Below are 55,030 nucleotides of genomic sequence, written 5' to 3' on the forward strand. Positions count from 1 at the left end.
CCTCCCTCAAGATAAGATTTCTTAGAGCCGTGGAAGACCACCACGTTGATAGATCGGATGTAGAAGCGCGGTAACGCGTGGAGCTAACCGATACTAATTGCTCTATTCGCACTTAAGAGTCCCACCATCAACGACACTCCTGATGGATTGTCTGTGATACGTGGATGATTGTAGTCAGTAAAATATTGCACGGACATCGATTGAAACCCGATTTTGACCCACGCCGGCTTCATTGCTTGGTGACCATGGCGTCAGTGACCCACCCGATCCCATCTCGAACTCGGCCGTGAAACCTGACAGCGCCGATGGTACTGCTGCTTAAGCAACGGAAGAGTAGGACGTCGCCAGGCATTGTAGCCGGCGTGAGGACGAAATCGGAAAGACCCATTCACAAAGTTAGAGGCCGGCAGAAATGCCGGCCTTTTGCTGTTTTAGCGGCGCGCTCCGGTTGAAATTCGGGGCATCGTTCGCATATTGGTGGCGCGGGATGGAGCAGCCCGGTAGCTCGTCAGGCTCATAACCTGAAGGTCGTAGGTTCAAATCCTACTCCCGCAACCAACTTGATCGCAAGGCCTCCTCGGTTAACTCCGTAGGAGGCTTTTTTGTTTCTGAACAGGCGCATAGCTCCAGGGTCGACATCGGTTTGCCCCTCATCAAGGGGAGGCTGATGTCCTGCCATCCTCGAATGTCTGCTCGTTTGGAATTATGGCCAGAGGCTGTCCGTCCGCTGAACGCTTAAAAACCCAAAATTCCGGGCTCCGGGGTCCTTCTTCCACGCATCAATTCGACATCACCCGATCGACGAAAGCGCCGCAAATTTGCGGCGCTTTCGTCGTTTCTAGGCCCCGGGCCCCCATGCCCGATAGAAGGTGTCGATCGCGGCGTCGATTTCGTCGGCCACGCGGTGGTGGTCGCGGCCTTGGGGGAGGCCGAGCACGGCCTGCTGGTAGAGCCCCGACTGGCAGAGGCCGGCGAAATGATAAACCGCCTGCATCGGGTCGCCCATCCGGAGCTCGCCGCGAACCATCTTCTCCGCCACCCATTCGCCGAGGCGTGCCTTGCCGCGACGCGGACCGCGATCGTAAAAGGTTTCGGCGAGGTGCGGGAAGCGCTCGGCCTCGCCGACGACGAGGCGATAGAGCGCAAGTAGCGGCGGTGAGAGCAGCGTCGCCATCAACACCTGCGCGAAGCGGCGCAGCACCTCGGTGACGGGTTCTTCCAGCGGCAGGTCGATCTGGAGCACCTGGCCATAGCTCGCGACGATGTCGTCGACGACCGCGGCGAACAGATCCTCTTTCGACGGAAAATAGGTCCAGAGCGTTGTCTTCGATCCGCCGACCTTGCTCGCGATCGACGACATCGTCGTGCCGGCATAGCCGTTCGCGAAAAACAGCTCGCGTGCCGCATCGACAAAGGCTTTTCGCCGCATCGCCGCAGCGTCGTCCAAGGCAATCATACTATCTGGTATCATTTCGATTGACAACGCATCCTCCAAAGCTCATTGGCCCATGATACCATCTAGTATCGTTGGAAGCCATGCCCCGTTTGAATTTTGTCACAATCGCGGTTTTCGGCCTGCTTGCAGGCTGTGCGAGCGTGCCTGACGTCGGACCGAAGCCCGTTCCGGTGACCGCCGAGTCGCTGGAGACGACCGCGACCTTCGCCGTCGCGCAGGGCCAATGGCCCGCCGAGGGCTGGTGGCAGGGCTTTGGCGATCCCCAGCTCGATACGTTGATCGCCGATGGCCTGAAGGGATCGCCCGATGTCGCGATAGCCGCCGCGCGGGTGCGCGCCGCCGACGCGATGGCGCAGCAGGCGGGGGCGGCCTTGCTGCCGCGGGTCGGCGCCGAAGCCAGTGCGGGTGGCGTTCAGCAGAGCAAGAATCTGGGCATCCCGCCGCAATTCGTCCCCGACGGTATCCAGGATACCGGCCATGTCGCCGCGACCTTCTCGTTCGATCTCGATTTGTGGGGTCGCAACCGCGCGGCGCTCGCCGCCGCGACGTCCGAAGCCGAAGCGGCGCGCGTCGACGAGGCGCAGGCGCGGCTGATGCTGACGACCGGGATCGCGTCGGCCTACGCCGATCTGGCGGGCTATTACCATGCGCTCGACGTCGCCAACGAGGCGGTGCGCGTTCGTACCGCGAGCGCCGATCTGTCGGGCGAGCGCGCGCGAGCGGGTATCGAGAATCAGTCGAGCCAGCGGCAGGCCGAAAGCCGCGCCGCGTCGGCGCGCGCCGATGTCGTCGCGCTCGAAGAAGCAATCGCGACGACGCGCAACCGGCTTGCCGCGCTCGTCGGTGCCGGACCCGATCGCGGTCTGTCGATCGAACGCCCGCAGATGGCGCGCCCGGCGCTCGGCCTGCCAAGCGATGCGGGGATCGACCTGATCGGGCGGCGACCCGATGTCGTCGCGGCGCGGCTGCGTAGTGAAGCGGCGGCCAAGCGCATCGACGTCGCGCGCGCCGACTTCTATCCCAATATCAGCCTGTCGGCGCTCGTCGGTCTCCAGTCGCTCGGGCTTTCGAACCTGTTCAGCGCGGGATCCGAATATGGCAATGGCGGCGCCGCGATCAGCCTGCCGATCTTTGATGGCGGGCGGCTCCAGGGCAATTATCGTGGCGCGCGCGCTGAATATGACACGGCGGTCGCGACCTATGATCGCACGTTGATCGGCGCGTTGCGCGACGTCGCCGACATTGTCGCCAGCCGCGCCGCGACGACACGCCAACTCGTGGGGCGGCGCGAGGCGCTGACCGCCGCGGCCGAAGCCTCGAAGCTCGCCGGGCTGCGATACCGCGCCGGCCTTTCGAACCAGATCGTCCAGCTGACAGCCGAGGACAGCATGGTCGCGCTGAGCCGCGCCGTCGCCGACCTCGAGGCACGCGAACTGTCGCTCGATATTGCCCTGATCCGCGCGCTCGGCGGCGGATACCGGGCCGCCAATCCAACAGGAGACGAATGATGGCCGACGAAACGGCTGCAGCGCCAACCGACGCTCCCGAAGCCACCCCCGACACGGCAGGCGCCGAAAGCAACGGCGCGAAGCGCAACAAGCTGCTCCGCATCCTCGCGATCGTTGTGGTCACGATCGCGATCCTGTGGGGCCTCTGGTATTTCCTGACGCAGGCCGGGCGTGTTCACACGGACAATGCCTATGTCGGGGCGGATTCGGCGCAGGTGACCGCGCTCGTGTCGGGACCCGTCAAGGAAGTGCGTGTCAGCGGCACGCAGGCGGTGAAGAAGGGCGACATCCTCGTCATCCTCGACGACGCCGACCAGCGCATCGCGGTCGCCGATGCCGAAGCCGCGCTGCGGCTGGCGCGCCAACGCTATGGTCAAGCGAGCGCGACCGCCGATGCCGCCCGCGCCCGCGTCTCGGCGCGCGGTGCCGACATCACGCAGGCGCGGGCGCGGCTGCGCGACGCCAATGCGACGGTCGAGCGCGCACGCGCCGAGCTCGCGCGGCGCGAAAGCATTGCCGGCACCGGCGCCGTGTCGGGCGAAGAACTGACCTCGGCGCGTGCGGCACTCGCGTCGGCAAGCGCAGCGCGCGACCTTGCCGCCGCTGGCATCGCCTCGGCGGAAGCGACGCGTGGATCGGCGAGCGGCGATCTCGGCGCCGCCGAAGCCGTCGTGCGCGGCACGAACATCAACACCGCGCCCGATGTGGCGGCGGCCGAAGCGCGGCTGGAAAAGGCGCAGCTCGACCTTGCGCGCACCGTGCTGCGCGCGCCGGTCGACGGCATCGTCACCAACCGTCAGGTGCAGGTCGGCCAGCGGATCGCCGCAGGCGCCCCGATCATGATCCTCGTGCCCGTGGCGACCGCCTATGTCGACGCCAATTTCAAGGAAAGCCAGTTCGAGGACATCCGCATCGGCCAGCCGGTCGAACTGGTGTCGGACTATTATGGCGGCGACGTCGTCTATAGCGGCAAGGTCGTCGGCATCGCCGGCGGCACCGGCGCAGCCTTCTCGCTTATCCCGGCGCAGAATGCGACGGGCAATTGGGTGAAGGTGGTGCAGCGCCTGCCGGTGCGCATCGCGCTCGATCCGAAGCAGCTCAAGGAACACCCGCTGCGCGTCGGCTTGTCGATGGAAGCCACGATAGACACGCGCGGTCGCTGAGCCATGGCCAGCGCCGCCGCCCCCGCCCTATCCGCCAGCGCCCCGGCTGAGCCGCAGCCGCTGACCGGCGTGCGGCTGATCGTCGCCGCCTTTGCGCTCGCGCTCGCCAATTTCGTCGTGGTGCTCGACACCACGATCGCCAATGTGTCGGTGCCGCATATCGCGGGCGGGCTCGCGGTTTCGCCGACGCAGGGAACGTGGGTGATCACCAGCTACGCGGTCGCCGACGCGATCAGTGTGCCGCTCACCGGCTGGCTCGCGATGCGTTTCGGCACGGTGCGCTGGTTCATGATCTCGATCATCGGGTTCGGCATTTTCTCCTTCCTGTGCGGCGTGTCGCGCACGCTCGACGCGCTCGTGCTCTTCCGCGTGCTGCAGGGGCTCGCCGGCGGTCCGCTGATGCCGCTGTCGCAGATCCTGCTGCTGCGCATCTTCCCCAAGGAAAAGGCCGGGATCGGCCTCGCGATCTGGGCGATGACGACGACCACCGCGCCGATCCTCGGGCCGATCCTTGGCGGCACGATCAGCGACAATTGGACCTGGCCGTGGATCTTTTTCATCAACCTGCCCGTCGTCGCGATTTGCGCGTTCGGCGTCTTCACCCTGCTGACGCCGTTCGAGACCAAGCGCGCCAAGGCGCGCATCGACGTCGTCGGCCTGATCCTGCTCGTCGTGTCGGTCGGCGCGTTCCAGATCATGCTCGACACCGGGCGCGAGCATGATTGGTTCGGATCGGTGTGGATCGTCGGCCTCGCGGTCGTTTCCGCGATCAGCTTTGCCGCCTTCGTGATCTGGGAACTCACCGATGCCAATCCGGTCGTGAACCTGCGCATCTTCCGTTTCCGCGGCTTCACCTTCGCGACCATGGCGATCTCGCTCGGCTTCGGCGCCTTCTTTGCGCAGGTCGTGCTCACGCCCTTATGGCTCCAGCAGGTCGCGGGCTATACCGCGACGCAGACCGGCTTCATCGTCGCCTGGCTCGGCGTATTCGCCGTTCTCCTGTCGCCCGTCGCGGCCGGCCTGATCACCAAGGTCGACGTACGCATCACCATCTCGGGCGGCATCCTGTGGATGGCGCTGATGTCGGTCCTTCGCGCGAGCTGGAACGCCGATGTCGGCTATTGGACGCTCGCACTGCCGCATATCCTGCAGGGGATCGGCATGCCCTTCTTCTTCGTCGGGCTCACCGCGCTCGCGCTGAGTTCGGTGCCCGCGCAGCACCAGACGTCGGCGGCGGGACTGATGAGCTTCCTGCGCACGCTCTGCGGCGCGATCGGCACCGCGGTCGCGACGACCGCATGGGACGATGCCAGCCGGACCTCGCGATCCGAACTCGTATCGTCGCTCAACAATCCCGAAGCGACGATGACCTCGCTGCAAAATGCCGGGCTGACGCTCGAACAGGCGCGCGCCGCGATCGAGCGGCTGGTCGAGGTGCAGGCATCGACGCTGGGCGTGCTGCACCTCTTCCTCGCGTCGGGGGTCGTGTTCGTGATCGCCGCCATATCGGTGTGGTTCGCGCCGCGGCCGAAGCAGATTTCGATGGGCGGCGGGCACTAGAGCGTTTTCAAGTCAGGCGGGATCGCCTGACGACTCGGAAAACGCGGTAAGATAGGACTCCCCTATTTGGCGAACAATTGATCCAGGTCGGCGAACGCCTTGAACTCGAGCGCGTTGCCCGCCGGGTCGTGAAAGAACATCGTCGACTGCTCGCCCGGCTGGCCGGGAAAGCGTGTGTGCGGTTTGATCACGAACTTTGTGCCCGCCGCCTTCAGCCGATCGGCGAGCGCCTGCCATTCGGCGGGCTGCAGGACGACCCCGAAATGGGGCACCGGCACCGCATGGCCATCGACCGGATTATGCCCTGCGGCGGTGCGCGGTGTGTCGACGCGATGCGCGACGATCTGATGCCCATAAAGGTTGAAGTCGATCCAGTCGGCATCGCTGCGCCCCTCGGGGCAGCCGAGGACGGCGCCATAGAAATGGCGCGCGGCGTCGAGGTCGTCAACGGGAAAGGCGATATGGAAGGGGGCAAGACCGGTCATCTTCCCCATTTGCCGCACCCGCGTGCGGAATGCCAGTCCGGGACTTGGGCTGGCGCGCCGAACATGCTAGGCGCGCGCCCATGCTGACAATCAACGCTATCACTGTACGCCTTGGCGGGCGCGCCATCCTCGAACGCGCCACCGCGAGCCTGCCGGCAAAAAGCCGCGTCGGGCTCATCGGGCGCAATGGCGCGGGCAAATCGACGCTGATGAAAGTGATGATCGGTCAGCTCGAGGCCGATGAGGGCAGCATCGACATGCCGCGCAAGACGCGCGTCGGCTATATCGCGCAGGAAGCGCCGAGCGGGACCGCGACGCCGTTCGACACCGTGGTTGCCGCCGATACCGAGCGCGCCGAATTGCTCGCCGCATCGGAGATCGAGCAGGATCCCGACAAGCTCGGCGACATCCACGAACGGCTGATCGCGATCGACGCCTACACCGCGCCGGCGCGCGCCGCGCGCATCCTGATCGGACTCGGCTTCGACGAGGACATGCAGGGCCAGCCGCTCGACAGTTTCTCGGGCGGGTGGAAGATGCGCGTCGCGCTTGCGGCGCTGCTCTTCTCCGAACCCGACCTGTTGCTGCTCGACGAACCCTCGAACCACCTCGACCTCGAAGCGACCTTGTGGCTCGAAAATTTCCTCCGCGCCTATCCGGGCCAGCTGGTGGTGATCAGCCACGAACGCGACCTGCTCAACAATGTCGTCGACAATATCCTCCACCTCGAAGGCGGCAAGGTGACGCTCTATGCCGGCGGCTATGACGCGTTCGAGCGCCAGCGCGCCGAGCGCGCCGCGCAGCTCGCGGCGGCGAAAGCCTCGCAGGACGCGCAGCGCGCGAAGCTGCAAGACTATGTCGCGCGCAACAGCGCGCGCGCCTCGACCGCGAAGCAGGCGCAATCGCGCGCGAAGATGCTCGCCAGGATGCAGCCGATCGCTGCGCTTGCCGAAGACCAGACGCTGGCGTTCGATTTCCCGAGCCCCGACGAGTTGAAGCCGCCGCTGATCACGCTCGATCTTGCCAGCGTCGGTTACGCGGAGCGGCCGGTGCTCCAGCGGCTCAACCTGCGGATCGATCCCGACGATCGGATCGCGCTGCTCGGCCGCAACGGCAATGGCAAGACGACGCTGGCGCGGCTGCTCGCGGCGCAGTTGGCGCCGATGGCGGGCGCGATGGCGGCGTCGGGCAAGATGCGCGTCGGCTATTTCACCCAATATCAGGTCGAGGAACTCGAAGGCAGCGACACCCCGCTCGCGCATATGACGCGCGTGATGGAGGGCAAGACGCAGGGTGCGATCCGTGCCCAGCTCGGCCGCTTCGGCTTCTCGGGCAACAAGGCGGTGACGCAGGTCGCCAAGCTGTCGGGCGGCGAGAAGGCGCGGCTCGCGCTGGCGCTGATCACCCGCGATGCGCCGCACCTCCTGATCCTCGACGAACCGACCAACCACCTCGACGTCGATGCGCGCGAGGCGCTGGTGCAGGCGCTCAACGGCTTCGACGGCGCGGTGGTGCTGGTCAGCCACGACCGGCATATGCTCGAACTCACCGCCGACCGGCTCGTGCTCGTCGATGACGGCACCGCGCGCGAATATGACGGCAGCATGGACGATTATGTCGACATGATCCTTGGCAAGGGACCGGTGAAGGATCGGGTGTCGAAGGCCGACAAGAAGGAAGACCGCAAGGCCGCAGCGGCGGCGCGCGAAGCGGCGGCGAAGATCAAGAAGGATGTATCGGACGCCGAAGCCGACCTCGCCAAATATGAGGTCGTGCTCTCCGCCATCGACCGCGCGATGTTCGACCCGCAGGGTGCTGCGAGCGAATATAAGGGCCTGACGATGAGCGAGCTGTCGCAGCGGCGCGGCAAGATCGTCGCCGCACAGGAAGCCGCCGAGGCACGCTGGGTGACGGCGAGCGAAGCGCTGGAGGCGTTTGAAACCGCGGCAGCCTAAATTCGCCGGTCACTGAGTATCCGTCGCCCCCCGCGAAGGCGGGGGCCGCTGGAGGTTTACGTAGCGGCGACGTGCAAGGACGACGACGGCCCCCGCCTTCGCGGGGGCGACGGGACTCGCACATTGACTCCCGCACCCCATTCCATCATAATAGTTTCAATTGAAACTAGATGGGAATGCGACATGGCCGACTTGTTCGATAATCCGCTGGGCCTCGACGGCTTCGAATTCGTTGAATTTTCGGCGCCCGAAAAGGGTATTCTCGAGCCGGTGTTCGAAGCGATGGGCTTCGCGCTGATCGCGCGCCATCGTTCGAAGGACGTCCAGCTGTGGCGCCAGGGCGGCATCAACCTGATCGCCAATTACGAACCAAAATCGCCCGCGGCCTATTTCGCCGCCGAACACGGTCCGTCGGCATGCGGCATGGGATGGCGCGTTCGCGACGCCGCCAAGGCTTATAGCGAAGCGGTCGCGCGCGGCGCCGAGCCGGTCGAGGTCAATCCCGGCCCGATGGAGCTGCGCCTGCCCGCGATCCGCGGCATCGGCGGCTCGATCATCTATCTGATCGACCGCTACGGCGACGACCTCAGCATCTACGACATCGATTTCGTTTACGAAGAGGGCGTCGACCGCAATCCGGTCGGCGCGGGCATGCAGCTGATCGATCACCTGACGCACAATGTCTATGGCGGCCGCATGGCGCATTGGGCCGCCTTCTACGAGCGCATCGCGGGGTTCCGCGAGATCCGCTATTTCGACATCAAGGGCGAATATACCGGCCTGACCTCAAAGGCGATGACCGCCCCCGACGGCAAGATCCGCATCCCGCTCAACGAAGAAGGTGCCGGCGGCGGCGGCCAGATCGAGGAATATCTGCGCGCCTATAATGGCGAGGGGATCCAGCATATCGCGTTCAGCTGCGACGACCTTTACGCCGCGTGGGACAAGTTGAAGGCGCTCGGCAATCCCTTCGCGCCCGCACCGCCGGCGACCTATTACGAGATGCTCGCCGATCGCCTGCCCGGGCACGGCGAGCCCGTCGAGGCGCTGCAGTCGCGCGGCATCCTGCTCGACGGATCGACCGAGGATGGCGACCCGCGCCTGCTGCTCCAGATTTTCGGCCAGACCGTGATCGGCCCGGTCTTCTTCGAATTCATCCAGCGCAAGAAGGATGAAGGCTTCGGCGAGGGCAATTTCACCGCGCTGTTCAAATCGATGGAGATGGACCAGATCCGCCGCGGCGCGCTGAATGTCGAGGAACCTGCCGAATGACGAGCCCGATCAAATTGGGCGGCGTCCACCACGCCGCCTATCGCTGCAAGGACGCGAAGGAAACGGTGGGTTGGTACGAGCGCATGCTCGGCATGATCTACACGACCGCCTTTGCCGAGGATCATGTCCCGTCGACCGGCGAATATGATCCGTACATGCACGTCTTCCTCGACGCCGGAAACGGCAATATCCTTGCCTTCTTCGAGCTGCCGAACCAGCCCGAAATGGGGCGCGACACCAACACCCCGCAATGGGTGCAGCATCTCGCCTTCAAGGTCGGCAGCTTTGACGAGCTGACGCAGGCGAAGGCGCATCTGGAGGCGAACGGCGTCGATGTGCTCGGCCCGACGCATCACGGGATCTTCAAGTCGATCTATTTCTTCGACCCCAACGGCCACCGCGTCGAACTGGCATGCGACATCGGCACCGACGAGCAATATGCCGAACTGCGCCGCGTCGCGCCGCTGATGCTCGAAGAATGGAGCCAGACCAAAAAGGCCCCGCGCCACGCCGACTGGCTGCACACGGCGGCGAACGAGTAATACCTGTGAATAGTCGTCGCCCCCGCGAAGGCGGGGGCCGCTGTGGGCCTTTCGCCGCGTAAACCGACAACGGCCCCCGCCTTCGCGGGGACGACGGTTTCCCTTTACTTCCGATCGAGCCCGATGCTCTCCAGCGTCGCACCGCTGCACTTGTCGGCTTCCTTGGTCTTGCCGTCGCCCGACAGCGCGCCGATCACGAGGAAGCCCGCGACCACGGCGACCAGAAACGCGCTCGCAACCCACACCAGATATTTGTCGATGAACGCCTTGATCGGGGCGCCGAACAGCCGGAACAATATGCCGACGAGCATGAAGGAAAAGGCCCGGCTGGCAAGGCTCGCCCACAGGAAGGTCCAGAAGTTCATGTGGATGAAGCCGGCGGTGATCGTCAGCAGCTTGAACGGGATCGGTGTTGCGCCCTTGATCAGGATGATCTCGGCGCCGAATTCGCGCAGGTAGCAGGCGGCCGGCGGGAAGGCGTCGGTGAGCCCCAGCGCGCCGAGCAGCGCCAGCCCGACGCTTTCATAGAGGAAGAAACCGATCCCGTAACCGAGGATGCCGCCCATCACCGACGCGATCGTGCAGATCAGCGCGTAGCGCACCGCCTTTTTCGGATTGGCGAGGCACATCAGCCCCAGCATCGGGTGCGGCGGGATCGGAAAAAAACTCGCTTCGACGAAGGATACCAGCGCGAGCCAGAATTCGGCGTGCGGATGCGCCGATTTCTCCATCGTCCAATGATACATGCGCTGGATGAAAGACGGACGGTGGGCGGTGGCGGTCATGCTGGTCCTTGCTGCGGCGGCGTCGGCTCCTCCTATGCCGCCCGCATCCGGCCAAGTCGAGCCGAAGTCTTTCGGACCATCAAATGAAACGCCGGAGCCGTTCGAGAACGGCTCCGGCGTTGCTCCCACCGAAGTCGGAGCAAGGGACATCGCTGACGCCCCGGCCGCAGCCGGGGGGATACAGGCGGTCAGGGCCGCGAGATGGCGATGACGCTGGCTGCGGCGAGCATGGTGCCCGACTGGCGCGCGGCCAGGACTTCGCGGCCCGCTTCGCGCCCTTTGGAAAGGGCGGACCGGAAGCAGCGGTTGGTGGCATTTTCGCGAACCAGCGTTTCCTGTTCTGGACGCACGTCGCACACCGTCCGCGCCGCAGCGCGCAGGCGGCCGTCGAACCGCGCCCAGCCGTTTTCGGTGTTGAGGTTGAGATCAGCAAAACTGACCGTGACCGACTCGGTTTCACCTCGCGGCGCGGTTGAGACGATGGGTTGCGCCAGCGCGGGTGCCGCCGCGAGCAACAGGACGGGGAAACAGACAAGGACTTTCATGGGCTTTCTCCCTTTCGGCCCACGCGCCGACCGGAATGGACGGCTGGGAGCGAAAAGAGACATGCCGGTACGCCATGCTGAAAGCCGTTAGAGCTGCGTCAATCCTGTATTAAAAATGCGTGAAATACCAATATTGTGAAATTTTACGTTCGGTCGCTCGTCAAAATGATGGTATTCAGCCGCCGGGGAAAATCATAAGGGCGCCGATCCCCCATCGAGGAGGCTGCGCCGTGCCTGCAATGTTCGTTGACCGCTCACCGGGATTCATGAGACATGCGCCGACCCTGCGGCTGCTCGGCGACTTTGCCGTCGATCCGCCGGCTCTTGCGCCGCACGGCCGAAAGGCCCGCGCGCTGCTCGCCCGCCTCGTGCTGGCCGACGGCCCGCTCGCCCGCGACCGGCTGAGCGCGCTGTTATGGAGCCACCGCGCCGACTCGCAGGCGCACGCCAGCCTGCGCCAGTGCCTGGTCGAGTTGAAGTCCTGGACGCGGGCGTCGCCGCCCCTCGTCCGGGCCGATCGCGATACGGTGGCGATCGACCATGGTCATGTCGCCGACGATATTTCGCTTCTCCGCACGGCCTGCATGGCTGGCGATCCAGACGCGGCGCTGCGCTGGCTCCCTGGCGAAGACATTGGCCTGCTCGCCGATCTCGACGGTGTCGACGAGGCGTGGGACGACTGGCTCGCGGTTGAACGGGCACGTCAGGGCGATTCGATCGTCCGCGATGTGCTGGCGATGGCGGACCGGTTGCTCGATGCGGGCGACCTCGATGCGGCGCTGGCGGTTGCCGACCGGATTACGCGTTTTGACCCTTGCAGCGAACATGCTGCGCGGCTGGTGATGCGCGCGCGCTGGCAAGCGGGCGATAGCGACGGCGTCCGCCATGCCTGGCAGCGGATCGAGGATGCGTTGGGGCGCGGACTCGACGGGACGCCGTCGCCGGAATCGCGCGCCCTCTATCGTGACCTCATGGCCAAGCGGCCGACACCGACCGCATTCGGGGTAGCTGGCGCTCGATCCCCCGCGACTGCAAAGCGGATGCAGAAACCGGCGGTGCGCCGGATTGCTGCATTGGCGGTGATCGTTGCGACCCTCGGCCTTGCTGGCGCTGACGCGCCGCGAGGCGGATCGAGCGCCGCCGTTCCCGTAACATCGGTGGTGCGGATCGAGCCGATCGTGTCGCACGGCAATGGCGCGCCCGAATCGCGGTTCGCCGACGCGCTCGCCGGGGATTTCGCCCGTCTTGCGGGGGCCTTCGGCGGTGGCGTCCGGGTTCTCGATGGCAAGACGGCCGGTGACGAGGATGATTTCATCGTGCGGGTGTCGATCGAGCGCGATGGGGATGCGCTGGTCAGCGAATCGCGCGTCGTCGACGCCTTGAGCGGTTCCATCCTGTGGTCGAACCGCCTTTCGGGTGCAGCCGGCGACGTTGCGCGGTTGCGCGAACGCACGGCGGTGTCTGTCGCGGGCATCGTCGATTGCGCGCTGACGCTCAACGGCCCGGATCGCAAGCTCGCCGCCGACGCGGACCGGCGTACACTGGTATTCGCCATCTGCGACGCTGACAGCCGGAACAGTGGCGCGCGCGCCGGTGAACTTCTGGACCAGATGGCACAACGCTGGCCGCGCGATGCTGCGGTCCTTGGCCAGTCCGCACTGTTCCGCGCGAAACATATCTGGGAAGCGCGCGACCCGGTTGCTCAGGAACGGCAACGTCAGCAGGCCATTCGCGCGGCGCGGCGCGCGCTCGCTGTCGATCCCGACAACGCGCCCGCCTTGGTGGCCTTGTCGCTGACGGGCAGGGGCGAACTATATATGGTCGACGCGCTGCCGACGCTCGAACGCGCGCTTGTCCTCGATCCGGATTTGCCTGCGGCGCTGATGACGAACGCAACCGGTCTTTTCCAGGCCGGCTTCGTCAATGCCAGCGTCGATCCAGCGATGCGGGCGGAGCGGGCCGACCCGACCTCGATCTTCAAGGCGCTTGCGGTGGTGCGGCGGCTCGCGGCTGCAGGACGGCTGCGCGAAGCGTCGGGTCGCCTTGCCGAGATAGAGGCGATCTGGCCTTCGCATCCCGAACTCGCCGAACATCGTCAGCGCTTGGCTGTGGAAATGGGCCGACGCGAAGCCGCGGCGATCTATGCCGGGGCGAGTGCGGAGGAACGGCAGGAGCTCCAGATGCTACTGCTGCGACAGGTCGCCGATCCGGGTCGCGAGGCGCCCGAGATTGCGGCCGTCGCCGAAGCCGAGGTCAAGGAAGCTCCGCCGGTCGCCTATCAACTGGCGGCTCATTATGCGCGGGTGGGCGATATGCCCAAAGCGCTTGCCTGGCTCGATCGCGCGCCGGTGCGCGCCACCGACGGCCAGTGGTCGCTGCTCTACTGGCCGTCGGTCGCACCCTTGCGGCGTGAACCCCGCTTTTTTGCCAAGATGGCGCGGCTCGGGCTCGTCGACTATTGGCGGCGCCATGACCGCTGGCCCGACTTCTGTCACGAACCGGGCCTGCGCTATGACTGCCGGACCGAGACGGTGCGGCTTGCGCGCGCCGGGCGTGCCGTCAGTGGCGGAAATGCCGCATCCCGGTGAACACCATCGCGAGCCCCGCTTCGTTCGCCGCCGCGATTACCTCGTCGTCGCGGATCGATCCGCCCGGCTGGATCACGCAGGTCGCGCCGGCCTCGACTGCCGCCAGCAGGCCGTCGGCGAAGGGGAAGAAGGCGTCGCTCGCGACCGCGCTGCCGACGGTGCGGGCTTCGGCCCAGCCGTGGCTCTCGGCGGCTTCGCGCGCCTTCACGGCGGCGATACGCGCGCTGTCGCGGCGGTTCATCTGCCCCGCGCCGATGCCCGCGGTCGACCCGCCCTTGGCATAGACGATCGCGTTCGATTTCACATGCTTGGCGATCGTCCAGGCGAACAGCGCGTCGGCGAGTTCTTCGTCGGTGGGGGCGCGGTCGGTCACGACCTTCAGGTCGGCGCGGGTGATGCGGCCATTGTCGCGGCTCTGCGCGAGCCAGCCGCCGGCGATCGTCTTCATCACCAGCCCGCCGCGCGCCGGATCGGGCAGTTCGCCGGTGAGCAGCAGGCGGAGATTCTTCTTCTTTGCAAACACCGCGCGCGCGTCGGCGTCGGCGTCGGGAGCGCAGACGACTTCGGTGAAAATGCCGCTGATCGCTTCCGCCGTCGGCCCGTCGAGCGGCCGGTTGACCGCGATGATGCCGCCGAACGCCGAGACATCGTCGCACTTCAGCGCCGCGTCATAGGCTTCGGCGATCGTCGCCGCGGTCGCGACGCCGCAGGGGTTCGCGTGCTTGACGATGACGCAGGTCGGATCGGCCTCGCGGAATTCGGCGACCAGTTCGAGCGCGGCATCGGCGTCGTTGATATTGTTGTAGCTGAGTTCCTTGCCCTGGACCTGCTCGGCTTGCGCGATGCCGCGCGCGGCAGGGCCGACGGGCAGGTAGAGCGCCGCCTTCTGGTGCGGATTCTCGCCATACCGCAGCTCGGCTGACAGCTTGGTCGTCAGCGGCAGCGTGTCGGGGAAGAATTTGCCCTGGTCGGCAAAGGCGAACCACTGCGCGATCATGCTGTCGTAGGTCGCGGTGTGCGCGAAGGCGGTCGCGGCGAGCCGCTTGCGCAGCGCCAGCGTGGTAGCGCCGCCATTGGCGTCCATTTCTGCGATCACCGCGGCATAATCCTCGGGCTCGGTCACGATGCCGACAAAGGCGTGGTTCTTCGCCGACGAGCGCACCATCGCGGGGCCGCCGATGTCGATATTCTCGATGATCGTGTCGCGGTCGGCGCCGCTCATCACCGTCTGCAGGAAGGGGTAGAGGTTGACGACGACCAGGTCGATCGCGCCGATGCCGTGCGCTTCCATCGCCGCGACATGCGCCGCGTCATCGCGCACCGCGAGGATGCCGCCGTGCACGGTCGGGTGCAGCGTCTTGACGCGGCCGTCCATCATTTCGGGAAAGCCCGTGAGATCTGACACGTCGAGGACCGTGTGTCCCGCTTCGCGCAGCGCCTTCGCTGTGCCGCCGGTCGACACGAGTTCGACCCCGTGGCGGACGAGTGCAGCGGCAAGCTCGGCGAGCCCCGCCTTGTCGCTGACGGACAAAAGGGCGCGGCGGGCGGGAATCAGGTCGGTCATGGGGGAGGGCCTCGGCTGGCGATGGGATGACGCGGCCCCCCTAGGCGTGTCCCTCCACAAGAGCAAGTATACGTCGCCCCCGCGAAGGCGGGGGCCACTATCGGCCTTGCGCAAGGCCGATAGTGGCCCCCGCCTTCGCGGGGCGACGATTATTTTCTTAGAGCCCCAGCGCCGCCGCGATCTGGTCCCAGCGCACCAGCTTGAAATTCTGCGCCTTGGGGGCATTGTCGCCGTCCTGCGCAAGGAAGAGGCCGTCGGGATAGGCCGGGCCGAAATTGCCCGCGACGGCTTCGATGCCATCGGTTTCGCTCGTCGCGCCAAACGCGCCGGCGGCAACCGCAAAGCGCCCGACATAGTCCATCGAAGGCAGCTTGAAGACCGCATAGGCATTGTCGCCCTGGCTCGACACGAGCAGGTAGCGCTGGCCCTTGTGATCGATCGTCGCAAGGCCCTCGACGTCGGCAACGAGCCGCTGGTTGTCGACCGGCGCGACCATGCGCGCAGCGGCCGTCCTGCCGTTCGGCTTGAGTTCCCAGACGCCGGCGTCTTCCTCGCCGACATACAGTGTATCGCCGTCGAAGACGCAGCCTTCGGACTGGGTCGGGATCTTATGTTCCCATTGGGTTGCAAAACTCGGCGCGGTGCCGTCGGCAATGGTCAATGTGCCGACGCGGACCGTGCCGTCCTTGACGATCAGCGCGGCTGTGAGCGGCGCGCCGGGCGCGGTCTTTTTGAGACACAGGCCATAGGCCTCGCCCGTTCCGGCGGCGGCACGGCCGAGTGCGACGATCGCGGGCTTGTCGGCATCGAGGCGGAAAACCGCGAGGTGGGCGTTGACCCCGTCGTTGCGATCGCTCGCGACGATGATGTTGCCCGCGACATCGACATTATTGACCAGCCCGGCCTGAGTGAAGGCGATGTCCTTGCCGGCCAGGTCATAGACATGAAGCCCCGCCTTCTTGTCGGTCGCGACGATCAGCGCACGGTTCGGATTGGCGGGGTCGATCCAGATCGCCGGATCGTCTGCGGCATCGGCGCGGCCGGTCCCGACGGGCGCGGTTTCGCCGCTCGCTGTGACGGGGACTGGGGGCAAGCCGCTGATGACGGGCGCCGCTTGGCCGGCGCATCCGGCGAGTGTGGATATAAAAGCAAGCGAAGTCAGCAGCTTCCATTTGCCGATCGCGGCCATGACGATTTCCCCCGTTTCGATTGCGCAAAAGCGCGGCTGGCGCGCCCCGTCCCAGCAAAGTGAAGCAACGTCAATCCTACAATATTTCCGTAACTTAACTGTCACTGAATCGCCATATGGCTCGCCCCAAACTGTCACATGACCCCCTTAGAGGCCCGGCAACCACAAAGGGGGGTCTAACACCATGATTCGAACTTTCAGCCTGCATTCCGCCGCCGCTTTCGCCCTTGCCGCGGCGCTTGCCGCCGCCCCCGCCGCCGCGCAGGAAGCGCCGATCCAGAATGAGGACGGCACCATCACCACCTCGCGCGACATCGTCGTCCTCGGCAGCATCGGCTATCGCAATCGCAGCGAGGATCAGGCCGAGCCCGTCGTGAGCTACGACAGCGAATTCTTCCAGCGCTTCGAGCCGCTGACCGCTGGCGACGCGCTGAAGCGTGTGCCGTCGGTGACCTTTCTGTCGGACGTCATCGAAAGCGACGGCGCGCGTCTCCGTGGCCTGCCCCCCGGCTATACGCAGATCCTGATCAACGGCGAAAAGGTGCCGGGATCGAACGCCGACCGCAGTTTCTTTCTCGATCGTATCCCCGCCGAACTGATCGAGCGCGTCGAGATCGTCCGCTCCTCGTCGGCGCGGCGCACCGGCGACGCGGTCGCGGGCACGATCAACATCCGCCTGCGCGACGGCTATGAGCTCGACGGCGGCTATCTGCGCGCCGGCGGCCTCTATTATGACGACAAGGAACTCGAACCCAGCGTCGGCGGCGTCATCGGCGGTGCGCTTGGACCCGGGCGCTTCCTGATCGGGGGCAATTTCCAGGGCCGTCACAATCCGAAGAAGAAATATTCGCTGCGCTACAGCGATTCGCCGGAGAATAATCCCGACTTTGCGACCGACGATTTCGACAATCGCGAGGACCAGACCGACACGCGCGACGGCAAGGATTATTCGTTCAACGCAACCTATGACATCAAGGGCGATACCACCGATTTCTCGATCAACGGCTTTTATGTCCACACCGATCGCACCGAAACCGAGCGCAGCTTCGAATATAATCACCCGACGAACATCAACGGGCCGATCCGCGCGACGCCGCCGGGCAATCTGACCGTCGACAATGCCAATGTCGCGAAAATCAATCAGGACAATTACAGCGTCAACGGCAAGCTCGCGCATCGCTGGTCGGCGGGGCAGACGAGCCTGAAAATCGGCTACGCCTGGTTCGACGAAGACCGGTTCGAGACCGAATATGAAGTCGAGTTCGACCGCGCCTTGCCGCGTTTCACCGGCGACCAGACGCGCACCGGCATTACCGACAAGGAATTTTCGGTGCGGCTCGAGCATGAGGTCGAGCTGGGCGAAACCGCGAAACTCGTATTCGGCGGCTTGTGGCAGGACAAGGATCGCGACACGTCGATCACGGCGCCGCCGCGCGATCGGTATAACCTGACCGCCGCCAACCGTCAGGGCTATGATCAGTTTTCGCGAAACCCGACCGAGTTCGCCCGCACCTTCGGTGCCTTTGTGCCGGGGCCGGGCGGGCTCAACACGATCGAGGAAAAGCGGCTCGACGGCTTTGTGCTGGTCGAGGGCGACATGCCCGGTGTGAAGTGGGAAGCGGGCGTGCGTTATGAAACGACCGACCTCACCATCGACGATCTCACCGTGCCCGCGGCGTTGCAGCGCACGACCAATGATTATGAAAAGCTGCTGCCTTCGGCCTCGATCAAGATCGACGTCGGCGCGCGCGGCCGCATCACCGCATCGGCCGCCCGGACGAGCCGCCGGCCCGAGTTCAACTATCTGTCGCCCGCGACGCTTGTGGCGGAACTCGGTGACAATAATCTGGTCGGCAACCCGCTGCTCGACCCGGAAACTGCGTGGGGTGTGGATGTCGGCTATGAACAGCGCCTCGGCCGTTCGGGTATCGCGGGGATCAACGTCTTCTATCGCAAGGTCAACGATCTGATCGAGTTGACCAACCTTGGCGCAATTCCGGGCAGTTCCACGACGTTCCTGTACCAGCCGCAGAATATCGGTGACGGCAAGGTTTGGGGCGTCGAGTTCGACCTGTCGACCGACCTCGGCTTCATCGGCCTGCCCGACACCGGCGTCTTCGGCAACGTCTCGTGGCTCGACAGCAAGATCATCGACGAGTTTGGCAAGCGTCGCTTCAACGGCCAGAGCGACTATGTCTATAACTTCGGGCTGATCCAGGACATTCCTTCGGTCGGTGCGGCTTTCGGCGCGACCTATCGTAAGCAGGGCGGGGCGTTCGACCGTACCGTCGGCGAGGAAGTCTTCACCACCTATGGCGCCGATCTCGAAGTCTTCGTCGAAAAGCGTTTCGGCAAGAGTTTCACGATCCGCGCGGTGGGCTCGAACCTGCTCAACGGCGCGAAGCGCGAAATCTTCAACAAGTTCAACACGATCGGTGAACAGGCCGCCCGCGATTTCGATGAATATGAGCTTGAAAGCGAAAAGGCAGGCCCCGTCTTCCAGCTGATGGCGCGTTACGCCTTTTAACGCGCTGGGTTGCGGCGGCGGGCAGTCCCTGGCCCGCCGCCGTCAGCCGATATGTTTGAAGATCCAGCCGATGCTGGCGCCGCCCGCGGGCGCGGTGCCGGTGACGACAAGCTGCTCGGTGGGATGCGGCCGGCCTTCGCCGTCGACCCACAGGCTTTCCTCGACCTCCAGCGCGCCTTCCGATGTGCGGAACTGCCACAAGGGACCGCCGTTGATGCGGAGCAGCGCGCCAAGCTTGTCCGCGGTCAGGCTGGCGGAGATCGCGGGGCCGAGGTGGAAACGTATCGCAAAGCCCTTGTCGCCCTTGCGACGCGTGCGCGGGGCGGGAAGCAGCATATCCTCGCCGCGCAGTTCGCGGCCGTTGGGCGACAGGATTAGCAGCCGGCGATGGATCAGGCCGTGGCGCCGCGCATAGCCGTCATGGCTCATCTCGAGCCGGCTGCCCTGCGGGGTCTCGCGCCGGTCGAGCTCGACCTCGGTCACGCCCTTGCCCAGCGATCCGTTGGCGAGGATCGCGGTCGAATTGCTGTCGGCGAGGATCAGCGTCGAATGCGCGGCGGTGGTGCGCAGCCCGCGCGCAAGGTCGGCGGGGATCGTCGCGCCGGTCAGCGCCGCCCCGCCGCAATTGACGACGATACGCTCGGCGCCGTCGCTGAGTTCGAACGCCAGCGTCGACGCACACCCCGCTTCGGTCACCCGCGCGATCGGCGGAGGCGCGGCGTCGGCGAGCAGCACGACCTTGTTCGCGACGAGCCGCTGATACCCCCAGTCGCGCGCCTGCTTCAGCGGCCGCGTGCGCACGCCGCTCGCGTCGACGATCGCCTGCACATAAGCGGCCGACGTCGCGCCGCTGCCCTGCCAGCTGCCCATGCCGCCGTCGCTGTGGAGTAGCCCGAGCAGTGCGGGGACCGCGCGCGCGAGCACTTCCTGCACGAAGGGCGGCACCTCCATGCGGCGCATGTCATAGGTTTTGACGAGCATCGACAGCGCCATGATCGCGTCGAGCTGCGCCTGCGGCGAGCGCGAGATATTGCCGCCGTCGGCGTAGAAGCTGGTTTCGAGCACCTTGCGCAGCCCGGCCTCGCCGAACACCTGTCGCGGTTCGCCGCCGGGCATCAGCAGCGACGCCGCGACGATGCCGACCCATGCAACCATCTGGCCGGTGCCCGGCCGCGTCTTGTCGGCGACGCGGTCGAGATGGCGCGCCGCGCGCGCGAGATGGTTGAGCACCGCCGAACGATAGACGAGGTCGCTCGACGAGAGGATCAGCGGGGCGTGCGCGGCCCAGAACAGGATGCGCCACGCCGTATTGTCGGCCTTCCACGCGGGCTCGCTCACCGTCTCGCCGTGGGTGCCGAGCCAGTGACGAACGACGGCCTCGGCGATCGGCGTCCCGTCGGCGCGCGAACCGGTGGCTGCAAGATCGCGCAGCCAGGCGAAGCTGTGAAGATAATCGGCAAAGGTGGGCGCAACCTCGAGCGCGGCGAAATCGAGATCGCCGAGCGACAGCTTGAGCCCGCGGTGCAGGAAATGACCGGCGCGGATCGCGGTGCCGGCGCGCGCGTCGCCCGGCACCGGGTCGGTCGGCACACCGAGCAGCTTCAGCGGGAAGCGGCCTTTGAGCCGCAGCGCGTGGAGCGGCGTGCGCCAGGTCAGCCGGGTGATATGGTTGGCGATGCGATCGCCGAGCGACAGCCCCTTGTCGGCGGGCAGGCGGATCAGGCGCTTGCCGGGCTCGATCGTGTCGTCGATGGCGTCGGCGGCGCCCTCCGGGTCATCGTCTGCTGGAGCGGTCACCGGTCTTGTCATCGATCAAGCGCCGCCGCGCAGCCGCCGGATATTGTCGGCGTAAGCGTCGGGGCCGCCCTTGAAGGTCGCGGTGCCCGCAACCAGCACGTCGGCGCCCGCGGCGATCGCGAGCGGGGCGGTGCCCGCGTCGATGCCGCCGTCGACCTCCAGCCTGATGTCGCGGCCGGTTTTGTCGATCATCTTCCGGACCGCTTCGATCTTGCGCAGCTGGCTCGAAATGAAGCTCTGGCCGCCGAAGCCGGGATTGACGCTCATGATGAGGACAAGGTCGATGTCGTCGATCAGATAGTCGAGCATCTTCGCCGGGGTCGCGGGGTTCAGCGACACGCCCGCCTGCTTGCCCAGCGACTTGATGTGCTGGACCGTGCGGTGGATGTGCGGCCCCGCTTCGGGATGGACGGTGATGATGTCGGCGCCCGCCGCGGCAAAGGCGTCGAGAAAATGGTCGACCGGCGAGATCATCAGATGGACGTCGAAGGGCAGCGTCGAATGCGGGCGCAGCGCCTTCACCACCGCCGGACCGATCGTCAGATTGGGGACATAATGGCCGTCCATGACGTCGATATGGACCCAGTCGGCGCCCGCGGCCTCGATCGCGCGCACTTCCTCGCCGAGGCGTGCGAAATCGGCGCTGAGGATCGAGGGGGCAATGCGGACAGAGGACGGTGCGGCGGTCATGGACCGGCCTTAACCATCAAGCGAGTCGGGGGCAAGCGGGGTGGGCGCGCTATCTACGCCTCATGGCAATTTATCAACTGCCGCATCCCCGAGCGAAGACGAGGGGCTCGTTCGAGCGAAGTGAGAACCAGCAGCGCCGCTGCCTCGGCTTCGCTCGGCATAGCCCCTCGTCTTCGCTCGGGGATGCGGAGTGTTGGAAACGCCCTGCTATCGCCAGCGCCAGCCGCCCTCGGTCTTGGCGCGATAGATCGGCAGCGGGGCGAGGCCCGCGAGCACAACGAGGATGGTCATCAGGACGGGCCGATCCCGGAACAGATAGGCGAAGCCGGTGATCATCGCGACGTGGAGCGCCATGAAGAACCAGCCTTCCCAGACGAAAGGCAGGCCGGTGCCATAGCCGTGGCGCTTGGCGCGAAACCATGGGGTCTTCCGCATGAACAGGTGAAGCATATCAACCTTCCTCTTTCGGCGGCCGGCCGCGCCTGGCGCGGGCCGGCGGTTTGACGGTCATGCCGCGCCGCGCCAGCGCCTCGCGCAGCAGCACCTCGATCTCGGCATTGGCGCTGCGCAAGTCGGCGGCCGCCATCCGCTCGACCGCCGCGTAGAGCGCGGGATCGAGGCGGAGGGCAAAGGCTTTCTTGGCGGACGCGGGCATGGTCGGTCTCGGCGGGCCGGCTCAGTAGAGCGAGCCGGCATTGACCACGGGCTGCGTGTCGCGTTCGCCGCACAGCACGACCATCAGGTTCGACACCATCGCCGCCTTGCGCTCGTCGTCGAGCTCGACGACGCCCTTTTCGGACAGCAGGTTGAGCGCCATCTCGACCATCGTCACCGCGCCCTCGACCAGTTTCTTGCGCGCCGAAATGACCGCCTCGGCCTGCTGGCGGCGAAGCATCGCCCCGGCGATTTCCTGCGCATAGGCCAGATGGGTGAGGCCACATTCGTCGACGGTGATCCCCGCGACGCTCAGCCGCTCGATCAGCGCCTTGCGCAGTTCGACGCCAACCTCGTCGTGGTTGCCGCGCAGCGTGACCTCCTGATGCTCGATATCGTCATAGGGATAGCGCGAGCCGATCGAGCGCACCGCGGCCTCGATCTGCGCCATCACGAATTCCTTGTAATCGTCGACGTCGAACAAAGCCTGTGCGGTGTCGGTGACGCGCCACACGACTTGTGCCGCCATCTCGATCGGGTTGCCGCGCAGATCGTTGACCTTGATCTTGTCCGAAATCACATTGTTTGCGCGCACCGCGATCTTCTTGCGCGAAAGCCAGGGCAGGACCCAGCGCAGCCCACTTTCGCGGTCGGTGCCCTTATACGCACCGAACAGCTGGATCGCGGCGGCTTCGTTCGGATTGATGAGATAGAAGCCGCAGAGGATCAGCAGGCCGACGATCGCCGAGGCGACAACGACGATCCATTTCCACGCGACCATATATTCGGCGTTGGCGTTGGTGATCCCCGCCCAGACGGCGACGCCCAGCAACAGCAACCAGATGAACAGCATCAGATAGCCGCTCTGCGTATTCGCGCGTGTCTCCCGGCTGCGGTTCAGCGCGGGTGTTCCTCCATCGACCATGTTGCCCTCCGAATCATTCGATATAAAGATGATATCATATTTATATCGAATCGGGCGAAGGTCAATCGGGATTCGAGCGAACGGACGCGTTGGGACAAGCGCAACTGGCGGAAGTTGGGCTCGATCGTGTTTAGACCGGGATGTGTGGCAATCGGTGTGGTTGCCCATAGCGGCTGGCTCCGGCAGCATCGAAGCATACTCAAGTTCGGACTTCCACAACTGACGCGCTCACGCGCGAAGGAGAACAGATGCTCCAGGGCAAAAAACTGGTTCAATCCATGTTTGCGCGTAGCGGCTACAGGATTGTAAGGTCAGAATCTGATCTGCAGTATCGGCCAACCACAGCCGACGCGCGCAACTCGGCCAGCTTGCTCCATGAGATACTTCCGGTGATACAGCGCAATGCGCTGACCGGAGAATGGCCGACGCCAGCATTTCTTGAGGACTACTTCAATGCCAGCCGCCTTGCGATGGCTCGCCTTCTGCTCGATCAATGCGATGCCGAAGGCGTCGAAATCGCGGGCAAGCGTGTTCTGGACATCGGGTGCCACGCAGGGTGCCTCCTGCGCCTCCTGCGCGCAAGATACCCGGAAACCTCCCTCTTCGGATGCGACATCAGCGATGTGAAGCTCGCGATGGCCAAACGGGCCTGCCCTGACGCCGAACTGTTCTTCAGCGCGCTCTCGGACCTTCCCGAGACATCGCGCTACGACGTGGTGTTTCTGATGGAAGTGCTGGAGCACACGGTCGATCCCGAAGCGGTTGTCCGGCGTCTGCTCGATATTGTGTCAGCCGGCGGCACGCTCGTATTGACGGTTCCCGATGGGCGGAAGGATCAATTCCCCGCCAAGGAGTATCATGCGGAGTTTGATTCCTACGCGGGCCACATCAACTTCTGGAGTCCGGAAAGCTGGAACTATTTCCTTATGCGGACCGCTCCTGAGTGGAAACTCCGTACAGGAACACTGTCGACTGGACATTTGTTCGCAGCACTGAGCATGAAAAATAGAGCGGTCTAAGATAAACAAAGGGGGCGAAACCGCCCCCTTTGCCTCCCCGGTTCTATTCGCCCTATTCGGTTGGAAAACCGCGCTTTTTCAGCAGCGCCTTCACGTCGGGATCGCGGCCGCGGAAGGCGCGGTACGCCTCGGCGCGGTCGGTTTCGTTGCCCGTCATCAGCAGGATGGTGCGGAACTTGTCGGCAACCGTGCGGTCCCACGGGCCGCCGGCTTCGGTGAACGCCGCCCAGGTGTCGGCGTCCATCGTTTCCGACCACAGATAGCTGTAATAGCCCGCCGAATAGGCGTCGCTGCTGAACAAATGGCCGAACTGCGGCAGGCGGTGGCGCATGACGATTTCCTTCGGCATGCCCATTTCGGCCAGCGTTTCGCGCTCGAACTTGTCGACGTCGGCCACCGGCACCTTGCGGTCGTGGATCTTCATGTCGACGATCGCGCTCGACAGATATTCGACCGTCTCGAAACCCTGGTTGAACTTGTTCGATGCGAGGATCTTGTCGACCAGCGCCTGCGGCATCGGTTCGCCCGTCTTGGTGTGCGTCGCATATTTCGACAGCACTTCGGGGGTCATCAGCCAATTCTCGTTCACCTGGCTCGGATATTCGACGAAGTCGCGCGGCACCCCGGCGAGCGCCGGATAGTTGATGTGCTGGAGCAGATAATGGATGCCGTGGCCGAATTCGTGGAACAAGGTCGTCGCATCGTCGAGGCTGATCAGCGTCGGCTCGCCCTTTGCGGCTTCGGTGAAATTATTATTGTTCGACGCGAGCACATTGCGTTCGCCGCCCAGCGTCTGCTGGCTGCGATAGGTGGTCATCCATGCGCCCGAACGTTTGCCGTCGCGCGCGAAATTGTCGAGATAGATCAACCCGACATTCTCGTTGGTCTTGAGGTTATAGACCTCGAAGGTTTTGACCTTGGGATCGAAGACGGGGACGGTGCCGGTGTTCTCGCGGAAACCGAGATCATAGAGCTGGCCCGCCGACCAGAACATCGCCTGGGTCAGCTTGTCGAGCTGGAGGTACGGCTTCACTTCGCTTTCATCGAGGTCGTATTTCTGCTTCCGCACCTTCTCCGAATAGAAGCGATAGTCCCACGGCTCGATCGTCAGCTTCGGACCCTTGCCGGCCTTTGCGTCCTGGTCGGCGATTGCCTGCATGTCGGCGACCTCTTCCTTCGCGCGCGCAACCGCGGCGGGCCAGACTTTCATCATCAGGCCCATCGCATTTTCAGGCGTCTTCGCCATCGTGTCGGCCATGCGGTAATTGGCGTGGGTTGGGAAGCCGAGCAGCTCGGCGCGCTGCTGGCGCAGCTTCAGGATTTCGGCGATCGTCGCGTTGGTGTCGTTGGCATCACCATTGTCGCCGCGGCCGACAAAGGCCTTCCAGACCTTTTCGCGCAAGCTCCGGTTGGTGGCGTTCTGCAGCACCGGCTGCGCCGACGAGCGCGTGTTCTTGATCGCCCACTGGCCGGGTTTGCCGTTCGCTTCGGCGGCCGAGGCCAGCGAGGCGACGAAACCGGGTTCGAGCCCGGCAAGCTCGGCCTTGTCGGTGACGAAGGTATAGAGCTTCTCGTCGCCGAGCAGCTTCGACGAGAAGCCCGAGAACAGGCCCTCGAGCTTGGCGTTCATCTCGACCAGCTTCGCCTTGTCGGTCGGCGACAGATTGGCGCCGTCGCGCACCATCTCGTCATAGCTGCGCTCGACGATGCGGATCTGCTGGGCATTGAGGCCGCTGTCTTTGCGCTTGTCATACACCGCCTTGTACCGCGCAAAGAGCTTGGGCTCGAGGAACAGCTCGGTGTAGAAGGTGGAGATTTTGGGGCTCCACTCGGCATCGATGTCCTCGACGCGGTCGTTCGACTTGTTCGACGACTGCACCCCCCACAGCGCGAACAGCCGGTCGGCGGTGTCGCCCGCCAGCATCATCGGGACATGGGTGTTTTCGAAGGTCGGGACTTGCGGATTGTCGATCACCGCCTGCACCTCGGCCCTGGTCTCGGCCATCGCCTTGGCAAAGGCGTCGGGGAACAGTTCGGGATCCATCTTGTCCCACGGCGGCACCCCTTCGAACGGGCCGGTCCATGGCGCGAGCATCGGGTTTTCGCCCGCGGGGGCGGTGGCGGCGGGGGGGACGATCGGTTCGGCGGCGGTAACAGTCATCTGGCTATAACCCACAATCATCGCGGTGGATGCAAGCATCATCGCCAAAGGGCGAACAAGCTGGCGGCGGGCAAAAGGGTGCGCGTGGCGCGGCATCGGCATAACTCCCCGGAAGAAAAGGTTTCGGGCGAAACCATGTCGGGGAGCGTCTTAACCAGATGTGACAGCGCGGTGCAAGCCGCCTAGGCGCCAAAATCCGGCTGAATCAGGCCGGGGACGTCAACGCGGAAGGTGAAGACGCCGCCGGCGTTTGGCTGGCCCAAGCGTTCTTCGTCGGACAGGTTCTTGCCCGCGCTGGTGACGAAAGCGGTCTTCAGGTCCGGCCCGCCAAAGGCGATCATCGTCGGACGCTGCACCGGCAGGTCGACCGTCTGAAGCAGCCCGCCCGCGGGCGAAAGGCGCACAACGCGCCACCCATCCCACAACGCCGACCAGTAACAGCCCTCGGCATCGACCGCGGCGCCGTCGGGGCGGCCGTTGCCCTGCTCGAACTGGTGGAAGATGCGGCCTTCGCCGAGTGCGCCGGTCGCCGGATCGACGTCATAGGCGCGGATCGCATGCGTCGGGGTGTCGGCGTGATAGAAGGTCCGGCCATCGGGGCTGAAGGCGGCGCCGTTGCTGGTGGTGATCCCGCCAAAGACCTCGGTCAGCGACCCGTCGGGATCGAGCCGGTAGAGCGTCGCGGTGGGGTTCGCCTTGTCGCTCGTCAGGCTGCCGACCCACAGCCGGCCCGCGGTATCGACGCGGCCGTCGTTGAAACGCTGTTCGGGCTTGTTGGCAAGGACGGCAGGGCCAAAGGCGCGCGGCGCGGCGCCCCAGTCGTCGATCAGCGCGCAGCCGTTTTCGAGCGCCGCGACAAGCCCGCCGCCTGCGCGCGGCGCGATGCAGCCGACCTGCTCGGCAACTTCCATCGCCTCGTCGTTGCCGGTGGCAGGGTCGGTGCGGTGGATTTTGCGGCCTTCGATATCGACCCAATAGAGCCGCTGCTCGGCGGCATGCCAGAAGGGCGATTCGCCGAGCAGCGCGCCGGCATCGAGAAGCAGTTCGACCATGGGTTGGGGTCTTAGCGCGCGCCGTCGATGCTGCCCAGCGACTGCAAACCTATTCGTCACCCGGAATAGGGCAGGGCGTGAGCCACCTTTCGTCATCCCGGACTTGATCCGGGATCCATGCCGCCTCTCGACAAAGCACGGCGCTCGACGTCGTGGACCCCGGATCAAGTCCGGGGTGACGAAGAAAGACGGGGCGACGAAAGTTTGCTGCCGTAGCGGCATTTCTACTTGACGTGCACGTAAACGTAAGGTCAGTTAGCCAGCAAGGACTACGCGCTGCGTGGCAACTTCGTAAACATCCGCGCCCGGCCGGCGCACCGGGAAAAGGAATGTCCATGTCGCTCGATAATCTGTCGCGCTCCGCCTACTCCGACGATCATGAGGCGTTTCGCGCCACGGTGCGCCAGTTCCTCGAAAAGGAAATCGCGCCGAACGCGGCGAAATGGGCCGAGGACAAGATCGTGCCCAAGTCGATCTGGCCGAAGGCGGGCGAGCTCGGCATGCTGTGCCCGACGGTGCCCGAGGAATATGGCGGGCTCGGCCTCGATTTCGGTTACAACGCGATCGTCGATGAAGAGAGTGCCTATTACGGCCGCGCCACGACGGGCTTCTCGCTCCAGTCGGACATCGTCACCAGCTATATCGTCAAATATGGCAGCGAAGAGCAGAAGAAGCACTGGCTGCCCAAGATGGTGTCGGGCGAGGTGATCACCGCGATCGCGATGACCGAACCGGGCACCGGCTCCGACCTTCAAGGGATGCGCACGACCGCGAAGAAGGATGGCAATCACTATGTCATCAACGGGTCGAAAACTTATATCACCAACGGCCAGAATGCCGACCTGATCCTCGTCTGCGTCAAGACCGACACCGAGGTCCAGCCGGCGTGGAAGGGCGTGTCGATCGTCCTCGTCGAAGCCGACCGCGAAGGCTATGAACGCGGCCGCAACCTCGACAAGATCGGGCAGGACGAGGCCGATACGTCGGAAATGTTCTTCAACGACGTCCGCGTGCCGATCACCAACTGCCTCGGCGAAGAGGGGCAGGGTTTCATTTATCTGATGAGTGAGCTGCCGCAGGAACGCCTGTCGATTGCGGTGTCGGCGCAGGCGTCGGCGCAGCGCGCGTTCGACGACACCGTCGAATTCACCCGCGACCGCAAGGCGTTCGGCAAGCCGATCCTCGATTTCCAGAACACGCGGTTCGTGCTCGCCGACCTCAAGACCAAGCTGCAGGTCGGCTGGGCGCACCTCGACTGGGCGCTGGCGCGGCACCTCAAGAAGGAACTGACCCCCGAGGAGGGCGCCGCGGCGAAGCTGTGGCACACCGAACTCCAGTGGGAAGTGATGGACAAATGCCTCCAGCTTCACGGCGGTGCGGGCTATATGAATGAATATCCGATCGCCCGCGCCTGGCGCGCCGCGCGCGTCACCCGCATCTTTGGCGGCACGAACGAGATTATGAAGGAACTGATCGGGCGCAAGCTTTAAGCCCGTCGCCCCCGCGAAGGCGGGGGCCGCTGGCGTTCTAACCCGGCGTTGCCTGGCGCCTCCAACGGCCCCCGCCTTCGCGGGGGCGACGACTACTCGGAAAGGAATTCTCCCATGGCCATTGCATATATCGTCGATGCCGTCCGCACCGCTGGCGGCAAGCGCGGCGGCCGCCTCGCGGGCGTTCACCCCGTCGACCTCGGCGCCGCGGTGTTCGACGCGATCGCCGACCGTAATGATTTCGATGCTTCGGCGATCGAAGACGTCATCACCGGCTGTGTGTCGCAGGGCGGCGAGCAGACGATGGACCTCGGCCGCAACGCCGTGCTCGCTTCGAAACTGCCCGACTCGATCCCATCGGTAACCATCGACCGCCAGTGCGGATCGTCACAGCAGGCGATGCAGTTCGCCGCGCAGGGCATCTTGTCGGGAACCCAGGACATGGTCCTTGCGAGCGGCATCGAAAGCATGTCGCGCGTGCCGATGGGCTCGACAGCGATGCTCTATATGAAGGAAGGCATGGGCAATTATAAATCGCCCCGGCTCGAGGAAAAATACCCCGGCATCATGTTCAGCCAGTTCATGGGCGCCGAGATGATCGTCAAGAAGCACGGCTTCACCAAAGACGACCTCGACGCCTATGCGTTCGAGAGCCACCGCCGCGCCAAGGCCGCGACCGAAGCGGGCCGGTTCCAGCGCGAGATCGTTGGGCTCCAGATCGAGACCCCCGAAGGGACGCAGACCCACCTCGTCGATGAAGGCATTCGTTTCGACGCGACGCTCGAAGGCATTGCAGGGGTGAAGCTGCTCCAGGAAGGCGGTTCGATCACAGCGGCTTCGGCGTCGCAGATCTGCGATGGCGCGTCGGCGGTTCTCATCTGTTCGGAACAGGCGCTGAAAGATCATGGCCTGACCCCGCGCGCGCGCATCCACCATGTGTCGGTGACCGCGGGCGACCCGGTGATCATGCTCGAAGAGCCGCTGTTCGCGACCGAAAAGGCGCTGAAACGCGCGGGCATGAAGATCGAGGACATCGACGCTTACGAGGTCAATGAGGCGTTCGCGCCGGTGCCGCTGGCGTGGCTCAAATATCTCGGCGCGGATCATGCGCGGCTCAACGTCCATGGCGGCGCGATCGCGCTCGGCCACCCGCTCGGCGCCAGCGGCACCAAGCTGATGTCGACCCTGCTCGGCGTGCTCGACGCGACCGGAGGCAAATATGGGCTGCAGACGATGTGCGAAGGCGGCGGCCAGGCCAACGTCACGATCATCGAACGACTTTGAAAATCTAACAACCGTTCGTCCTGAGGAGCCATTGAGCTTGTCGAAATGGCGTCTCGAAGGATTGGCAGCATAGCGGCCCTTCGAGACGGGTCTTCGAAAAGCTCAGCCCCTCCTCAAGGCGAACGGAACTAGGGAAGGAAAATTAGAATGAAACTCGATTCCACCGTATCCGCCGTCGTCACCGGCGGCGCCTCGGGCCTCGGTGCCGCCACCGCCCGCGCGCTTGCCGCCAAGGGCGTCAAGGTCGCGATCTTCGACCTGCAGGAGGAAAAGGGCCTCGCGATCGCCGCCGAACTCGGCGGCATCTTCTGCGAATGCAACGTCACCGACGACGCCAGCGTCGACGCCGCCTTCGCCAAGGCGCGCGAAGCGCACGGCCAGGAACGCATCCTCGTCAATTGCGCGGGCACCGGCAATGCGATCAAGACCGCGAGCCGCTCGAAGGAAGACGGCAGCATCAAGCATTTCCCGCTCGATGCCTTCAACTGGATCATCCAGATCAACCTTGTCGGCACCTTCCGCTGCATCGCCAAGTCGGCGGCGGGCATGCTGACGCTCGACCCGATGGAAGACGGCGAACGCGGCGCGATCGTCAACACGGCATCGGTCGCGGCCGAGGACGGCCAGATCGGCCAAGCGGCTTACTCTGCGTCGAAGGGCGGCGTCGTCGGCATGACGCTCCCCATCGCGCGCGACCTCGCCTCGGAGAATATCCGCGTCAACACGATCCTGCCCGGCATTTTCGACACCCCGCTGCTCGCTGGCGCGCCGCAGAATGTCCGCGATGCGCTCGGCGCGTCGGTGCTCAACCCGAAGCGCCTCGGCAATCCGCCCGAATATGCCAATCTCGCGGTCTGCATGATCGAGAATGGCTATTTCAATGGCGAGGACGTCCGCCTCGACGGCGGCATCCGAATGGGGCCGCGCTGATATGCCCAAACCGGAAAGCTGGCGGCTCGACGCCGCCAGCTACCCCGTCTGCATCGAATATCAGACGCGGTTTCAGGACATGGACATCAACGGCCACCTCAACAATGTAGCCTTTGCCGCTTTGTTCGAAAGCGGCCGCGTGTTGCTCAACCGGCAGGTACGTCCGCTGGGCGAACGTCCTGTGAACGAACGGACGATGGTCGCGGCGGTCGAGATCAACTATCTCGCCGAGGGCAATTTCCCCGATCCGGTGACGATCGCGACCGGTATCGGGCGGCTTGGCACCTCAAGCTGGACGATCGTGCAGGCGATGTTCCAGAATGGCCACCCGATCGCGACCTGCGACACGGTGGTCGTGTGCCGTACCGACGGTCAGGCCAAGCCGTTGCGCGCCGAAATGGTCGCCGAGCTGAACGCCAATCTGGTGACGCCGGTCTAAAGCGAAGTATCGGCGTCCGGCACCGACCGGATCAGGTCGCGGGCAAAGCCGATCAGGCCGATCTGGCGCCGCCGCTTCAACCGTTCGGCGCGCAGGATCGCGACGACCTCGTCGAAGCATTCTTCGACATGGTCGTTGATCAGCACATAATCATAACCGTCCCAGTGGCTGATCTCGTTCGCGGCGCGCGCCATGCGTGCGGCGATGACTTCGTCGCTGTCGGTATTGCGTGCGCGCAGCCGCCGTTCGAGTTCTTCCATCGTCGGCGGCAGCACGAAGACGCGCACGACATCGGGTCCGGCTTCCTGGTAAAGCTGCTGCGCGCCCTGCCAGTCGATGTCGAACAGCACGTCCTTGCCCGCCTCGAGCAGTTCGTCGACCCGCGCGCGGGGCGTGCCATAGCGGTGACCGAAGACATGCGCCCATTCGAGGAACTCGCCGTCGGCGGCCATCCGCTTGAAAGTTTCGGTGTCGACGAAATGATAATCGACCCCGTCTTTCTCGCCGGGGCGCGGTGGCCGCGTCGTCGCCGAGATCGACAGCGCAATATCCTTGTCGCCTGCGAGCATCATCTTGGAAATGGTGGTCTTGCCCGCGCCCGAGGGCGAGGAGAGCACGAACAACACGCCGCGGCGGTTCAGGTGGACGCTTTCAGCCATGGGCGCTATTCGCCAAAGCTGCGCTACGGGTCAAGCGCGAAGGGGGCGGGGCATGGCAGGAATTTCACGAACGGGCTGGCTGGTCGCCGCGGCGCTGGTCGCGCTGCTTGCGGCGATATTGATCGGCATGGGCCGTCCGCCGATCTGTCCGTGCGGCACGGTCAGCCTGTGGCACGGCACCGTCCAGTCGAACCAGAACAGCCAGCAGATTTCGGACTGGTACAGCTTCAGCCACATCATTCACGGCTTCATCTTCTATGGCGTGCTACGCTGGATCCTGCCGCACCGCCCGCTGTGGGTGCCGCTCGCCATCGCGATCGGGGTCGAGGGCGCCTGGGAAATCCTCGAAAATTCGAGCATAATCATCGACCGGTATCGCGAGGTGACGATGGCGTTCGGCTATTCGGGCGATTCGGTGCTCAATTCGGTGAGCGACGCGCTTTTCATGGTGCTGGGCTTCGTCGCCGCCAGCCGGATGCGCTGGTGGGTCACGGTTGCGTTCGCGCTCGCCTTCGAGCTCTTTACCCTATGGACGATCCGCGACAATCTGACGCTCAACGTACTGATGCTCGTCTCGCCAGTCGAGGCGATCAAGGAATGGCAAGCGGGCGCCTAACGCTCCCTCAAACGCGCTTTGCGGCCAAAGCCGCCCGGTTTGGGGACGGGCGCGTCACCCGGATCGGTATCGCCGCGGCGGCTCATGTAACGCGCGAGCGCGGCATCGGGGTCGAATGTCTCGGGATAGACGTCGACGGGCTCCGGCTTCTTTTCGGGCGGCGCGGCGTCAGCGGGCGGCGCGGCGGGCTTGTCGAAAAAGATCCTTTTGAACGCCCAAGCGAAGCAGCCGAATGCGGCAATCAGGACAGCCAGTGCCGACAGATGATAGCCGAGCCGCGTGCTCGCGGCTGCCGACAGATCGCCCGCAAGTTCGAGCCGGCCGCTGAGAAACTTCAGCGAGAAGCCGACCGCGATCAGCGCGAATGTGCGGAAACCGGGCGGGTTCATCCTCATGACGCATGCCATAGCGCGTCATGATAGCAATTTTCTTAACCGCGTCGGCGGGTCAGTGGAGCGAGCCGCTGCGGCCATTGCCTTCGACTGGAATCGCAGGCGGCAGCGCGTCGCCAATCGTCTGCCCATCGGTGGGGACTTTGGCCGTGCCCGCATAAGTATCGACCACGCCGGCATCGGCGAGCGCAGGATCGAGCGCATGCGCCTCTTCGGCGGCCTTGCGCGCCTCGGCACGCTCGGCCCATTTCTTGGTGAGATAGCCCGCCGCGACCGTTGCCGCGAGAACGGCATAGCGTTGCGGGAATAGGCGCCGCGCCGCGAAGAGCGTGCCCGCGCCGATGACCGCGCCGGCGAGGGGATGATTGCCTTTCTGGCGTCCGATGGCGCTGCCAAGAACGCCGCCTACGATCCGACCGATCATCTTCATCTCTCCTTCCCTTCATCAATCCCCGGAAGGCCCCGCGGGTTCCCGTTCAGCTCTCCGGCCCGAGCATCGTGCGCGGATCGACCAGCTGGTCGAAGGTCGCGGCATCGACATAGCCCAGATCGAGCGCCGCCTCTTTCAGCGTGCTCCCGCTTTCATGCGCGTGCTTCGCGATCTTCGCCGCCTTGTCATAGCCGATTTCGGGGGCGAGCGCAGTGACGAGCATCAGCGAGCGGTTCATCAGTTCGTCGATGCGGGCGCGGTTCGGTTCGAGCCCTTCGACGCAATGCTCGGTGAAACCCGCCATGCCGATTGCCAGCAGGTCGATCGAGCGCAGCACGTTCGACCCGATCAGCGGCTTGAACACATTGAGCTCGAGATGCCCCTGCAGGCCGCCGACGGTGACCGCCTGATGATTACCGATGACCTGCGCCGCGACCATAGTCAGCATCTCGCACTGGGTCGGATTGACCTTGCCCGGCATGATCGAGCTGCCCGGCTCGTTCGCCGGAAGGTCGATCTCGCCCAGACCCGCGCGCGGGCCCGAGCCGAGCAGGCGGATGTCGTTGGCGATCTTGGTCAGCGCGACCGCGAGCGTATTGAGCGCACCCGAAAAGAAGACGAGCCCGTCGTTCGACGCCAGCGCCTCGAACTTGTTGCGTGCGGGTTCGAAAGCGATACCCGTCGCACGGCTGAGCTCGGCCGCCATCGCGACGTCGAACCCCGCCGGTGCGTTGAGCCCGGTGCCTACTGCGGTGCCGCCCTGCGCGAGCTTGCAGATATTATGCGTCAGCGCGCCCTCGATCCGCGCGCGGCACGCGATCAGCTGCGCGACATAGCCCGAAAATTCCTGACCCAGCGTCAGCGGCGTCGCGTCCTGCAAATGGGTGCGGCCGATCTTGACGATGGCGCTCCACGCTTCCGCCTTGGCCGCGAGCGCGTCGGTGAGCACGATCAGCAACGGTACCAGCCGCGCCGTCGTCTCGACCGCGACCGCGATATGCAGCGCGGTCGGGAAACTGTCGTTCGATGACTGGCCCATGTTGACATGGTCGTTGGGGTGCACCGGCGACTTGCCCCCGCGCGTGCCGGCGAGCGCCTCGTTGGCGATGCCCGCGACGACCTCGTTCGCGTTCATGTTCGATTGGGTGCCGCTGCCCGTCTGCCAGATCGCGAGCGGAAACTGGTCGTCATATTGCCCAGCCGCGACGGCGTCGGCCGCGACCACGATCGCGTCGGCCAGTCCGGCGTCGAGGCCGTGGCTGCGGTTGACCCGCGCTGCGGCCGCCTTGATCCGCGCGAGGGCATGGACGATCGGAAGCGGCATGCGCTCGTGGCTGGGAAAGGCAAAATTGTGGCGGCTGCGCTCGGTCTGCGCGCCCCAATAAGCGCCCGTCGGAACGGCAATCTCGCCGATGCTGTCGCTTTCGATCCGTGTGTCGCTCATGTCACGAGCATCCTTGTCACCAGCACCGCGCCGGCCCAGATCATCGCGACCAGGCCGAGCAGCTGCCAATAGCCGCCTTCGCCTACGCGTCGGCGCAGCCAAGCCGCGGCAAGCCATGCCAAGACGAGCGCCGGAGTCAGGATCAGCACGGTAAAGCGAAGCAACCCGTCGGCAATCTGTCCACGCGGATAGGGGCTTTGCGCCAGGGCATAGCCTTCGACGCCCCACCAGAAGGCGGCGGTGAGCACGAGCATCCCGGCGAGTGCCCAATATTGCCAGAAGCGGCTGGGGGGCCAGAGGGGGCCGCCCACGGCGCTATCTCTTCTTGCCGAAATCCACCGTCACGACGTTCGACCCGTCCTCGCTCGTGACGTCGGGTCGGTCATTGTCGGCTTCGTCATGCGGTTCGGGCTGTGCGGCCTCGTCGTCGCTGACCTGGAATTGCAGCCCGAAATCGACCGACGGATCGACGAAGGCGGTGATTGCGGCATAGGGAATCGTCAGGATCGACGGCGTCTGGTTGAACGACAGGCCGACGCTGAAATGATCCTCCTCGACCTTCAGGTCCCAGAATCGGTTCTGCAGCACGATCGTCATTTCATCGGGAAATTTGGCGATCAGATGCGCGGGAATGTCGACTCCGGGCGCCTGCGTCTTGAAGGTGATGTAGAAATGATGCTCGCCGGGCAGACTGTCATAGCCTTCGACCTGGCTCAGCACGCGGCCGACCACGGCGCGCAGCGCGTCCTGCACGATTTCGTCATAGGGAATCAGGCTGTCGCGGACATCGTCACTCATGGGGCGAGGGGATGAACGGCGCGCGTTCGCGGGTCAAGGGGGGAGAGTCGCCTTGCGCTGTGAAAAGTGGGTGCTATGGGGGCGCCATGCGAACCGCCACTGTCCAGCGCACGACCAAGGAAACGGATATCGCGATTGCCGTCAATCTCGACGGAACGGGCGAATATTCGGTGTCCACAGGCATCGGTTTCCTCGACCATATGGTCGAGCAACTGTCGCGCCACTCGCTGATCGACATTTCGATGACGGTGAAGGGCGACCTCCACATCGATCAGCATCACACCGTCGAGGATTCGGCGCTCGCGCTTGGCGAAGCGGTGGCCAAGGCGCTCGGCGACAAGCGCGGCATCGCGCGTTACGGCGAGGCGCATGCACCGATGGACGAGACGCTGACGCGCTGCGCGCTCGATATTTCGGGGCGTCCGCACTGCGTCTATAGATCGGCCTTCTCGCAGCCGCGGCTCGGCGAGATGGATACCGAAATGTTTCCGCACTGGTTCGCCAGCTTTGCGCAGGCCGCGGGGATCACGCTGCACATCGAAACGCTGTACGGCGAGAATAATCATCACATCGCCGAAAGCATGTACAAGGCGCTCGCGCGCGCGCTGCGCCAGGCGGTCGAAATCGACCCGCGCAAGGGCGATGCCATCCCCAGCACCAAGGGTGTCCTGTAAGGACCATCGCATGAGCGCCATCGCCCTGATCGACTATGGCGCGGGCAATCTTCGCTCGGTGCATAATGCGCTCGTCGCGGCGGGCGCCGAGAATGTCGCCGTCACCGCCGATCCCGATGTTGTCGCCAAGGCCGACCGGATCGTGCTGCCGGGCGTGGGCGCGTTCGCGGCCTGCATGAACGGGTTGTCGGCCATCGATGGGTTGATCAACGCGATGGAGCGGCGGGTGCGGCAGGACGGTGTCCCCTTCCTCGGCATCTGCGTGGGCATGCAATTGCTCGCCGATGCGGGAGAGGAGCATGGCCGGCATGCGGGACTCGGCTGGATCGGCGGCACGGTGCGGGCGTTCGATCCAGGGCCGGGGCTGCGCATCCCGCATATGGGCTGGAACGATGTCGTGCCGAGTTTCGCGCACCCGGTGATCGCGGCGGGTGAGGCCTATTATCTCCACGGCTATCATTTCGCCGATGCCGTCGATGTCGCGGCGACGAGCAGCCATGGCGAGACGTTCGTCGCCGCGGTTGCGAAGGACAATATCGTCGGCGTCCAGTATCACCCCGAAAAAAGCCAGGCCTATGGCCTCGCAACCCTCGAAAGGTTCCTGTCTTGGCGCCCGTAGATTCTGGCCTGACCATCTTCCCCGCGATCGATCTAAAGGGCGGGCAGGTGGTGCGGCTCGCCGAGGGCGATATGGCGCGCGCGACCGTCTATGGCGACGATCCGGCGGCGCAGGCGCGGCTGTTCGCTGGTGCCGGGGCGACGCATCTGCATGTCGTCGATCTCGACGGCGCTTTCGCGGGGGCAAGCGTCAACGGCGTGGCGGTCGAAAGCATCATTGCGGCCTTTCCGGGCAAGGTGCAGGTCGGCGGCGGCATCCGCGACCGTGCCGGGGTCGACCGCTGGCTGTCGCTCGGCGTCGAGCGCGTGATCATCGGCACCGCGGCGCTGAAGGACCCCGAATTTGTGAAATCCGCCGCGCGCAACCTGCCCGGGCGGATCGTCGTTGGGGTCGATGCGCGCGACGGCATGGTCGCGACCGAGGGCTGGGCCGATGTGTCCGACGTGCGTGTCGAGGATCTGGCGCGGCGTTTCGAGGATGCGGGCGTCGCAGCCTTGCTGTTCACCGACGTCGGCCGCGATGGCATGCTCAAGGGCTGCAATGTCGAGGCGACGGTGGCACTGGCCCAGGCGGTCGCGATTCCGGTGATCGCGTCGGGCGGGGTTGCCGATATAGGCGACATCCGGGCGCTCCGTCCGCATGTCGCCGATGGTATCGAAGGCGTGATTACCGGGCGCGCGCTCTATGACGGGCGGCTCGACCTCGCCGAAGCGATTGCGGCGGGGACAGCGTGACCGTCCGCGTCCGCGTCATTCCCTGCCTCGACGTCGCCGACGGGCGGGTGGTGAAGGGGGTCAATTTCGTCGACCTCCGCGATGCGGGCGACCCCGTAGAGGCCGCGCGCGCCTATGATGCGGCCGGCGCCGACGAACTGTGCTTCCTCGACATTTCGGCAACCCATCAGGGGCGCGGGACGCTGCTCGACATGGTCAGCCGTACCGCCGAGGTCTGTTTCATGCCGCTCACCGTCGGCGGCGGGGTGCGTAGCGCCGGGGATGCGCGCGCGCTGCTGCTCGCCGGTGCCGACAAGGTGGCGGTGAACAGCGCGGCGGTCGCGCGCCCCGAACTCATCGCCGACATCGCCGACCGCTTTGGCAGCCAGTGTGCGGTCGGCAGCATCGACGCGCGCCGGGTAGAAGACGGCCGCTGGGAAATCTTCACCCATGGCGGGCGCCAGCCGACCGGGATCGACGCGCTCGAGCATGCGGTTCGGCTTGCCACCCTCGGCGCGGGCGAATTGCTCGTCACCAGCATGGACCGCGACGGGACGAAAGATGGTTATGATCTCGCGCTCACGCGTGCGATTGCCGATGCGGTAACTGTGCCGGTGATCGCGAGCGGCGGCGTCGGCAATCTCGACCATCTGGTCGCGGGCGTGCTCGAGGGTGGGGCGAGCGCGGTACTCGCGGCGAGCATCTTCCATTTCGGCGAAGCGACTATCGCCGAAGCGCATGCGCGGCTCGCCGCTGCCGGATTACCCGTTCGCACGCACCGAGATTGACCTACATATACCTCGTCATCCCGGCGAAGGCCGGGATGACGAGGTTAGGGGGTGGTCATGCGCAAGGGGGGCTGCAATAGAAGTCGCATGGTCAGCAAGCTTCGCCTCACCGATCGCGCCAACGACGTTTTTCCGATCCTGGGCTTCCTTACTGCGATGGCGAGCCTCGCTATACCGCTCAATGCCTTTCTCGTCGGCTTCATCCTCGCCGGCGCGATCGTCGCCGCGGTCCATCATGCCGAGGTAATCGCGCACCGCGTCGGCGAACCCTTCGGTACGCTGATCCTCGCGCTTGCGGTGACGGTGATCGAGGTCGGGCTGATCCTGACGCTGATGCAGGCCGAGCCCGCCAAGGCGCAGACGCTGGCGCGTGACACCGTTTTTGCGGCGGTGATGGTGATCCTCAACCTCTTGATGGGCCTCTGCCTGCTCAGCGGAGCGATCCGCCATCATGAGCAGCGGTTCCAGCGCACGGGCATCGGCGCCGCGCTCGCGACGCTGACCGTGCTCACCGTCGTGACGCTCGTGCTCCCCAATTTCACGTCGAGCGTTCCGGGGCCCTTTTATTCGGCGACGCAGCTCGGTTTCGTCGCGGTGGTGTCGCTGATCCTCTACGCGACCTTCGCGCTGGTGCAGACGGTGCGCCACCGCGACTATTTCCTGCCCGACGGCGATGCGCAGGACGAGCCCGATGTGCACGCCGCCCCGCCAAGCATAAAGCGCACGGCGATTTCAGGCGCGCTGTTGCTCGCTAGTCTGGTTGCGGTCGTACTGCTCGCCAAGAATCTGTCTCCCGTCATCGGCGCGCTGCTCGCCGAATGGGGCGCGCCACCGGCGGTGCTCGGTGTGCTGATCGCGGCGCTGATCCTCGCCCCCGAGGGTCTCGCTGCGGTGCGCGCGGCCAAGGCCGACCGGCTCCAGACCAGCCTCAACCTCGCGCTCGGATCGGCGCTCGCGACGATCGGGCTGACCATTCCCGCGGTCGCGATCCTGTCGATCATGACCGACATGCCGATCAGCCTCGGCCTCGACGCCAAATCGACCGTGCTGCTGTTCCTGTCGCTGATTGTGTCGGTGCAGACGCTGGCGAATGGGCGGACGACGGTGCTGCAGGGGGTGATCCACCTGATGCTGTTCGCGATCTACCTGTTCACGACGTTTGTGCCGTAGGAAGAGCCATTTATAAACTCGTCATGCTGAACTTGTTTCAGCATCCATGGCCGACCTTCTCGCTTGGCGCCGCGCTTAAGGCCAAGTCTGGTCATGGACCCTGAAACAAGTTCAGGGTGACGAAGAAAAAAGCGGTTCAAGTCTTCCGGACGAACACCGTTCCCGCGCTATAACCCGCGCCGAACGAGCAGATCAGCCCCGTGTCGCCCGTCTTCATGTCCTCGTGGTGGAGGTGGAAGGCGATGATCGACCCTGCGCTCGACGTATTGCCATAGGTGTCGAGCACCGTCGGGCTCTCATCCTCGCTCGCCTCATGACCCAGCACGCGCTGCGCGATCAGGCGGTTCATGTTGGTGTTCGCCTGATGCAGCCACAGGCGGCGCATGTCGGTGCCCTCGAGGCCCAGCACGCCCATCTGCTCGACGATCATGTTCGCGACCATCGGCACGACTTCCTTGAACACCTTGCGGCCTTCCTGGACGAAAAGCTTGTCGCTCGTCGGCCCCGACTGGTCGATGCCGCCATGGCCGCGGTTCAAAAAGCCGAAATTGTTGCGGATATTGTTCGAGAAGACGGTCTTGAGCTTGGTGCCGAGGATGTCCCAATGGCCTTCAGGGGCAATGTCCTTCTGCTCGACGAGGATCGCGGTCGCGACGTCGCCAAAGATGAAATGGCTGTCGCGGTCGCGCCAGTTGAGGTGCCCCGAACAGATTTCGGGGTTCACGACGAGCACGCTCCTGGCGTGGCCGGCGCGGATATAGTCGGCGGCAGTCTGGATGCCAAAGGTCGCCGATGAGCAGGCGACATTCATGTCGAACCCGAAGCCGTCGATCCCGAGCGCATCCTGGATTTCGACCGCCATCGCGGGATAGGGGCGCTGCATGTTCGACGCGGCGCACAGCACGGCGTCGATGTCCGCCGCATCGCGGCCGGCGCGGACGAGCGCGTCCTGTGCCGCCGCGACGCCGATTTCGGCGAGGATCGAGAGTTCGTCGTTGCGGCGCTCGGCGATCCGTGGCGCCATATGTTCGGGGTCGAGGATGCCCGCCTTGTCGACCACGAACCGCGATCCGATACCGCTCGCCTTCTCGATGAATTCGACACTCGATTCAGCAAGTTCGGACACATCGCCCGCCGCAATCGCGTTCGCATTTTCCCTATTGTGCAGCGCAACATAGGTGTTAAAACTGGCGACAAGTTCTTCGTTGGAGATGCTTTCAGCGGGGGTGAAAAGGCCGGTGGACGAAATGACCGGCTGCGGTGTGTGCGACATGATGGACCTGCTCGTGCCTTTGAATTTCGGGCACGCTGATTAGGACCGGTCGCGGCGTCGCGCAACGCCCCACGCACTTGCTGAACATTCGCCGACGTCATGGTTAACCCGCCACTAACCATTTTGGTGGCAGACTGTTTGATGCAGGCCTCCGGGGGGATGGCTCCCCGGGCGCCGTGCGGGAGCACGACCATGGCGACGCGTTCGGGACCGGCAGCAGGCGACCTGTCGATAACGGAAATCAAGGAATTCGCGGGCTTTCCCGCGGCAACGCAGCGGTATATCCGCCGTTCGCTCGACATCGGGCTGGAGCGCGATGATGCGGTCGCGCGCTGGTCGCGCGACATGGTCGAGGAAACCGCGATTCGCGTCCAGGCCCGCGTTTATAAGCGGATCGACGAAATCCGCGCGCATATCCCCGACGACAGTGGGCTCGACGCGCTCGAACATTTCATGGCGCCGCTCGTCGCGGTGTCGGCGTTCGACCTTGGGCAGGATCGCCTTCCGGGCTTCGCTTCCTATCGTTTCCTGTACGAGCGGCTGCTCGGTGCACATGCGCGGCCGTGGTTGCCCGGCGCCTTCTGCGCTGCGGCGTCGCTGCCGCACCTCCACCCCGACAAGCGGCGCCTGCTGCTCCAGTCGATCAGCGAGGCGGCCGCAACCGCGCCCGGATGGTCAGCGCGCGAGCCGAGCTTCTACCCCGAATGGGTCGACAAGATCGACGAGACCAAGGCCGCGAATTGAGCGGTTGATCCGCTTGGGGGTAGGAAGCGAAACACCAGCTCTACGCCGCCAAAGTAAGCGTCGCCCCCGTCTTCGCGGGGACGACGGCTATTGCCGGCCGCAAGCGGTCCTTTGATCAGGTCAGCGCCTTATAGAGGCCGAAGGCGCTGGTCGCGATCAGCACGATGCCGACCATGACCAGCATCACCTTGGGCGAGAAACGTTTGGCCATCATGGCGCCCAGCGGCGCGGCGGCCACGCCGCCGATGATCAGCCCCAGCGTCGGCCCCAGGATCTGGGAGAAGCCGAGGTTCCAGATGAAGGCGATCGACACCGACACGGCGAGGAAGAATTCGACGCTGTTGACCGTGCCGACGACCTTGCGCGGCTCGCCGCCCTGGACGAGCAGGTTCGAGGTGACCACCGGTCCCCAGCCGCCGCCCCCCGCGGCATCGAGAAAGCCACCCACGATCGCAAGCGGGGCAACGATCTTGGGTTTCTCGAACTTCGGCGGATAGAGCAGGCCGCGGACCAGCAGCCACACGCCGATCAGCACCAGATAGGCGAGCACGAAGGGCTTCACCACATCGGCGTGCAGCGACGACAGCACATAGGCGCCGAGAACCCCGCCGATCACGCCCGGAATCAGCAGCCGGAAGAAGAGCGGCCATTCGATATTGCGGTGGAGCAGGTGGCTGATCCCCGATGCGCCGGTCGTGAAAATCTCCACGACATGGATGCGCGCCGATGCGGTCGCGGGCGGCACGCCCAGCACCGCGACGAGCAGCGTGTTACAGATGACGCCGAATGCCATGCCCAGCGCGCCGTCGACGAACTGCGCAGCAAAGCCGATCAGGATGAAGGGCACGAGCGCCGCAAAGTCGATAGCCGCAAAATCCATCATAATCATCCCAACCCTTTTAATTGACAACCTGCTGCCGGGATTCCCGGCCGCGCGCCAGCCCAAATTTTCTGCTGACGGCAAAGGGATTTGTTTCCGCGCTCGACCGAACCTCTCCGAACGGGGTCAGCCGGTGACGTCGTCGGGCAGATATTCGCGCACATAGTCGATGAAGGCGCGCAATTTGGGCATCACGTGCTTGCGGCTGGGGTAATAGAGGAACAGGCCCGAGGTCGAGGGGGCGTGCTCGGCGAGGACGAGTTCGAGTTCGCCCGATGCGACCATCGCCTTGACCACCGGTTCGGCGGTCATGCCCATCGCGACCCCGGCGTGCACGGCGACCATCATCGCGGTAAAGTCGTTGACGATCACTGGGCCCGTCACCCCGACCTCGATCTCGCGATTCCCCTTCTCGAAGGTCCAGGGCATCAGCGCGCCGCTCCCCATGCGCATGCGCACGCAGCGATGGTTGCGCAGGTCGTCGGGACTTGCCGGACGCCCGTGCTTCGCCAGATAGCCCGGCGTCGCGACTGCGACGAAACGAAACGGCCCGGTCAGGCGGACGGCGATCACATCGGCGTCGAGCGATTCACCCATCCGCACCCCGGCGTCAAAACCGCCGGCGCTGAGATCGGCGAGCGCGTCCTCGGCATAGATTTCGAGCTCGATCTCGGGATAGGTTTCGCAAAAGCCGGCGATGATCGGTTCGAACAAGGGCTGCACAGCGCCGCGCATCAGGTTGATGCGCAGCCGGCCCGCAGGCCTGTTGCCGAGATTGCGAGCGGCTTCATAGGCGTCGCCCAGCCCGGCGTAGGCGGGCGCGGCGCGCTCGAGGAACATCTCGCCCGCCTGCGTCAGCCCGACGCTGCGGGTGGTACGCATGAACAAAGGCGCGCCGACGCGCGCCTCAAGCCCCTTGATGATCTGACTGATCGCCGAGGGAGAGACGCCAAGGTCGGCCGCCGCGGCGGAAAAGCTCCGCCGTTCCGCGACACGCAGGAAAGCTTCGATCCCGTCGAGCACCCCATGGGGGATTGTTAAATCCTGCTTCAAAGCACTTGCAGATTATAGAGGATTATCTAAGTGCGCAACCGCACCTATAAAGGTTGCACAACGAAACGAAAGGAACCTCTCCCATGGCCTATCAGCTCTCCTCATATCGCCGTTTTCCTGCCGCTTTCGCCATCGTCGCCGCTTCGGCACTCGCCTTCACCGGCCTGATGGCAACCGCAGCCCCCGCTTATGCCCAGTCGGGTGGCGATTATCGCTGCTCGGGCCTCGCCGAACAGGCGCATGTCGCCGCCGGCGGCGTCGAAGGCGGCAAGCAGGCCAGCGCGAAGCGCTTCGTCTCGACCGGCAAGAAGCTGTGCGAAGCAGGCAACGAACGCGCCGCCGCCAAGCAGTTCCGCGCCGCGCTCAAGATCGCCGGCGTCGCCGAAGTCGAAACCGACAGCCAGATGGCTGCCCGCTAAGACAGCCTGACACACCAATCTCCGGACCGTCCTCTCCCTCTCCCCGACGGATCCACACACTGGGGCGGCACCTAAAAGGGCCGCCCCTCTTATTTTGTGCGGCAGGTTGTCATGTCCTCGAACTCGGCGCCGATCACGGCGACGACCTCGTGCAGCTTTGCGGCGATGGTCGCGGCCTGCCGGGTCTCGAGCCCCTCGACGGTTACATCGATTCGCATATGGCGGCGCAGCATCCGCATCCGCATGATCGACGGCACGATCGCGCGCTGCGCAAAATAGCCGGCGACGCGCGGAAGCGACTGCGGATCGAGGATCGCGTCGATCCGGAAGCGATGCACTAGGCCGCGATCCGCTCGGCGCCCGCAATCACCTCTTCGGCCATTTCGTCGGCGACGACCGCGGGCGAGCGTCCCTCGCGCGCCGCGCGTTCGAGTAGCGCCAGCGTGCGCGGGGCGATCGCGGCGACACGGCTGGCCACATCGCTTTCGTCTTCGCCCAGATATTCGGCCGAAACGCTGATAATGCCGCCCGCGTTGACGACATAGTCGGGGGCGTAAGTGATGCCGCGGCCCTGCAGAAGCGCGGCGATATCGGGGCTCGCGAGCTGGTTGTTCGCGGCACCGCAGACCAGCCGCGCCTTGAGCTGGCCGACGCTTTCGCGGTCGAGGGCACCGCCGAGCGCGCAAGGCGCGAAAATGTCGGCTTCGACCCCGGCGATCGCATCGACATCGACCACATCGGCGTCAAGGATCGCGCGCAGCCGGTCGCGCCGCGCCGGGTCGGGATCGGCGATCACCAGATGCGCGCCGGCGTCGGCGAGGCGGCGGCAAAGGTCGGCGCCGACATTGCCGGTGCCCTGCACCGCGACCGTCAGCCCCGCGAGGTCGCGGCCCAGCGCAAATTCGGCGGCGACCCGCATCGCATCGAACACGCCGCGCGCGGTCCATGGCGACGGGTCGCCGCCGGCGCGACCCTCGGCGCCCGGCAGGCCCGCGACATGGCGCGAGACGCTGGCGACCTCCTGCATATCGGCGACCGAGGTCCCGACATCTTCGGCGGTCACATAAACCCCGCCCAGATCCTCGACCGCGCGGCCGAAGGCGCGAAACAGGGCGCCCCGGTCGAAATCGCCCGCGGGCCTCCGCAACACCGCCTTGGCGCCGCCGAACGGCAGGCCGGCGAGCGCATTCTTGTAGCTCATGCCCTCGGCGAGGCGGATCGCGTCGGCGAGCGCCTGGTCCATACTGGGATAGCTCCAGAAGCGGCAACCGCCGGCGCCCGGGCCAAGCGTCGTCGAATGAATCGCGATGACACCGTCGAGGCCGCTTTCGGCATCATGGAGGCGCACGCATTCGAGCGGCGGGGTCAGGCGGGTAGGGCGGGCGACCATGAATATTCTCCTGTGATGAGGAGCGGATCATCGCATCCTTGCCTCGGACAATCTTGGTCGCATTTTCATCGGGCATGCGCTGTTTTCGGATGTTATGACCGGATAATATGCGGTATATGGAATGAATGTCCGATCTTGACCCATTTGAGATGAAAATCCTCCGCGAGCTGCAGCGCGACGCGAATCAGACGACGGCGGAGATTGCCGAGCGCGTCGGCTTGTCGGTGTCGCCGTGCTGGCGGCGGATCGACCGGCTCGAACGCGAGGGCTTCATCCGCAAACGCGTCGCGATCATCGACCGGCGCAAGGTCGGGCTCAACGCCCATGTGTTCGCGCAGGTGAAGCTCAATGCCCATGGCCGCGCCAATCTCGACGAATTCAGCGAGGCGATTCGCGGCTTTCCCGAAGTGCTCGATGCCTATGTCCTGATGGGGACGACCGACTTCATGCTGCGGATCGTCGCGAAGGATATCGACGCCTATGAGCGCTTCTTCTTCGACCGGCTGAGCAATTTGCCCGGGGTGCAGGAAATCAATTCGACCGTGGCGCTGTCCGAAATCAAGGCGACGACCGAATTGCCGCTGGGATAGGGCGCGCGCCCTCTACTTGCGCTGGTAACGGAAGTACCAGACTTCATGCCCCTGCGCGCGTGCCTTCGCCTCGTAACGCGTCTCGGGCCACCCGCCCGGGCGGACCTGGAAATCCCGTGCATCCTTTGCCAGCCATTCGAACTGGTGGCGGTGGCGGCGCATGACCATCAGCGCGTGGGCGAGATAGATCGGGTGGTCGGTGCCGAAACGGAACTCGCCGCCGGGTTTCAGCTTCGCGGCGATCAGGTCGAGCGGGCCGTCGTTCATCATCCGCCGCTTCGCATGGCGGGCCTTGGGCCAGGGATCGGGGTGGAGCAGATAGGCGAAGCTCAAGGCCCCGTCGGGAATCCGCCGCAGCACTTCCAATGCGTCGCCATGATGGATGCGGACATTGCCAAGTGGCAACTTCGCACCATGATCGCCCGCGACATGGACCAGGGCTTGCGCCACGCCGTTGATGAAGGGCTCGGCACCGATAAAGCCATGATCGGGCAGCATATCTGCCCGCCCCGCCATATGCTCACCGCCGCCGAAGCCGATCTCGAAATGCAGCGGGCGATCGTAGCCGAACAGACGCTCCGCGGCAACTTCGCCAACTTCCGGAACCGCGATCTGCGGCAGCAGCGTGTCGACCAGATCCTGCTGTCCGGCGCGCAGGGGCTTGCCCTTCGAACGGCCGTAGAGGCGGTTGATCGTCGTCGGATCGCCGGGCTTGTGTGCTGTCATGCCGCGCGCCCTAGCGGCAAGGCCGGATGGCGGCAAGCCGCACTTCAGAGCCGGGTGAAGTCGATCGGGGCGTGGCGATCAAGCGTCTGCGACGCGTCGGGCAGCGGATATTTGAGCCCGGTGGCGCAGTTGAAGAGCAGCGCGGTCTCGCCATCCTTGACCCAGCCTTCGACGCGAGCCTGCCGCCATGCGGCGAGCGTCGCCCCGCCCTCAGGGCAGAGGAGCAGCCCGTCGGTGCGCGCGGCATCGTCGACGGCTTGCTGGATCGCGGCGTCGCTGACCGCCATCGCGCGGCCATTCGATTCGCGCACCGCGTCGAGGATCAGGAAATCGCCCACCGCCTGCGGCACGCGGATGCCCGCCGCGATCGTCGATGCGTCTTCCCAGCGGACCGCGTGGCGCTCGCCGGCTTCCCACGCGCGCACCATCGGCGCGCAGCCTTCGGCCTGCACCGCGACCATGCGCGGCAGCTTGCCGGTGATCCAGCCGATCGCCTGCAATTCGGCGAACGCCTTCCACATGCCGATCAGCCCGGTGCCGCCGCCGGTGGGATAGAAAATGACGTCGGGAAGCTCCCAGCCGAACTGCTCGGCAAGCTCGAGCCCCATCGTCTTCTTGCCCTCGATCCGATAGGGTTCCTTCAGCGTCGACAGGTCGAACCAGCCGTTCGCCGCCGCGCCCTCGCGCACCAGCTTGCCGCAATCGTCGATCAGCCCGTTGACGCGGTAAACGCGTGCGCCTTGCGCCGCGATCTCGCGGACATTCACCTCGGGGGTGTCGTCGGGGCAGAAGATGATCGCTTCGATCCCAGCCTGCGTCGCATAGGCGGCCGCAGCGGCACCGGCATTGCCGTTGGTCGGCATCGCGATTGCGGTGATACCGAGTTCCTTGGCCATGCTGATCGCCATCACCAGCCCGCGGGCCTTGAACGATCCGGTGGGCAGGCGCCCTTCGTCCTTGACCAGCAGGGCGCCGGGTGCGGCACCCGCGTTTTGCCCCAGCTTGTCGAGCGCGATGATCGGGGTGTCGGCCTCGCCGAGGCTGATGATATTTTCGGCCCGCCGCACGGGCAGCAGCTCGCGCCAGCGCCACAGGTCGCGCGGGCGGGCGGCGATTTCGACCTTGCTCAGCGCCGCCGCAACACCATCCAGGTCATAGCGGACAAGCAGCGGGCGCCCGGCGTTCGACAGGCCGTGAAGCACATCGGCGTCGTACCGCTCGCCGGTCAGTCCGCATTCGAGATGCGTGACGAAGGTCGGCCGCTCGGCCGTCAGATTGGCATTGAGCGGCAGCGACGCGCTCAATTGGCGAGTGCCGCTTTCAGCTTGTCGACCAGATCGGTGCGCTCCCACGGGAAGCTGTCGCCCTCCGACGTGCGGCCGAAATGGCCATAGGCCGCGGTCTGCTTGTAGATCGGCTTGTTGAGGCCGAGGTGGGTGCGAATGCCCTTCGGCGTCAGGCGCACGAGCTGCGGAATCGCCGCCTCGATGCGGCCTTCATCAACCGTGCCGGTGCCGTGCAGGTCGACATAGATCGACAGCGGTTCGGCGACGCCGATCGCGTAGGAGAGCTGGATCGTGCAGCGGCGCGCGAGGCCCGCAGCGACGATATTCTTGGCTAGGTAGCGGGTGATATACGCCGCCGAGCGATCAACCTTGGTCGGGTCCTTGCCGCTGAACGCGCCGCCGCCGTGCGGGCTGGCGCCGCCATAGGTGTCGACGATGATCTTGCGGCCGGTGAGGCCAGCGTCGCCGTCGGGGCCGCCGATCTCGAAACGCCCGGTCGGGTTGATGTGATAGACGGTGTTCGCGGTGAGCAGCTCGGCGGGCAGCACGTCGGCGATCACGCCGAGAACATATTTGCGCAGCTCGGCGTACTTCGCCTCGTCGCCTTCGCCATTGTGGAAGAAATAGCCCGGCGCATGCTGGGTCGACACGACGATCGCGGTCGCCTCGACGGGGCGCTCGTTGGCATAGCGCAGCGTGACCTGGCTCTTGGTGTCGGGTTCGAGGAAGGGCGCGGTGCCCGCCTTGCGGTCGGCGGCCATGCGCTCGAGGATCTTGTGGCTGTAGTCGAGCGTCGCGGGCATCAGGTCGGGGGTCTCGTCCGACGCATAGCCGAACATGATGCCCTGATCGCCGGCGCCTTCGTCCTTGTCGCCGCTTTCGTCGACGCCCTGCGCGATATGCGCCGACTGGCCGTGGAGGTTGTTTTCGAAGCGGAAGGTCTTCCAGTGGAAACCGTCCTGCTCATAGCCGATCTCGCGCACCGTATTGCGTACGGCGGCTTCGATCTCGTCGAGCGCGCCCGGGGCCCATTCGCCATTTTCGAAGACGCCCTTGCAGCGGATTTCGCCGGCCAGCACGACAAGCTGGGTCGTGGTCAGCGTTTCGCAGGCGACGCGCGCTTCGGGATCCTTCGACAGGAACAGGTCGACGATCGAATCGCTGATCTGGTCCGACACCTTGTCGGGATGTCCTTCGGACACGCTTTCGGAGGTGAAAAGGAAGCTGTTGCGCATAGGAGGGCCTTCTGTGAATCGAATATAAAGGATGCTTTATGTCGGCGCGCTGTTAACGCCCGCGCCGCCGAAAGGCAATGGCCAGCGCGAGCAGCAGCAACGCAAACCCGACGGGCAGAATGTTCCCATAACGGGCGAACAGCGTGGGGGCATGGGCTGGGGGGAGCGTGGTATCGATCCGGCCCGCCTGATGCATCGGGAGTGATTCGAGCACGCGGCCATTGGCGTCGATCACCGCGCTGATCCCCGTCGGCGTCGCGCGCACGACGGGCAACCCCTCCTCGATCGCGCGCAGCCGCGCCTGCGCCAGATGTTGCGGCGGACCCCAGCCGCCGAACCACGCATCGTTCGAGGGGTTGAAGATGAAATCGGGGCGATGGGCGCGGTCGACGACCTGCCCTGAAAAGATGATCTCGTAGCAGATTTGCAGCCCGGCCTGACCAAAGGCGCCGAGGTCAAGCGTGCGGGCGCCGGGGCCGGGCCAGAAATCGATGTCGCCGGGGGCAAGGCGCGATAGGCCGATCGCCGACAGGATCGGCCGCATCGGCAGATATTCGCCATAGGGCACGAGATGCGCCTTGTCGTAACGCGGGCCGAGCGTGCCGTCGGCATGGACCGACATCACCGCATTGCGCGCGCCGACCACGTCGCCGCCCTTGTCGAGTTCGAGCTTCAGCGCGCCGAGCAGCATCAGGTCGCCGGGGTTCATCAGCTTGGTTAGCCGGCCGCGCGCCTCGGCGGGCGAACGGTCGTAATAGACCGAGGGGTAGCCGGTTTCGAGATAATCGGGCACCGCCGCCTCGGGCCACAGGATCAGGCGCGGCGTGTCGTTTTTCGGTGTCGTCAGCCGGGCAAGCTTGGCGAAATTGACGTCGGCCTTGCTGCCCTCCCATTTGTCCTGCTGCCCGACATTGGGCTGGACGACGGTGATGGGGACGCTCTTTCTATTCGATATTGGTTCTGTTCGACCCAACGCGCTTAAGAGGATCAGTCCTAGAATCAGGCTGAAGAAGGTTAGGCGCCGTCGCCACCAGAAGCCGCGCTTGATGTTCGTATCGGCAACGGCGGCGAACGTGCGGATCGCAAAACCGGTGACCAGTAGCGCTGTCGCCGAGGCGCCATAGGTGCCAATCCAGCGAACCATCGGAACGCCGACGTTGACCGGGCCAACCAGGATTGCGCTTAACGGATTCCATGCGAAGCCGGTGAACACCCAGCTGCGCAGCCATTCGGTCAGCGTCCACAGCGCGGCGAAAGCGAGGATGAAGGAGAGCGTCGCCCCCGCGAAGGCGGGGGCCGCTGTCGGCTTTGCGCTGTCGCTGCCAGCGGCTCCTGCCTTCGCAGGAGCGACGATTTTTTGCGTCAGCCACGCCCCCCACGCCGCGAGTGCGGGATAGACCGCCAGATAGAGCGACAGCAGCACGACCGCGATCCACCCGAGCCACGCGGGCATTGCCGCCTGATAGGTGAAGGCGGTGGCGATCCAGTTGAGGCCGACGACGAAGTGGCCGACGCCAAAGGCCCAGCCGATCCCGAGCGCGCGCGACCCCTTCGGGCTGCACGCAACGAGCGCCATCCAGCCGCCGAGCGCGAGCAAGGTCAGCGGCCAGAGGTGGAGCGGCGCGAAACCGGTCGCCGAGACGGCGCCGAGCAACAGGGCGAGAAGCTTTGGCCAGCGGTCGGCGAAAGCGGCGATGTGGGAGGAGGTCGCGGTCACGCGCGCTCTATTAGCCGTGCGCCGCCGAGCCCACTAGAGCATATATTTCATCTTGATCGACTGGCGCATGTCGCCGGCGACCGTGAAGCTCGCCGATTTGAAGCTCGGCGGCCCGGCGGTGATCGCCGGGTTGCGCGAAAAGCCGAAGCCCTCTTTCGGCAGGAAGATCGCGACATCCATCTTGTTATTGCTGTTCTCGTCATGGACGACCGCGATGGCATAGGTGCCGGCCGCGGGCGCATGGACGAAGAAATCGCCGGCGTCGGCCGCTTTCACCGCCATGCGAACCGAGCCCCGGTCCTTGCTGCAATCGGGAAAAGCCTTGGGATTGGTGGTCAGACAGACGAGGATTTGCCCCTTCGCGCTGCGCAGCCCGGTTACGCTGACCTCAACCGTCGGCGGCGCGCTCGCGGCCGCCAGCAGCGGCAAAACTGCCAAGGCCAAGATCCGTGCCGCACAGCTTGTCCCAGAAGCGGAAATAAAGCCCATAATTCCCCCGGTAAGCGGCGTGATGCTGCTCATGATGCGTCGCGGTTATCAGCCAGCGGCCCGCGGGTCCATGGACCAGCGCGCGCGGGAACATCTCCCACCCCATATGATTGCCTACCCCCATGATCGTCATGATCGCGAGCACGAGCCCCAGCACCGCGACATGGATCGGGATGACGAAGACCAGCGCGGGGATCACGACCGCCCCGGTGATCGCTTCCAGCGGATGAAAGCTCATCGCCGCCCAAGCGGTCGGCGGCCGGCTTTCATGATGGACGCTGTGCGCGATGCGGAACAATGCGGGCCGGTGCATCCAGCGGTGCGTCCAGTAAAACCATGTGTCGTGGATCAGCAGGTAAGCGAAGAGGCTGACGGGCAGATACCAGAGCGGAAAGGCGCTCCAGTCGGTGTAGATGCGCGTCCAGCCATGTACCTGCCACCCCCAGGCGGCGATCCCCGCGGGGATGCCGTAAATTGCGGCGCTGGTCAGGCTCCAGCCGATCTCGCGCCGCATCTGCGGCTCGAGCCCGCGATAGAGGCCGGGATGCTTCCATCGCGTCGCAAGGGCAAAGGCGCCGCTGCTGATCAGATAGCGAACGCCGATGATCAGCGTCATCGCGAGCGTGGAGAGCGCAACGGTTGCCCCGTAGCTCATCCCGGCGCGCTCGCGATGCCGTCGCCGAGCGCGCGCTGCATATAGACGGTGTCGAGCCAGCGGCCATGCTTCCACCCCATCCCAGCGAGCCGACCCGCGTGGGTGAAGCCGCAGGCGGCGTGAAGCGCGACCGAAGCCGGCTCGCCGCCGCCGATCACCGCGACCATGGTACGAAAACCCGCTGCCTCGGCCGCTGCCAGCAGGGCCTCGAGCAGCGCGCGCCCGACGCCGCGACCCTGCTGCGCGGGATCGACATAGATGCTGTCCTCGCACGCCCAGGCATAGGCGGCGCGGGGCCGGAACTGGCTAGCATAAGCGTAACCGACAACCGAGGCGTCGGGGGCGACCGCGACGAGGAAAGGCCAGCCCTTCGCGATATGGTCGGCGATCAATGTCTGGGTTGCAGCGACGCTGCGTGGTTCGGTGTCGTAACTTGCACTGCCGTGCGCGACATGATGCGCATAGATGGCGGCGATCGCCGGGGCGTCGGCGGGTGTCGCGGTTTTGATGGCGGCCGGGGTCACCCGGACTTGCGCGGGCCGAGCAGCGCCGCGACACGCTGCCACAGCACGGCATAGGCCTGCCCCGCCTTGCTGCGCCGGGCATAAGTGGCGAGCGGCCGGCGCCGCACCGCCATCTGTTCGACCACGCTCGCCATCGGCAGCACGGGCCACGCCATTTCGGCGGCGAGCGCATCGCGATGGAGCGCGCGACGTCCGTCGACCATCGCATAGACGGGCATCAGCGGCGTGCTGCCGTTCTTCGCCGGGCGCAGATGCGCGATCACTTCGTCGAGCGCGCGGCGCGACAACGGCGAGGGGATCACCGGCACGACGATCAGGTCGGCGGCGCGCATCATCTGCTCGCTCGTTTCGGTGAGCCCCGGCGGGCAATCGAGGATGATGCGGTCGTAATCGGCGCCGATGTCGGCGATCAGCTTGGCGAGTCGCTTTTTCTTGCCGGCATCGAGGAACAGCGCGTCGAGCCCGCGCAGCGAGGTGTCGCCGGGCAGCAGGTCAAGCCCTTCGACTGCGGTCTTCGTCACCAGCTTGGCGGGGGCGACGTCGCGGTCGAACACCTGGTCGGCGGTGCGCTTGCCGGGGCCGTCATGGCCGAGGATGAAGCTGGCCGCGGCCTGGCCATCGAGGTCCCACAACAAGGTCCGCCCGCCCGCCTGCAGCGCGGCTTCGGCGGCGAGATTGACCGCGAGGCTGGTCTTTCCGACCCCGCCCTTCAAGCTGTAGACCGCGATGACATGCACCTGCTTGCTCATATCCTTTGGACTCCGTCGTTTCGCGCGGCGAGTCAAGCGCACAGCGGGTCGAACGGCTTTGCGCTTCGCTGTACGCACAGCTAGGACAGAAATATGACCGCCGATCTTCCCCGCTGCGATATCGCCATCGTCGGCGGCGGGCTGGCGGGCGGGCTCGCGGCGCTGGCGCTTGCGGCGAAGCGGCCTGACCTCGATGTCCGGCTCGTCGAGCCGGGCTCGGTCGGCGGGAACCATATCTGGTCCTTTTTCGACAGCGACATCGCGCGCGGCGACCGCTGGCTCGTCGCGCCGCTCGTCCGCCATCATTGGGGCCAATATGACGTCGCCTTCCCGTCGCATCGGCGCACCATGCGAATGGGCTACAAGAGCATCACCGGCGAGGCACTGGCCGAGGCGGTCGCGGCGGCGCTGCCCGAGGGGCGCATCGTCGCCGACAAGGCCAAGCATGTCGCGCCCGACCATATACTGCTGGCGCGCGGCGGGCGGCTTTCGGCGCGCCATGTCATCGACGCGCGCGGCGCCGGCAAATTCCCGACGCTCGACTGCGGCTGGCAGAAATTTGTCGGGCAGGCGCTGACCATAAGGGGCGGGCACGGCGTCGCACATCCCGTCGTAATGGATGCACGCGTCGAGCAATTGGACGGCTATCGCTTCGTCTATCTGCTCCCCTTCGATGACGAGACGATCTTCGTCGAGGACACCTACTACAGCGACAGCGCCGATCTCGACGTCGCGGCGGTGCGCGAGCGGATCGCTGGCTATGTCGCCGCCCGCCAATGGGATGTGGCGGCGGTGACGCGCGAGGAAACGGGCGTGCTACCGGTGGTGATCGCGGGCGATTTCGAGCGCATGTGGCCGGCCTCCGACCGCACCGCGCGGATCGGGGTGCGCGCCGGTGCCTTCCATGCGACGACCGGCTATTCACTTCCCGACGCGGTGCGCACCGTGGCGGCGCTGCCCACGCTGGTCGACCGGGCCGACCTTCCCGCGATACTTCGCGCCCGCGCGGCGGCGACATGGCGGCGCCAGCGTTTCTATCGCATGCTCGGTGCGATGCTGTTTCATGCTGCCGATCCCGATGCGCGCTATCGGGTATTCCAGCGCTTCTACCGCCTGTCGCCGGGGCTGATCGCACGCTTCTATGCCGGGGGGTCGACGCGGGGCGACAAGCTGCGCATCCTGTCGGGGAAGCCCCCGGTGCCGTTTGGCCGGGCGCTCGCCGCTCTCCGGCGCTTTGACTGGAAATGAGCCGCAAGGCGATCGTCATCGGCGCGGGGTTTGGCGGGCTCGCGCTTGCGATCCGGCTTCAGTCGGCGGGGGTGGCGACGACGATCGTCGAGGCGCGCGACAAGCCGGGTGGGCGGGCCTACCACTGGCAAAAGGAGGGCTTCACCTTCGACGCCGGCCCAACAGTGAT

Annotated in this window: 56 protein-coding genes, 1 tRNA gene and 2 rRNA genes (1 of these 59 cut by a window edge); 27 read left to right on the forward strand and 32 right to left on the reverse strand. The window is 65.3% G+C overall.

The genetic code is table 11. From position 1 onward, the window contains the following. The 3 genes from V6M50_RS11280 to V6M50_RS11290 form a co-directional block, all read left to right on the forward strand. Nucleotides 1–116, forward strand: a 23S ribosomal RNA gene (locus V6M50_RS11280); the annotation flags it as partial. Between the two features lie 119 nt (nt 117–235). Then, nucleotides 236–350: ribosomal RNA gene (gene rrf, locus V6M50_RS11285) — 5S ribosomal RNA — on the forward strand. Nucleotides 351–481: 131 nt separating this feature from the next. Further along, nucleotides 482–558, forward strand: a tRNA-Met gene (locus tag V6M50_RS11290). Between the two features lie 280 nt (nt 559–838). On the opposite strand, the gene V6M50_RS11295 is transcribed toward V6M50_RS11290, so the two are convergent. Next, nucleotides 839–1,456: a TetR/AcrR family transcriptional regulator gene (locus V6M50_RS11295; protein ID WP_332818663.1), complete on the reverse strand. Its 618-nt coding sequence runs from the start codon at nt 1,454–1,456 to the stop codon at nt 839–841. A gap of 80 nt (nt 1,457–1,536) precedes the next feature. On the opposite strand from V6M50_RS11295, the gene V6M50_RS11300 reads away from it, so the two are divergent. The 3 genes from V6M50_RS11300 to V6M50_RS11310 are packed head-to-tail and all read left to right on the forward strand — an operon-like array spanning nt 1,537 to nt 5,687. Beyond that, the gene (locus tag V6M50_RS11300; RefSeq protein WP_332818664.1) at nt 1,537–2,964 is read left to right on the forward strand and encodes an efflux transporter outer membrane subunit; all 1,428 of its coding nucleotides are present in this window, start codon (nt 1,537–1,539) and stop codon (nt 2,962–2,964) included. After that, nucleotides 2,964–4,127 (forward strand): HlyD family secretion protein, encoded by a 1,164-nt coding sequence (locus V6M50_RS11305; RefSeq protein WP_443030505.1) that lies wholly within the window; start codon nt 2,964–2,966, stop codon nt 4,125–4,127. The genes V6M50_RS11300 and V6M50_RS11305 overlap by 1 nt, the downstream gene beginning before the upstream one ends. A 3-nt stretch (nt 4,128–4,130) precedes the next feature. Then, on the forward strand, nt 4,131–5,687 hold the full coding sequence (locus tag V6M50_RS11310) for a DHA2 family efflux MFS transporter permease subunit (protein WP_332818666.1): 1,557 nt from the start codon (nt 4,131–4,133) through the stop codon (nt 5,685–5,687). A 62-nt stretch (nt 5,688–5,749) separates the two neighbouring features. Here the strand turns inward: V6M50_RS11310 and V6M50_RS11315 are convergent, their stop codons facing one another. Continuing rightward, on the reverse strand, nt 5,750–6,172 hold the full coding sequence (locus V6M50_RS11315) for a VOC family protein (protein WP_332818736.1): 423 nt from the start codon (nt 6,170–6,172) through the stop codon (nt 5,750–5,752). An 80-nt stretch (nt 6,173–6,252) separates the two neighbouring features. Between V6M50_RS11315 and V6M50_RS11320 the strand changes: the two genes are divergently transcribed. The 3 genes from V6M50_RS11320 (at nt 6,253) to V6M50_RS11330 (ending at nt 9,941) form a co-directional block, all read left to right on the forward strand. Then, the gene (locus V6M50_RS11320) at nt 6,253–8,127 is read left to right on the forward strand and encodes an ABC-F family ATP-binding cassette domain-containing protein (protein WP_332818667.1); all 1,875 of its coding nucleotides are present in this window, start codon (nt 6,253–6,255) and stop codon (nt 8,125–8,127) included. Nucleotides 8,128–8,310: 183 nt separating this feature from the next. Next, nucleotides 8,311–9,399, forward strand: a complete 1,089-nt coding sequence (gene hppD / locus V6M50_RS11325; RefSeq protein WP_332818668.1) for a 4-hydroxyphenylpyruvate dioxygenase — start codon at nt 8,311–8,313, stop codon at nt 9,397–9,399. After that, on the forward strand, nt 9,396–9,941 hold the full coding sequence (locus V6M50_RS11330) for a VOC family protein (protein WP_332818669.1): 546 nt from the start codon (nt 9,396–9,398) through the stop codon (nt 9,939–9,941). Before hppD ends, V6M50_RS11330 begins: the two co-directional genes overlap by 4 nt. Nucleotides 9,942–10,045: 104 nt before the next feature. On the opposite strand, the gene V6M50_RS11335 is transcribed toward V6M50_RS11330, so the two are convergent. Then, nucleotides 10,046–10,726 carry a YqaA family protein gene (locus V6M50_RS11335; RefSeq protein ID WP_332818670.1) on the reverse strand — a complete coding sequence of 227 codons (681 nt, stop codon included), beginning with the start codon at nt 10,724–10,726 and terminating at the stop codon, nt 10,046–10,048. A gap of 188 nt (nt 10,727–10,914) precedes the next feature. Next, complete coding sequence (locus V6M50_RS11340) at nt 10,915–11,271, reverse strand: UrcA family protein (protein ID WP_332818671.1); 357 nt, start codon at nt 11,269–11,271, stop codon at nt 10,915–10,917. Between the two features lie 266 nt (nt 11,272–11,537). Between V6M50_RS11340 and V6M50_RS11345 the strand changes: the two genes are divergently transcribed. Then, nucleotides 11,538–13,859 (forward strand): BTAD domain-containing putative transcriptional regulator, encoded by a 2,322-nt coding sequence (locus V6M50_RS11345; RefSeq protein ID WP_332818672.1) that lies wholly within the window; start codon nt 11,538–11,540, stop codon nt 13,857–13,859. Here V6M50_RS11345 and purH read toward each other — a convergent pair. Both purH and V6M50_RS11355 read right to left on the reverse strand, forming a co-directional pair. Beyond that, nucleotides 13,831–15,423 (reverse strand): bifunctional phosphoribosylaminoimidazolecarboxamide formyltransferase/IMP cyclohydrolase, encoded by a 1,593-nt coding sequence (gene purH / locus V6M50_RS11350; protein ID WP_332818673.1) that lies wholly within the window; start codon nt 15,421–15,423, stop codon nt 13,831–13,833. The two genes, V6M50_RS11345 and purH, sit on opposite strands and share 29 nt — an antisense overlap. Nucleotides 15,424–15,580: 157 nt before the next feature. Next, on the reverse strand, nt 15,581–16,612 hold the full coding sequence (locus V6M50_RS11355) for a phytase (protein ID WP_332818674.1): 1,032 nt from the start codon (nt 16,610–16,612) through the stop codon (nt 15,581–15,583). A gap of 184 nt (nt 16,613–16,796) precedes the next feature. Here V6M50_RS11355 and V6M50_RS11360 point away from each other — a divergent pair, with 184 nt between their 5' ends. Continuing rightward, the gene (locus V6M50_RS11360) at nt 16,797–19,139 is read left to right on the forward strand and encodes a TonB-dependent receptor plug domain-containing protein (RefSeq protein WP_332818675.1); all 2,343 of its coding nucleotides are present in this window, start codon (nt 16,797–16,799) and stop codon (nt 19,137–19,139) included. Nucleotides 19,140–19,181: 42 nt separating this feature from the next. Here V6M50_RS11360 and V6M50_RS11365 read toward each other — a convergent pair whose 3' ends face one another. The 5 genes from V6M50_RS11365 to V6M50_RS11385 form a co-directional block, all read right to left on the reverse strand. Further along, nucleotides 19,182–20,948 (reverse strand): heparinase II/III family protein, encoded by a 1,767-nt coding sequence (locus tag V6M50_RS11365; protein ID WP_332818676.1) that lies wholly within the window; start codon nt 20,946–20,948, stop codon nt 19,182–19,184. 3 nt (nt 20,949–20,951) lie between these two features. Then, nucleotides 20,952–21,626, reverse strand: coding sequence for a ribulose-phosphate 3-epimerase (gene rpe, locus V6M50_RS11370; RefSeq protein ID WP_332818677.1), 675 nt, complete (start codon nt 21,624–21,626; stop codon nt 20,952–20,954). A 207-nt stretch (nt 21,627–21,833) separates the two neighbouring features. Then, nucleotides 21,834–22,076 carry a hypothetical protein gene (locus tag V6M50_RS11375; protein ID WP_332818678.1) on the reverse strand — a complete coding sequence of 81 codons (243 nt, stop codon included), beginning with the start codon at nt 22,074–22,076 and terminating at the stop codon, nt 21,834–21,836. 1 nt (nt 22,077) lies between these two features. Further along, complete coding sequence (locus tag V6M50_RS11380; protein ID WP_332818679.1) at nt 22,078–22,281, reverse strand: toxin-antitoxin system HicB family antitoxin; 204 nt, start codon at nt 22,279–22,281, stop codon at nt 22,078–22,080. Nucleotides 22,282–22,302: 21 nt separating this feature from the next. Beyond that, complete coding sequence (locus V6M50_RS11385; RefSeq protein WP_332818680.1) at nt 22,303–23,205, reverse strand: SPFH domain-containing protein; 903 nt, start codon at nt 23,203–23,205, stop codon at nt 22,303–22,305. Between the two features lie 248 nt (nt 23,206–23,453). Here V6M50_RS11385 and V6M50_RS11390 point away from each other — a divergent pair, with 248 nt between their 5' ends. Then, a complete protein-coding gene (locus V6M50_RS11390; protein ID WP_332818681.1) occupies nt 23,454–24,224 on the forward strand; it encodes a class I SAM-dependent methyltransferase in 771 nt (256 codons plus the stop codon). A gap of 52 nt (nt 24,225–24,276) precedes the next feature. Here V6M50_RS11390 and V6M50_RS11395 read toward each other — a convergent pair whose 3' ends face one another. Then, the gene (locus tag V6M50_RS11395) at nt 24,277–26,385 is read right to left on the reverse strand and encodes a M3 family metallopeptidase (protein ID WP_332818682.1); all 2,109 of its coding nucleotides are present in this window, start codon (nt 26,383–26,385) and stop codon (nt 24,277–24,279) included. A 182-nt stretch (nt 26,386–26,567) separates the two neighbouring features. Beyond that, nucleotides 26,568–27,437 carry an SMP-30/gluconolactonase/LRE family protein gene (locus V6M50_RS11400; protein WP_332818683.1) on the reverse strand — a complete coding sequence of 290 codons (870 nt, stop codon included), beginning with the start codon at nt 27,435–27,437 and terminating at the stop codon, nt 26,568–26,570. 335 nt (nt 27,438–27,772) lie between these two features. Here V6M50_RS11400 and V6M50_RS11405 point away from each other — a divergent pair, with 335 nt between their 5' ends. The 4 genes from V6M50_RS11405 (at nt 27,773) to V6M50_RS11420 (ending at nt 31,580) form a co-directional block, all read left to right on the forward strand. Continuing rightward, nucleotides 27,773–28,927 carry an acyl-CoA dehydrogenase family protein gene (locus V6M50_RS11405; RefSeq protein ID WP_332818684.1) on the forward strand — a complete coding sequence of 385 codons (1,155 nt, stop codon included), beginning with the start codon at nt 27,773–27,775 and terminating at the stop codon, nt 28,925–28,927. Between the two features lie 114 nt (nt 28,928–29,041). Further along, nucleotides 29,042–30,211, forward strand: coding sequence for an acetyl-CoA C-acetyltransferase (locus V6M50_RS11410; protein WP_332818685.1), 1,170 nt, complete (start codon nt 29,042–29,044; stop codon nt 30,209–30,211). Nucleotides 30,212–30,358: 147 nt separating this feature from the next. After that, nucleotides 30,359–31,141 carry an SDR family NAD(P)-dependent oxidoreductase gene (locus V6M50_RS11415; RefSeq protein ID WP_332818686.1) on the forward strand — a complete coding sequence of 261 codons (783 nt, stop codon included), beginning with the start codon at nt 30,359–30,361 and terminating at the stop codon, nt 31,139–31,141. Between the two features lies 1 nt (nt 31,142). Then, complete coding sequence (locus tag V6M50_RS11420; protein WP_332818687.1) at nt 31,143–31,580, forward strand: acyl-CoA thioesterase; 438 nt, start codon at nt 31,143–31,145, stop codon at nt 31,578–31,580. Here the strand turns inward: V6M50_RS11420 and gmk are convergent. Then, nucleotides 31,577–32,239, reverse strand: a complete 663-nt coding sequence (gene gmk / locus V6M50_RS11425; protein WP_332818688.1) for a guanylate kinase — start codon at nt 32,237–32,239, stop codon at nt 31,577–31,579. The two genes, V6M50_RS11420 and gmk, sit on opposite strands and share 4 nt — an antisense overlap. Before the next feature lie 52 nt (nt 32,240–32,291). On the opposite strand from gmk, the gene V6M50_RS11430 reads away from it, so the two are divergent. Continuing rightward, nucleotides 32,292–32,855 carry a DUF2585 domain-containing protein gene (locus V6M50_RS11430; RefSeq protein WP_332818689.1) on the forward strand — a complete coding sequence of 188 codons (564 nt, stop codon included), beginning with the start codon at nt 32,292–32,294 and terminating at the stop codon, nt 32,853–32,855. Here V6M50_RS11430 and V6M50_RS11435 read toward each other — a convergent pair. From V6M50_RS11435 to V6M50_RS11455, 5 genes are read right to left on the reverse strand one after another with little or no spacing between them, the layout of a single operon-like run. Continuing rightward, the gene (locus V6M50_RS11435) at nt 32,852–33,244 is read right to left on the reverse strand and encodes a hypothetical protein (RefSeq protein WP_332818690.1); all 393 of its coding nucleotides are present in this window, start codon (nt 33,242–33,244) and stop codon (nt 32,852–32,854) included. The genes V6M50_RS11430 and V6M50_RS11435 overlap by 4 nt on opposite strands. Before the next feature lie 58 nt (nt 33,245–33,302). Beyond that, nucleotides 33,303–33,677, reverse strand: coding sequence for a hypothetical protein (locus V6M50_RS11440; RefSeq protein WP_332818691.1), 375 nt, complete (start codon nt 33,675–33,677; stop codon nt 33,303–33,305). Nucleotides 33,678–33,723: 46 nt separating this feature from the next. Continuing rightward, the gene (gene fumC, locus V6M50_RS11445; RefSeq protein ID WP_332818692.1) at nt 33,724–35,121 is read right to left on the reverse strand and encodes a class II fumarate hydratase; all 1,398 of its coding nucleotides are present in this window, start codon (nt 35,119–35,121) and stop codon (nt 33,724–33,726) included. Next, nucleotides 35,118–35,432: a hypothetical protein gene (locus tag V6M50_RS11450; RefSeq protein WP_332818693.1), complete on the reverse strand. Its 315-nt coding sequence runs from the start codon at nt 35,430–35,432 to the stop codon at nt 35,118–35,120. Before V6M50_RS11450 ends, fumC begins: the two co-directional genes overlap by 4 nt. 4 nt (nt 35,433–35,436) lie before the next feature. Continuing rightward, nucleotides 35,437–35,919, reverse strand: a complete 483-nt coding sequence (locus V6M50_RS11455) for an SspB family protein (protein WP_332818694.1) — start codon at nt 35,917–35,919, stop codon at nt 35,437–35,439. Nucleotides 35,920–36,005: 86 nt separating this feature from the next. Here V6M50_RS11455 and hisB point away from each other — a divergent pair, with 86 nt between their 5' ends. The 5 genes from hisB to V6M50_RS11480 all read left to right on the forward strand — a co-directional run bounded on the left by hisB (nt 36,006) and on the right by V6M50_RS11480 (nt 39,883). After that, nucleotides 36,006–36,593 (forward strand): imidazoleglycerol-phosphate dehydratase HisB, encoded by a 588-nt coding sequence (gene hisB / locus V6M50_RS11460; protein WP_332818695.1) that lies wholly within the window; start codon nt 36,006–36,008, stop codon nt 36,591–36,593. 10 nt (nt 36,594–36,603) lie between these two features. Then, nucleotides 36,604–37,212: an imidazole glycerol phosphate synthase subunit HisH gene (gene hisH / locus V6M50_RS11465; RefSeq protein ID WP_332818696.1), complete on the forward strand. Its 609-nt coding sequence runs from the start codon at nt 36,604–36,606 to the stop codon at nt 37,210–37,212. After that, on the forward strand, nt 37,200–37,946 hold the full coding sequence (hisA, locus tag V6M50_RS11470; protein WP_443030503.1) for a 1-(5-phosphoribosyl)-5-[(5-phosphoribosylamino)methylideneamino]imidazole-4-carboxamide isomerase: 747 nt from the start codon (nt 37,200–37,202) through the stop codon (nt 37,944–37,946). Before hisH ends, hisA begins: the two co-directional genes overlap by 13 nt. Next, nucleotides 37,943–38,713: an imidazole glycerol phosphate synthase subunit HisF gene (hisF, locus tag V6M50_RS11475; protein WP_332818697.1), complete on the forward strand. Its 771-nt coding sequence runs from the start codon at nt 37,943–37,945 to the stop codon at nt 38,711–38,713. The genes hisA and hisF overlap by 4 nt, the downstream gene beginning before the upstream one ends. Nucleotides 38,714–38,800: 87 nt before the next feature. Beyond that, nucleotides 38,801–39,883 (forward strand): calcium:proton antiporter, encoded by a 1,083-nt coding sequence (locus V6M50_RS11480; protein WP_332818698.1) that lies wholly within the window; start codon nt 38,801–38,803, stop codon nt 39,881–39,883. A gap of 136 nt (nt 39,884–40,019) precedes the next feature. Here the strand turns inward: V6M50_RS11480 and V6M50_RS11485 are convergent, their stop codons facing one another. Beyond that, nucleotides 40,020–41,156, reverse strand: coding sequence for a beta-ketoacyl-ACP synthase III (locus V6M50_RS11485; RefSeq protein ID WP_332818699.1), 1,137 nt, complete (start codon nt 41,154–41,156; stop codon nt 40,020–40,022). Nucleotides 41,157–41,348: 192 nt separating this feature from the next. Here V6M50_RS11485 and V6M50_RS11490 point away from each other — a divergent pair, with 192 nt between their 5' ends. Beyond that, entirely contained in the window at nt 41,349–41,900 is a 552-nt protein-coding gene (locus V6M50_RS11490) for a hypothetical protein (protein WP_332818700.1), read from the forward strand. Nucleotides 41,901–42,015: 115 nt separating this feature from the next. Here V6M50_RS11490 and V6M50_RS11495 read toward each other — a convergent pair whose 3' ends face one another. Then, entirely contained in the window at nt 42,016–42,783 is a 768-nt protein-coding gene (locus V6M50_RS11495) for a sulfite exporter TauE/SafE family protein (RefSeq protein ID WP_332818701.1), read from the reverse strand. A gap of 123 nt (nt 42,784–42,906) precedes the next feature. Then, a complete protein-coding gene (locus V6M50_RS11500; RefSeq protein WP_332818702.1) occupies nt 42,907–43,803 on the reverse strand; it encodes a LysR family transcriptional regulator in 897 nt (298 codons plus the stop codon). A gap of 113 nt (nt 43,804–43,916) precedes the next feature. On the opposite strand from V6M50_RS11500, the gene V6M50_RS11505 reads away from it, so the two are divergent. After that, complete coding sequence (locus V6M50_RS11505; RefSeq protein WP_332818703.1) at nt 43,917–44,252, forward strand: hypothetical protein; 336 nt, start codon at nt 43,917–43,919, stop codon at nt 44,250–44,252. A gap of 89 nt (nt 44,253–44,341) precedes the next feature. On the opposite strand, the gene V6M50_RS11510 is transcribed toward V6M50_RS11505, so the two are convergent. Together V6M50_RS11510 and V6M50_RS11515 are read right to left on the reverse strand one after the other, a co-directional pair. Further along, nucleotides 44,342–44,590 carry a hypothetical protein gene (locus tag V6M50_RS11510; RefSeq protein WP_332818704.1) on the reverse strand — a complete coding sequence of 83 codons (249 nt, stop codon included), beginning with the start codon at nt 44,588–44,590 and terminating at the stop codon, nt 44,342–44,344. Continuing rightward, on the reverse strand, nt 44,590–45,642 hold the full coding sequence (locus tag V6M50_RS11515) for a Leu/Phe/Val dehydrogenase (RefSeq protein ID WP_332818705.1): 1,053 nt from the start codon (nt 45,640–45,642) through the stop codon (nt 44,590–44,592). Before V6M50_RS11515 ends, V6M50_RS11510 begins: the two co-directional genes overlap by 1 nt. Before the next feature lie 125 nt (nt 45,643–45,767). Here V6M50_RS11515 and V6M50_RS11520 point away from each other — a divergent pair, with 125 nt between their 5' ends. Next, nucleotides 45,768–46,232 (forward strand): Lrp/AsnC family transcriptional regulator, encoded by a 465-nt coding sequence (locus tag V6M50_RS11520; protein ID WP_332818706.1) that lies wholly within the window; start codon nt 45,768–45,770, stop codon nt 46,230–46,232. Nucleotides 46,233–46,244: 12 nt separating this feature from the next. Here the strand turns inward: V6M50_RS11520 and trmB are convergent, their stop codons facing one another. Genes trmB through V6M50_RS11560 form a run of 8 tightly spaced genes read right to left on the reverse strand, consistent with a single transcriptional unit; the run spans nt 46,245 to nt 53,613 of the window. After that, entirely contained in the window at nt 46,245–46,958 is a 714-nt protein-coding gene (gene trmB, locus V6M50_RS11525; RefSeq protein WP_332818707.1) for a tRNA (guanine(46)-N(7))-methyltransferase TrmB, read from the reverse strand. A 44-nt stretch (nt 46,959–47,002) separates the two neighbouring features. Continuing rightward, nucleotides 47,003–48,262 carry a threonine synthase gene (locus tag V6M50_RS11530; RefSeq protein WP_443030504.1) on the reverse strand — a complete coding sequence of 420 codons (1,260 nt, stop codon included), beginning with the start codon at nt 48,260–48,262 and terminating at the stop codon, nt 47,003–47,005. After that, nucleotides 48,259–49,479: a methionine adenosyltransferase gene (gene metK / locus V6M50_RS11535; protein ID WP_332818708.1), complete on the reverse strand. Its 1,221-nt coding sequence runs from the start codon at nt 49,477–49,479 to the stop codon at nt 48,259–48,261. The genes V6M50_RS11530 and metK overlap by 4 nt, the downstream gene beginning before the upstream one ends. A gap of 52 nt (nt 49,480–49,531) precedes the next feature. Then, nucleotides 49,532–51,196: an apolipoprotein N-acyltransferase gene (gene lnt / locus V6M50_RS11540; RefSeq protein ID WP_332818709.1), complete on the reverse strand. Its 1,665-nt coding sequence runs from the start codon at nt 51,194–51,196 to the stop codon at nt 49,532–49,534. A 33-nt stretch (nt 51,197–51,229) separates the two neighbouring features. Beyond that, the gene (locus V6M50_RS11545) at nt 51,230–51,634 is read right to left on the reverse strand and encodes a DUF2141 domain-containing protein (protein WP_332818710.1); all 405 of its coding nucleotides are present in this window, start codon (nt 51,632–51,634) and stop codon (nt 51,230–51,232) included. After that, nucleotides 51,585–52,340, reverse strand: a complete 756-nt coding sequence (locus V6M50_RS11550; RefSeq protein WP_332818711.1) for a sterol desaturase family protein — start codon at nt 52,338–52,340, stop codon at nt 51,585–51,587. Before V6M50_RS11550 ends, V6M50_RS11545 begins: the two co-directional genes overlap by 50 nt. Further along, nucleotides 52,337–52,864 carry a GNAT family N-acetyltransferase gene (locus tag V6M50_RS11555; protein ID WP_332818712.1) on the reverse strand — a complete coding sequence of 176 codons (528 nt, stop codon included), beginning with the start codon at nt 52,862–52,864 and terminating at the stop codon, nt 52,337–52,339. Before V6M50_RS11555 ends, V6M50_RS11550 begins: the two co-directional genes overlap by 4 nt. Beyond that, a complete protein-coding gene (locus tag V6M50_RS11560; RefSeq protein WP_332818713.1) occupies nt 52,861–53,613 on the reverse strand; it encodes a ParA family protein in 753 nt (250 codons plus the stop codon). Before V6M50_RS11560 ends, V6M50_RS11555 begins: the two co-directional genes overlap by 4 nt. A gap of 93 nt (nt 53,614–53,706) precedes the next feature. On the opposite strand from V6M50_RS11560, the gene crtY reads away from it, so the two are divergent. After that, nucleotides 53,707–54,861: a lycopene beta-cyclase CrtY gene (gene crtY, locus V6M50_RS11565; RefSeq protein WP_332818714.1), complete on the forward strand. Its 1,155-nt coding sequence runs from the start codon at nt 53,707–53,709 to the stop codon at nt 54,859–54,861. Next, nucleotides 54,858–55,030, forward strand: partial view of a phytoene desaturase gene (locus tag V6M50_RS11570; protein ID WP_332818715.1) — the beginning only. The gene runs 1,309 nt beyond the window's last position; 173 of the gene's 1,482 nt are visible here — the first part of the coding sequence; it begins with the start codon at nt 54,858–54,860; its stop codon lies off the right edge, out of view. Before crtY ends, V6M50_RS11570 begins: the two co-directional genes overlap by 4 nt.

This window comes from Sphingopyxis sp. (genome assembly GCF_036675685.1).
GTDB lineage: Bacteria > Pseudomonadota > Alphaproteobacteria > Sphingomonadales > Sphingomonadaceae > Sphingopyxis.

Excerpts from the sequence above, each read along its gene's own strand:
- V6M50_RS11295 (WP_332818663.1), bottom strand. The coding sequence starts at position 1,456 with ATGATTGCCTTGGACGACGCTGCGGCGATGCGGCGAAAAGCCTTTGTC.
- V6M50_RS11300 (WP_332818664.1), top strand. The coding sequence starts at position 1,537 with ATGCCCCGTTTGAATTTTGTCACAATCGCGGTTTTCGGCCTGCTTGCA.
- V6M50_RS11305 (WP_443030505.1), top strand. The coding sequence starts at position 2,964 with ATGGCCGACGAAACGGCTGCAGCGCCAACCGACGCTCCCGAAGCCACC.
- V6M50_RS11310 (WP_332818666.1), top strand. The coding sequence starts at position 4,131 with ATGGCCAGCGCCGCCGCCCCCGCCCTATCCGCCAGCGCCCCGGCTGAG.
- V6M50_RS11315 (WP_332818736.1), bottom strand. The coding sequence starts at position 6,172 with ATGACCGGTCTTGCCCCCTTCCATATCGCCTTTCCCGTTGACGACCTC.
- V6M50_RS11320 (WP_332818667.1), top strand. The coding sequence starts at position 6,253 with ATGCTGACAATCAACGCTATCACTGTACGCCTTGGCGGGCGCGCCATC.
- hppD (WP_332818668.1), top strand. The coding sequence starts at position 8,311 with ATGGCCGACTTGTTCGATAATCCGCTGGGCCTCGACGGCTTCGAATTC.
- V6M50_RS11330 (WP_332818669.1), top strand. The coding sequence starts at position 9,396 with ATGACGAGCCCGATCAAATTGGGCGGCGTCCACCACGCCGCCTATCGC.
- V6M50_RS11335 (WP_332818670.1), bottom strand. The coding sequence starts at position 10,726 with ATGACCGCCACCGCCCACCGTCCGTCTTTCATCCAGCGCATGTATCAT.
- V6M50_RS11340 (WP_332818671.1), bottom strand. The coding sequence starts at position 11,271 with ATGAAAGTCCTTGTCTGTTTCCCCGTCCTGTTGCTCGCGGCGGCACCC.
- V6M50_RS11345 (WP_332818672.1), top strand. The coding sequence starts at position 11,538 with ATGAGACATGCGCCGACCCTGCGGCTGCTCGGCGACTTTGCCGTCGAT.
- purH (WP_332818673.1), bottom strand. The coding sequence starts at position 15,423 with ATGACCGACCTGATTCCCGCCCGCCGCGCCCTTTTGTCCGTCAGCGAC.
- V6M50_RS11355 (WP_332818674.1), bottom strand. The coding sequence starts at position 16,612 with ATGGCCGCGATCGGCAAATGGAAGCTGCTGACTTCGCTTGCTTTTATA.
- V6M50_RS11360 (WP_332818675.1), top strand. The coding sequence starts at position 16,797 with ATGATTCGAACTTTCAGCCTGCATTCCGCCGCCGCTTTCGCCCTTGCC.
- V6M50_RS11365 (WP_332818676.1), bottom strand. The coding sequence starts at position 20,948 with ATGACAAGACCGGTGACCGCTCCAGCAGACGATGACCCGGAGGGCGCC.
- rpe (WP_332818677.1), bottom strand. The coding sequence starts at position 21,626 with ATGACCGCCGCACCGTCCTCTGTCCGCATTGCCCCCTCGATCCTCAGC.
- V6M50_RS11375 (WP_332818678.1), bottom strand. The coding sequence starts at position 22,076 with ATGCTTCACCTGTTCATGCGGAAGACCCCATGGTTTCGCGCCAAGCGC.
- V6M50_RS11380 (WP_332818679.1), bottom strand. The coding sequence starts at position 22,281 with ATGCCCGCGTCCGCCAAGAAAGCCTTTGCCCTCCGCCTCGATCCCGCG.
- V6M50_RS11385 (WP_332818680.1), bottom strand. The coding sequence starts at position 23,205 with ATGGTCGATGGAGGAACACCCGCGCTGAACCGCAGCCGGGAGACACGC.
- V6M50_RS11390 (WP_332818681.1), top strand. The coding sequence starts at position 23,454 with ATGCTCCAGGGCAAAAAACTGGTTCAATCCATGTTTGCGCGTAGCGGC.
- V6M50_RS11395 (WP_332818682.1), bottom strand. The coding sequence starts at position 26,385 with ATGACTGTTACCGCCGCCGAACCGATCGTCCCCCCCGCCGCCACCGCC.
- V6M50_RS11400 (WP_332818683.1), bottom strand. The coding sequence starts at position 27,437 with ATGGTCGAACTGCTTCTCGATGCCGGCGCGCTGCTCGGCGAATCGCCC.
- V6M50_RS11405 (WP_332818684.1), top strand. The coding sequence starts at position 27,773 with ATGTCGCTCGATAATCTGTCGCGCTCCGCCTACTCCGACGATCATGAG.
- V6M50_RS11410 (WP_332818685.1), top strand. The coding sequence starts at position 29,042 with ATGGCCATTGCATATATCGTCGATGCCGTCCGCACCGCTGGCGGCAAG.
- V6M50_RS11415 (WP_332818686.1), top strand. The coding sequence starts at position 30,359 with ATGAAACTCGATTCCACCGTATCCGCCGTCGTCACCGGCGGCGCCTCG.
- V6M50_RS11420 (WP_332818687.1), top strand. The coding sequence starts at position 31,143 with ATGCCCAAACCGGAAAGCTGGCGGCTCGACGCCGCCAGCTACCCCGTC.
- gmk (WP_332818688.1), bottom strand. The coding sequence starts at position 32,239 with ATGGCTGAAAGCGTCCACCTGAACCGCCGCGGCGTGTTGTTCGTGCTC.
- V6M50_RS11430 (WP_332818689.1), top strand. The coding sequence starts at position 32,292 with ATGGCAGGAATTTCACGAACGGGCTGGCTGGTCGCCGCGGCGCTGGTC.
- V6M50_RS11435 (WP_332818690.1), bottom strand. The coding sequence starts at position 33,244 with ATGAACCCGCCCGGTTTCCGCACATTCGCGCTGATCGCGGTCGGCTTC.
- V6M50_RS11440 (WP_332818691.1), bottom strand. The coding sequence starts at position 33,677 with ATGAAGATGATCGGTCGGATCGTAGGCGGCGTTCTTGGCAGCGCCATC.
- fumC (WP_332818692.1), bottom strand. The coding sequence starts at position 35,121 with ATGAGCGACACACGGATCGAAAGCGACAGCATCGGCGAGATTGCCGTT.
- V6M50_RS11455 (WP_332818694.1), bottom strand. The coding sequence starts at position 35,919 with ATGAGTGACGATGTCCGCGACAGCCTGATTCCCTATGACGAAATCGTG.
- hisB (WP_332818695.1), top strand. The coding sequence starts at position 36,006 with ATGCGAACCGCCACTGTCCAGCGCACGACCAAGGAAACGGATATCGCG.
- hisH (WP_332818696.1), top strand. The coding sequence starts at position 36,604 with ATGAGCGCCATCGCCCTGATCGACTATGGCGCGGGCAATCTTCGCTCG.
- V6M50_RS11480 (WP_332818698.1), top strand. The coding sequence starts at position 38,801 with ATGGTCAGCAAGCTTCGCCTCACCGATCGCGCCAACGACGTTTTTCCG.
- V6M50_RS11485 (WP_332818699.1), bottom strand. The coding sequence starts at position 41,156 with ATGTCGCACACACCGCAGCCGGTCATTTCGTCCACCGGCCTTTTCACC.
- V6M50_RS11490 (WP_332818700.1), top strand. The coding sequence starts at position 41,349 with ATGGCGACGCGTTCGGGACCGGCAGCAGGCGACCTGTCGATAACGGAA.
- V6M50_RS11495 (WP_332818701.1), bottom strand. The coding sequence starts at position 42,783 with ATGATGGATTTTGCGGCTATCGACTTTGCGGCGCTCGTGCCCTTCATC.
- V6M50_RS11505 (WP_332818703.1), top strand. The coding sequence starts at position 43,917 with ATGGCCTATCAGCTCTCCTCATATCGCCGTTTTCCTGCCGCTTTCGCC.
- V6M50_RS11515 (WP_332818705.1), bottom strand. The coding sequence starts at position 45,642 with ATGGTCGCCCGCCCTACCCGCCTGACCCCGCCGCTCGAATGCGTGCGC.
- V6M50_RS11520 (WP_332818706.1), top strand. The coding sequence starts at position 45,768 with ATGTCCGATCTTGACCCATTTGAGATGAAAATCCTCCGCGAGCTGCAG.
- trmB (WP_332818707.1), bottom strand. The coding sequence starts at position 46,958 with ATGACAGCACACAAGCCCGGCGATCCGACGACGATCAACCGCCTCTAC.
- metK (WP_332818708.1), bottom strand. The coding sequence starts at position 49,479 with ATGCGCAACAGCTTCCTTTTCACCTCCGAAAGCGTGTCCGAAGGACAT.
- V6M50_RS11550 (WP_332818711.1), bottom strand. The coding sequence starts at position 52,340 with ATGAGCTACGGGGCAACCGTTGCGCTCTCCACGCTCGCGATGACGCTG.
- V6M50_RS11560 (WP_332818713.1), bottom strand. The coding sequence starts at position 53,613 with ATGAGCAAGCAGGTGCATGTCATCGCGGTCTACAGCTTGAAGGGCGGG.
- crtY (WP_332818714.1), top strand. The coding sequence starts at position 53,707 with ATGACCGCCGATCTTCCCCGCTGCGATATCGCCATCGTCGGCGGCGGG.